Raw genomic sequence first — 57,671 nt, 5'->3', positions numbered from 1 at the left:
TGTGTACGGCATCCCCGGGCGTGAGCCGGAAAGCCTGCCGTCGGTGCTCGCCGACCCGGGCGCCGCAGGACGACCCAAGACCGTGCTGTTCGGCAATGAGGCGCGTGGGCTTGAGCCCGGGATCCTCGCCCGCTGCGGCCGTATCGTCTCCATCCCGCTGTACGGCAAAGCCGAATCGCTCAACCTCGCCACCTCGGCCGCGGTGATGCTGATGAGCTTGGCTATGTCGCGTCATATTGAAACAATGTGAGTTTGGAAAAAACTCTGTAAAACGCTGAGCAATCATCGGACGAAAGGGTTCTCGTGGCAGAACAACTGGTGTTCGACGCCGACCAGGTGACCGCAGCGGTCGCCGAGGGCATCGAGAAAATCCAAGGTGCCTCCAATCTGGAGGAACTTAAGGCCATCAAGACACAGTACGCAGGCGCCGATTCGGCGATGACCCAGGCCAGCAAGGCCATCGGTTCCCTGCCCGCAGACCAGAAGAAGGAAGCCGGCAAGCTCATGGGCAAGCTTCGCGCCGACTTCGGCCGCGCGTACGGTCCCAAGGAGATCGAGCTCAAGGAAGCCGCCGAGAAGGCCGCGCTGGCCGCCGAAACCGTGGACATGACGCTGCCGGTCAACCGCAAGCCGCTGGGCGCGCGTCACCCGCTGCCCAAGCTGATGGAGGACGTCGAGGACTTCTTCATCTCCATGGGCTGGCAGATCTCCTCCGGCCCCGAAGTGGAGGCGGAGTGGTACAACTTCGATTCCCTGAACTTCGGCCCGGACCACCCGGCGCGTCAGATGCAGGATACCTTCTACGTCAAGGGCAATCAGGCCAAGGACGCGGCCGGCTTCGTCGGCTCCAACATGGTCGTGCGCACGCAGACCTCCTCCGATCAGGTCCGCGCGCTGCTCACCCGCGGCGTGCCGCTGTACATCGCCAGCCCGGGCCGCGTGTTCCGCACCGACGAGCTGGACGCCACCCATACCCCGGTGTTCCACCAGTGCGAGGCCCTCGCCGTGGACAAGCACCTGACCATGGCCGACCTCAAGGGCGTGCTGGACAAGCTCGCCGTGGCCATGTTCGGCCCCGAGGCCAAGACCCGTCTGCGCCCGAGCTACTTCCCGTTCACCGAACCGAGCGCCGAGCTCGACCTGTGGTTCCCGGACAAGAAGGGCGGCCCCGGCTGGCTCGAATGGGGCGGCTGCGGCATGGTGAACCCGAACGTCCTGAAGTCCGCCGGCATCGACCCGGAGGTCTACACCGGCTTCGCATTCGGCGTGGGCATGGAGCGCACGCTCCTGCTGCGCAGCGACATCAACGATATGCATGACCTGGTCGAAGGCGACGTCCGTTTCGCCGAACAGTTTGTGATGGGGGAGTGAGTTACCCATGCCTATGATCGATATCGATTGGCTCAAGGACCATGTCGAGGTTCCCGAAGGCCTGACCTACGAACAGCTTGCCAAGGACCTCGTCAAGGTGGGCCTTGAGGAGGAGGAGATCCACTCCTCCCAGGTGACCGGCCCGATCGTGGTGGGCTACGTCGTGGACGCCACCCCCGAACCGCAGAAGAACGGCAAGGTCATCAACTGGTGCCACGTCGACGTCGGCCCCGAATACAACGAGACCGACGAGAACGGCAACAAGGTGCCGCGCGGCATCATCTGCGGCGCCCCGAACATGGCCGCCGGCGAGAAGGTCGTCGTGACCCTGCCTGGTGCCGTGCTGCCCGGCGACTTCAAGATCGAGCCGCGCAAGACCTACGGCCACATCTCCAACGGCATGTGCGCCTCCGAGCGCGAGCTGGGTCTGGGCGACAACCACGACGGCATCATCCTGCTGCGCAACTACGGCTTCTCCAAGGCCGAGTACGACGCGCTGAAGCCCGGCCAGGACGCCATGCACCTGCTGCATCTCGACCAGCCGCTGCTGGAGATCAACATCACCCCGGACCGCGGCTACACGCTGTCCTACCGTGGCGTGGCACGCGAATACCACCACTCCACCGGCCAGCCGTACACCGATCCGGCGATCGCCCTCAGCGAGAAGGCACCGGACACGGCCGGCTACGAGCCCGGCACCAAGGTGGACATCGACGTTGAGATCGACGACCAGAACCCGATCCACGGCGTGCCCGGCTGCGACCGCTACTACGCCCGCGTGGTGCGCAACTTCGACCCGTCCGCGCACACGCCCAACTGGATGCGCCGCCGCCTGACCCGCGCCGGCATGCGTTCGCTGTCGCTCGCCGTGGACGTGACCAACTACGTGATGCTCGATTTGGGCCAGCCGATGCACGCCTACGACCTCGACAAGCTCGAGGGTCCGATTGTCGTGCGCCGCGCCCGTGAAGGCGAGAAGCTCACCACGCTCGACGGCAAGAACCACGACCTGAGCGTCGAGGACCTGCTCATCACCGATTCCCCGAACGGCGAGAAGGGCTCCCGCATCATCGGCATCGCCGGCGTCATGGGTGGCATGTACGGCGAGGTGACCGCCGAGACCAAGAACATCCTGCTGGAGGCCGCGCACTTCGATCAGGTGACCATCGCTCGTTCGGCCCGCCGTCACAAGATCCCCTCCGAGGCGTCCCGCCGCTTCGAACGCGGCGTCGACACCGCGCTGCAGCCGGCCGCCGCCGAAATGGCCGCCGAGCTGCTGGCCCGCTACGGCAATGGCGAGCCCAGCGACTTCCCGAATGACCTCAACCGCACGCCGCGTCCGAAGACCATCCATTTCAAGGCCTCCGAGGTGGCTCGCGTGGCCGGTCTCGACGTGGACATCAACCGCATCTCCGACATCCTTACCGACATCGGCTGCACTGTGGCCGGCGGCGGTAACGGCGAGTTCTCCGTCACTGCACCGACCTGGCGTCCGGACCTTAACGAGCCGTGCGATCTGGTCGAGGAGATTGCCCGTCTGGTCGGCTACGACCAGATTCCGGTCACCGTGCCTCCGGCCCCGGTCGAGGGCCGTGTGGGCCTGACCCCGGACCAGCTGCGTCGCCGTCGCATCGCCGACGAGCTTGCCGAGTACGGCATGGTCGAGGCGCTGAGCTACCCGTTCGTGGGTGACGAGGACTACAAGGCCTTCGGCTACGACCCCGAGGCCACCAAGCAGGTGAGCGTCGAGATCGCCAACCCGCTCTACGGCGATCGGCCGTTCCTGCGCCGCGAGATCCTGCCCACGCTGGCCACCACCGTGCAGCGCAACATCCGTCGCGGCATTGAGAACGTCTCCCTGTACGAGCTCGGTCATGTGTACCTGTGGGACCCGAACGCCCCGGTCATCCCCGCCCTTCCGGGCGGCGTGCGTCCGAGCGAGGAGCAGCTCGCCGCGCTTGACGCCGGTCTGCCGGATCAGCCCGACCATGTGGCCGGCATCCTGACCGGACTCGCCGAGGACGAAGGCTGGCTGGGCGGCAAGCGCTCGGTCGACTGGTCCGACGCCGTGGAGGCCGTGCGTCGCATCGCCGACCGTATCGGCGCCGTCATCGAACTCGACCAGCCGGCCGCGCAGAACGTGCCCGCACAGTGGCATCCCGGCCGTGCCGCCCGCGTGATGGTGGGCGACCTGTTCGTGGGCTGGGTCGGCGAGCTGCACCCGCGCGTCAACGAGGCATTGGGCTTCCCGGCCCACTCGGCCGCGTTCGAGCTCAACCTCACCGCGCTGTTCGGCACGCTGAGCGGCAAGCCCGTGCAGGCCAAGCCGATTTCCACGTTCCCGCCCGTCAAGCAGGATCTGGCCTTCACCGTGGACTCCACCGTGACCGCCGCCCAGCTTGAGGCCGTGGTACGCGAGGCGGCCGGCGCCAACCTCGAATCCATCGAGCTGTTCGACGTCTTCACCGGCGAGCAGGTGGGCGAGGGCAAGAAGTCCCTGGCCTACGCCGTGGTGTTCCGCTCCCCGGACAAGACCCTGTCCGCCGAGGACAGCGACGCCATCCGTCAGGCCATCGTGGCCAAGGCCGCCGAAATCGGCGCCCAGCTGCGTGCCTGACACAACGACCATCAAGGAGCGCCATGAGCCAACCGGAGCAGCACAACGAACCGGAATACGGTCAGTATCAGCAGCCTGAGTACGGTGCGATGCGGAGCAAGTACGGACCGGACTACAATCCGTACCTCTATGGCGCTCCCGAACCCGACAAGCCCAAGTCGGATTCCGTGAATGGTAATGCGGATGCCGCTGCAGGGGCGACCTCACCGTTCGCTTGGCCGCAGGGCCCACAGGGCAACCAGCAGGCTGGCGGTCAGGGCCAGTTCGGCTGGCCGGGTACCGGATTCGGGTCCGGGCAGCCGGGTGGGCAACAGCCCGGTCAGCAGGGGCAGTCGGGCCAGTCCAGCTGGCAGCCCAATGGATCCCAGCAGGCCGGCCCCGGATACTATCCGGGCGGCTATCCCGGCATGCAGGGGCAGCCGTATCCGCCGCAGGGCCAGCCCGGCGGCGGGCAGGGGCCCCAGGGCAACCGTCCGCCGCGCTTTTACAACGGCGTCAATCTGGACGATCCCTCCCAGAACCCGTTGTACGGGCACTGGGACTCCTATGCGATCATCGCGTTCGTGCTCGCGTTGTTCTTCCCGGTCCCCGTGCTCTCCGCGTTCATGGGTGTCGTGGCCATGTGGCGCACCCGCACCTTCCATATGAAGGGCTTCGGTCTTGCGGTGGCCGCAGTGGTGATCAACGTGCTGTACACCATCGCGGTCATCTGGATGGCCATGAACGGCGTCGACGCCTCGACGCTGTATCAGGAGGCGTTGCAGCAGCTTATGGGCAACGGTTCCGGCGGCTCCGGCTCGACCGGCGACTCATCGCTGTCCGCCTGAGACGCCGTGCGACCGGGGCTTGCCGCCGATTCGGCCCGGTCGGGGCCGGGCTTGTCTGGTCTGTCCGGTCTGCGATGTCGCGCATGGGGTGTTTCACATATCAACACACCGCAGTGCATAAATATGCATGAGTTTGCATAATCGCGTATACTCGTCCGAGACACCTTAATGGAAAAGAGATGAGTATGGCGAAATATACAGTGGCCGTGGCCGGGGCCACAGGCTATGCCGGTGGCGAGGCGCTGCGCATTCTGGCGGCGCATCCCGACTTCGAGGTCACCTGCGTGGCCGGCCATTCCTCGGTGGGGGATTCCATGGCCAAGCACATGCCCCACATTCCCCAATTGGCCGAACTGGTCGTTGAGGACACCACGCCCGAAGTGCTCAACGGCCATGATGTCATCATCCTGGCCCTGCCGCACGGCGCATCCGGCAAGCTGGCCGCCCAACTCGATCCGGACGCGGTCGTCGTCGATCTGGGCGCCGACCACCGCCTCGAGGAGCGTCAGGCGTGGGACGAGTTCTATGGTGGCGACTTCTACGAGCACTGGACATACGGCATGCCCGAGCTCATCACCGGCAAAACCGCGAACGGCGAGTACATCCGCCAGCGCGAATCGCTGCCTGGCGTGAAGCGCATCGCGGGTCCCGGCTGCAATGTCACCGCTACCACGCTGGCCCTCCAGCCCGGCGTCGCCGAGGGGCTTGTGGAGCCCAGAAGCATCGTGGCCGACTTGGTTGTCGGCTATTCCGGCGCTGGCAAGAACCTCAAGCGCACCAACCTGCTCGCCGCCGAGGCATTGGGGTCCGCCTTGCCGTATTCGGTGGGTGGCACGCACCGGCATATTCCCGAAATCCTGCAGAACCTCGCGCACGCCGCCGGCAAGAGCGCCGCCGCGGCCAACGAATTCACGCTCGGTTTCACGCCGATTCTGGCACCCATGTCCCGCGGCATCCTAGCCACCGTCTCCGCAGTGATGACGGACAAGGCCCTCGCCATGAGTGACGAGGAGATCCGTGCCGTGTGGGCCAAGGCGTATGAAGGCCAGGACTTCATGGTGCTGCTGCCCGAAGGCATGCTGCCCGCCACCGGCAACATCGTCGGCTCCAACGCCGCGCATCTGCAGGTGGTCACCGACCGCCGATCCGAGCGTATCTACGCCTTCGCCGCCATCGACAATCTCAACCGTGGCACCGCCGGTCAGGCGGTCCAGTCCCTGAACATCGCACTCGGCCTGCCTGAGGATGCGGGCCTGACCATGATTGGAGTCGCACCGTGAGCGTTACATTCGCACAAGGTTTCTCCGCCGCGGGCGTCGCGGCGGGCATTTCCGCCGTCGAAGGCAAGAAGGATCTGGCCCTGGTGGTCAACAACGGACCGCTGGACGCGGCCGCCGGCGTGTTCACCTCGAACCGTTTCTGCGCCGCCCCCGTGCAGTGGAGCCGCAAGGCTCTGGCGGATGGTCATATCAAGGCCGTCATCCTGAATTCGGGCGGGGCCAACGCCTGCACCGGCGAGGCCGGATACCAGCAGTCCGTCGCCACCGCCGAGACCGTGGCCTCGCTGGTCGGGGCCAAGGACCCGTCCGACGTGGCCGTCTGCTCGACCGGCCTCATCGGCGAGCTGTTGCCGCTTGACAACGTACTGGCAGGCGCGAAGACCGCATACGCCGCCTTGGCGAACACCGCCGAGGCCGGCGCGGACGCCTCGCAGGCCATCATGACCACCGACACCAAGCCGAAGACCGTCACCCTGACCGGCTCCAACGGCTGGAAGATCGGCGGCATGGTCAAGGGCTCGGGCATGATAGCCCCGCAGCTGGCCACCATGCTGTGCGTCATCACCACGGACGCCGTGGTCAGCGGCGGCCAGATGCAGGCCGCGCTGAACCAGGCCGCCGAGCATTCGTTCAACCGCATCGACGTGGACGGCTGCATGTCCACCAACGACACGGTGCTACTGCTCGCCTCCGGCGCCTCCGGCGTCGAACCGGACAAGGACGAGTTCAACCGGCTTGTGCGTGAGGCCTGCTCTTCGCTGGCTCGTCAGATCATCGGCGACGGCGAGGGCGCATCCCACGACATCCGCATCACCGTGACCGGCGCGACCACCGAGGACGCGGCCCTGGCATGCGGGCGTGCGGTGGCGGCCTCGAACCTGCTCAAGTGCGCCATCTCCGGCAACGACCCGAACTGGGGACGTATCGTGAGCTCCTTGGGCACGGTCCCCGAGAGCGTGGCACCCTACGATTCGGACAAGGTGACCGTGGACGTCAACGGCGTGCGCATCTGCGAGAACGGCGGTGCCGGACGCGACCGCAGCGAGGTGGACATGACCCCGCGCGAAGTCCATATCGACATCGACCTGAACGCCGGCGACGCCGAGGCCACTGTTTGGACCGACGACCTGACCCACGAGTACGTACATATCAACGCCGACTACGAAAGCTGATTCCACGGGAGCTGACGGGTTTCGGCGCCGGCGTGTGTTGATAGACACGCTCAAGGCCGTTCGGCTAGCCTGCGGTCTCGCAACGGACACCGGCGCCGAAACCCGTCCCTCCGCGGGGATGAAAGATGAGGAATAACAAGGAATGGCTACTGAATTGAAGGGACCCGGGTTCCACTTCGACGTGCATACCGATCTGCGCGCCGATCAGAAGGCCGAGGTGCTCATCGAGGCGCTGCCGTGGCTTGAGGAGTTCGCCGGCCAGCGCATCGTGGTCAAATACGGCGGCAACGCCATGATCGACGAACATCTGAAGGCTTGCTTCGCCGAGGATATGGTGTTCCTGCGTCAGGTGGGTCTGCACCCGATCGTCGTGCACGGCGGCGGACCGCAGATCTCCCATATGCTCAAAGCGCTCGGCATCAAGTCCGAGTTCAAGGGTGGCCTGCGGGTCACCACGCCCGAGGCCATGGATGTGGTGCGCATGGTACTCACCGGCAAGGTCTCGCGCGAGTTGGTGGGCCTCATCAACGCCCACGGCCCGATGGCGGTCGGCCTGTCCGGCGAGGACGGCGGCCTGTTCTCCGCCATGAAGCGTCGGCCCGTCATCGACGGCGAGCCCACGGACATCGGTCTGGTGGGCGACGTGGTCTCCGTGGACGCCTCCGCCGTGGAAGATCTGGTGGCGGCCGGGCGCATCCCGGTCGTCTCCTCCGTGGCACCGAACGAGGAGGACGCCACGCAGGTGCTCAATGTGAACGCCGACTCGGCGGCCGCGGCCCTCGCCGCCGCAGTGGGCGCCCACAAGCTGGTGATCCTGACCGACGTGGACGGCCTGTACGCCGATTGGCCGGACAAGAACTCGCTGATCGGCCGCATCGGCGTCGAGACGCTGCGCGACATGCTGCCCGATCTGGAATCCGGCATGCGTCCGAAAATGGAGGCATGCGTGCGTGCCATCGACGGCGGCGTGCCCCAGGCCCACATCATCGACGGCCGCAAACCGCATTCGATCCTGAACGAGATATTCACCTCCGCAGGCATCGGCACCATGGTCGTGCCCGAGGAGGGACTGGAGATGAGGAGCTCCTATGGCTGCTGAAACCACAGAACACAAGGAAACCCTGGGCGCCGAGGACAGCAGGTGGCTGGGGGAGTACGCCCAGGTCCACATGAACGTGTTCGGCACGCCCCTTCGCGTGATGGACCACGGCAAGGGTGCGCACGTCTGGGACGTCGACGGCAACGAATACCTCGACTTCCTTGCCGGCATCGCCGTGAACTCGCTCGGCTACGCACACCCGAAGTGGGTCGAGGCCGTCGCCGCGCAGGCCGGACGCATGGCGCACATCAGCAACTACTTCGCCTCCGAGCCGCAGATCGAGCTGGCCGCCAAGCTGGTCAAGCTCGCCGGCGCCCCCGAAGGCTCCAAAGTGTACTTCGGCAATTCCGGTGCCGAAGGCAACGAGGCGGCGCTGAAGCTTGCCAAGCTGTATGGCCGCACCCTCCCGGGCGCGCTGCCGTCGGTCGGCGGCAAGCCGGCCCGTATCCTCGCCATGACCCACGGCTTCCACGGTCGTACGATGGGCGCGCTGTCCGCCACTTGGAAGCCCGGCATCCGCAAGCCCTACGACCCGCTGGTGCCGAACATCGAATTCGTGCGCGCCGGCGACAAGCTGGCCCTGCACGACGCCTTCGCCCAGACGGGTCTCGGCAGGTACGGCAAAGGCCCGGTGGCTGCGGTGATTCTGGAGCTCATCCAGGGTGAGGCCGGTGTGCGGCCGCTCGGCGCCGACTATGTCAAGTTCGTACGTGAACTGTGCGACATCAACCACGCGCTGCTCATCATCGACGAAGTGCAGACCGGCATCGGCCGCACCGGCAAGTGGTTCGCGTTCCAGCGCGAGGACCTGTCCGGCGGCGTCACCCCTGACATGGTTACCTTCGCCAAGGGCGTGGCCGGCGGCTTCCCGATGGGCGGCATGATCGCCTTCGGCGCCAAGCTCTCCGCGCTATTCACCCCCGGCTCGCACGGCTCCACCTTCGCCGGCAATCCACTGGGCGCGGCCGCGGCGCTCGCCACGCTCGGCGTGATCGAGGACGAGCATCTCGTCGAGAACGCCGAGGAGCGCGGTCGCCAGCTGCGCGAGGGCATCATGGCCACCGGCAATCCGCTGTATGTGGACGTGCGCGGTCGCGGTCTGCTGGACGCCGTGGAACTCAAGCACCCGTGCGCCCACGCCGTGATGAACCACTGCCTCGAACATGGGCTCATCGTCAACGCGGTGGCCCCCGACGCGCTGCGCTTCGCCCCGCCGCTCATCGTCACCGCCGATGACGTGGACAAGGCCATCGCCATCCTCAAGACCGTTCCAACCGACCTTCCCAACGACTGACGTATCCGTGGCCGCCTCGTCTCCGAGAGGCCGCGCATACGTCCGGGCATCCCGTTTCGTCTCTGGCTCCTCCTGAGGGAACGGCGTCACTGATGATCGGAAGCGCCCCACAATACGTATCACAACAAAGGAGATCACCATGACCCCAGAACTGCGCCACATGCTGCGCGATGACGACCTCGACCACGAGGAGCAGAAGCAGGTTCTCGAGCTCGCCATCAAATTCCACAAGGACCGCTTCTACCGGCAGCCGTTCGCCGGCCCGCAGGCCGTGGCCGTGCTGTTCGACAAGCCGTCCACCCGCACCCGCTCTAGCTTCTCCATCGGCGTGGCCGAGCTCGGTGGTTATCCGTTGGTCATCGACAAGTCCGGCTCCCAGCTGGGCCGCGGCGAACCGGTGGCGGACACCGCCCGCGTGCTCGACCGCATGGCCTACGGCGTGGTCTGGCGCACCTTCGGCCAGGACCGCGTCGAGGAGATGGCCAAGTACAGCACCCACCCGGTGGTCAACGCCCTGACCGACGACTTCCACCCGTGCCAGATCCTCGCCGACTTCCAGACGATTGCGGAGCACCGCGGCGGTGTGGACAACCTCAAGAACCAGACCATCGCCTACGTGGGTGACGCGGCCAACAACATGTCCAACTCCTACCTGCTCGGCGGTGCCGTGGCCGGCATGAACGTGCGCGTGGCCGGTCCCTACGGCTACCTGCCCCGTCCGGACATCGTGGCCGACGCCGAACGCATCGCCCGCGAGAACGGCGGCTCCATTCTGGTGACCACCGATGCCAAGGAGGCCGTCAAGGACGCCGATTGCGTCTTCACCGACACTTGGGTCTCCATGGGCGAGGAAGCGGAATACGCCATCCGTTCCAAGCCGTTCTGGGATTATCAGGTCAACGCCGAGCTGATGGCGCTGGCCAAGCCGGATGCCCTGTTCCAGCACTGCCTGCCCGCCTACCGCGGCAAGGAGGTTACGCCGGAGGTGATCGACGGACCGCAGTCCGTGGTCTGGGACGAGGCCGAGAACCGACTGCACGCGCAAAAGGCGTTGCTGACCTGGCTGACCGGCAAGGCCCGCGGCGACGAAAGCCTGCTGGCATGACCGCTCGCATGAGCGAGAACCATGAGAACCAGCCGTCGCTGCAGCGTCCGGCCACGAGGGCCGCTCGGCTGAGCGCCATCGAACAGGCGCTGGCCACGCATATCATCACCTCGCAGTCGCAGCTGTCTCGGATTCTGCTCGACGAGGGCATCGTGGTGACCCAGGCTACGCTCAGCCGTGATCTGGATGAGATGCACGCGGTCAAGACGCGTCTGCGCGACGGTACGGTCGCCTACACCGTGGACCGGTCGCAAACCGCCTCGGAGGGCGGTGAGGATGTGGGACAGCGCGGCGAGGCACAAATGTCGCGCGTGCTGTCCGGGCTGGTGACCTCGGTGGCCGCGGCCCGCAATCTCGTGGTGGTGCACACGCCGTCCGGCGCGGCGCAGTATGTGGCGTCGGTCATCGACCGCCAGCCGCTGGACGGCGTGCTGGGCACCATCGCCGGCGACGATACGGTCATGGCGATTTGCGCCGACGATGCCGCCGCCGTCGCCCGTCGTGACTGGTTGCTCGCCCTCGCCTCCAAGTAACCGCCGCGGCTACTTCAGACGAGGAAGCCCTGCTGGATAGGCGGATGCGGTCTGCCGGTCCGTGCGAGGGCGAATGCGCCGCATGCGTAAACGCTACAATTGACGAATACCTGTTTTGCTCCTCTCGGCATCTCACATCCCAACACGCTTATGCATAAATATGCATAAGCGTGTATATACTTTCAACCAGTTTGTTTTTTTGACTCCAGAAAGGGAATCCATGGCAGATAACAAGCGCATTGTTCTGGCCTATTCCGGTGGTCTCGACACCTCCGTCGCCATCTCGTATCTCAAGGAACGTACCGGCAAGGATGTCGTTGCCGTGTCCCTCGACGTCGGTCAGGGCGGTGAAAGCCTCGAGACCATCAAGCAGCGCGCGCTTGCCTGCGGTGCCGTGGAGTCCTATGTGGTGGATGCCCGTGACGAGTTCGCCAATGAGTACTGCATGAAGGCCCTGAAGGCCAACGCCATGTATGAGGGCGTCTACCCGCTGGTCTCCGCCATCTCTCGTCCGCTGATCTCCAAGCACCTCGTGCGCGCCGCCCACCAGTTCGGTGCCGACACCATCTCCCACGGCTGCACCGGCAAGGGCAACGATCAGGTCCGCTTCGAGGTGTCCATCGCCTCCATCGACCCGACGTTGAAGGCCATCAGCCCGATTCGCGACCTCTCCCTCACGCGTGACGTGGAGATTGCGTTCGCCAAGGAGCACAAGCTGCCGATCACCCAGACCGAGAAGTCCCCGTACTCCATCGATCAGAACGTGTGGGGCCGTGCCATCGAGACCGGCTTCCTCGAGGATCCGTGGAACGGCCCGACCAAGGACTGCTACTCCTACACCGACGATCCGGCCTTCCCGCCGGTCGAGGACGAGGTGACCATCGAGTTCAAGCAGGGCATCCCGGTCAAGATCGACGGCCGCGACGTCACCCCGCTGCAGGCCATCGAGGAGATGAACCGTCGCGCCGGCGCCCAGGGCATCGGCCGCATCGACCTCATCGAGGATCGTCTGGTGGGCATCAAGTCCCGCGAGCTGTACGAGGCCCCGGGTGCCGTGGCCCTGATCACCGCGCATCAGGAGCTCGAGAACTGCTGCCTCGAGCGTGAGCAGCACCGTATCAAGCGTGACATCGACAAGCGTTGGGGCGAGCTGGTCTACGATGCGCAGTGGTTCTCCCCGGCTACCCAGTCGCTCAACGCTTTCATCGAAGACACCCAGAAGTACGTCTCCGGCGAGATCCGCATGATTCTACACGGTGGTCGAGCGGTCGTCACCGGCCGTCGCTCCGACTCCTCGCTGTACGACTACAAGCTCGCCACCTACGATTCCGGCGACACCTTCGACCAGAAGTCCTCCAACGGCTTCATTGACATCTACGGTCTGCCGTCGCGTGTGGCCGCCGCCCGCGACGTCAAGTTCGGCAACGGCATCGAAGTGCCAACCAACACCGTGGAGTAGGTTCCGACTCAATCCGATTCCAAGTCGATGTGGCAATCTGCATGCCGCAACGCCATATTGAACTCTCCTCAGCAATGAGGGGAGTTTTTGTTATGGGCGTGTGGCCTTTCCGCGTAAGCGAGTTCTGGTGTGTCGCGTGCGAAGTTCGTTGATTGTATCGTTAGCTCCCCTTGTCAGGGGAGCTGTCCCGGCGGGACTGAGGGGTAGTTGGATTCGCCATCGAATTTCTGATGCAGATTCTCGGTAGAAATAGCCTCCGGGGCGCGTGGTATGACGGAAATACGCAAAACTATTATAGAAGATATAGAACAAATAGTATGATTGGTGTGAGAGAGGAGAGGCTGTGATTATCGAGGTCGACCAGCGAAGCGATGTACCGATCTATGAGCAACTGCATCTCCAAATCATCGCTGCGATAGCCAACGATGAACTTGTCCCGGGCGACCAGCTGCCTTCGGTCCGTTCGCTGGCTGTGGATCTGGGTATCAACCTGCACACGGTGAACAAGGCCTATGCGTTGCTGAGGGATGAGGGTTACATCGTGATGCGACGCGGGTCGGGCGCGCTTGTCGCCGATTGGCGTGATGGCTCAGGCGAGGTGAACCTGGTGGCTGAAATGCAAGACAAGCAGATGAACGATGACTTGTATCGTCTGGCTTTGGCCTACAAGGCCCGTGGCGGAGCCGCGGCGGGGTTCCTTGATGCCGCAGAGCGTCAGTGCGGGCGCGCATATCGGAAATGCAACAGTTGAAAGGAGTGTTGTGATGGATAACATCAATACGATGACTGTGGCGACGAACATCATGCTGGGGCTGTTCTTTCTGTTGCTGGTATTGATGACCGCCAGTGTTTCGATGGTGCCATGGATCGCCGACCGGCATGCGGTGTTCGGAGTCAGTGTGCCGTTGTCCGCCCATACGGACAGACGCATTCGTGGATATAAAGCGATGTACGCGTGCAATATAGTGAGTTGTGGCATTATTGCCCTGCTTATCGATGCGATGATTTGGCGTAATTTCGGCATGGCCGGTGCACTCTGGGCGTTGTTCATCAGTTCGCTGGTGATTGCGGCAATGGGGTTTATCGCGCAGCAGAGGTATCGGCGTCTTACGCTTGAGCTCAAGAAGGAGCGCGGCTGGACCGCGACCGGCGAGCGTCACTCCGCATTGATAGGGGAGCGGGATAATCCGGAGCCGTTGGGTCTCGCCTGGGAATCGCTGCATGTTGTAGCGATCGCCGTCACAATAGCGGTCGGCGTGCTTGGCTATGACCGTATGCCGGATCGGGTGGCGATGCATGCGAATGCAGCCGGACAGATCGATGGATGGGCGGACAAGAGTCCCATGTTGATCTGGTATCCGGTGATTGCGCAGGTGATGCTGGCCATGGTCATGATGGCAGGTCATGCGGCGATCATCTATGCCAAGCATCCTATCGACCCGGACCATCCCGCCGCCACAGGGTATGCATATGGCGTGTTCTCCCGCGTGTGGAGCATCTACATGCTGGTCATCGGACTGCTGACTGCCGGTGGCATCGGTATGGGCATACAGCTGTCTAACATAGGGGTGATCACGCTGGGGACGTTTGGCGTATTCGCCATGTTCATCGCCGTGGCGGCACTGTTGGGCGCACTGGTGATAGGCCTGTATTACGGGCAGAACGGATCCCATGAATATGCGGAGCGCCGTTCGGTGACTATGGGTCGTGGCGGCGAGGATGCTGCAACCGATGGCGATAAGTCGATGCCATATGATGACGACCGCTACTGGGTGGCGGGAGTGTTCTACGTCAATCGCGACGACCCCGCTGTCATGGTGCCCAAGCGTTTCGGCGTCGGATGGACGGTCAACTTCGCCCGCCCGTCGGTGATCATCGTGTCTGTGGTCCTCATTGCGGTTTGCATCGGTTCGCTGGTGGTCGCGGTGATATAGGTAAGAGATATCTTGAAGGGGTCATTGTCTGCTCAACGTTGGTAAGGGAACTGTCAGTGTTACTGATACATGGCAATTCGCATCCGCTTGGGAACAGCGTAAGTTGGGTGAGGCTCTTACAGTCAGCCGGATTGCCGGTCATACTGGGGCGGATGCTAACAAGTTGACAGTCAAACTTTGGGGCAAAGGTGTCGTCGAGAAAAGCGATTCATACGGAGGGAGCGAAAACACCCAGTACTACATTCGACATGCTGGACAACTTATGTATGGGAAGTTAGATTTCCTTCATGCTGCTTTCGGCATTGTCCCGATGGAACTTGACGGATATGAATCGACGCTTGATTCTCCGGCCTTTGATATGTCTGATGTCGATGGACAATTCTTGTTGGAGAGAATTACTCAGGAGAGTTTCTATCTGCGCAATGGAATGATTGCAAACGGCAGTCGTAAGGCAAAGCGTATTCATGAAGATACGTTTCTCAGCATGTCATTGATGTTCCCATCGCTTACCGAGCAGCAGGCCATCGGCTCGTTCTTCTCCCGCCTCGACTCCCTCATCACCCTTCATCAGCGTAAGCACTTGTGATTGATTCATACGAGAGAGGAAAGCGCCCTCATCACGATATCGACGTCCTTGTTTTCAAGCTCACGGATCACATGAAGATAGGTGTCTTGGGTGGTGTTCATGCTCGCATGTCCGAGTCGTTTGGACACGCTTGCAATGGAGACCCCGGCGAAGAGCAATAGCGAGGCATGCGTGTGTCTAAGTCCATGTATCGAAATGACCGGCACTCCAACCTTCTTGCAGTGCTTTGCCAAAATGCCATTCGCTGTGGAGTTGTACACTTTGCCGTTCACAAATATCGGTTTATCTGCCGGAAGATTCTTAAGTAGAGCAGATAGTTGCATGATGAGCTGCCAGTCCAGTTGCACCTTGCGCACGGAGGAGGCGTTCTTGGTGGGAACGAATCCGCCACCGTTTTTATAGTCCCAAGTTTTGTTCACCGACAGGTTCTGATGTACGAAGTCAAAATCGTCTGGCGTCAACCCCAGAGCTTCGGAAAACCGCAACCCAGTCTTGGCTATCAAGAGAATCAGCCAATCCCAGCTCGGTTCAGCACCAAGCGAAAGATCAGCGAGCATCGCATGCAGTTCGAACTGGTTGAGATATTTCGTTTTCTTTGCTCTCGGTTGTTTGCCCTTAATGACCACTTTGCGCGTTGGATCTCGTTGGATAAGACCCTCATCGACGGCGTCGAGTATTGCGCCCTTCAACTGATGATGGAAGTCCATCGTCGTCTGGCGCTCATGCTGTTCGGCATATCCGTTGATGATTTGCTGATAATTCACGCGATTGAAATCGGCTAAGGTAAGGTCTGGAGCAAGTTTACTGAGCCAGGCTTGCGTGAGCCGATATTTCTTCATCGTCACATCGCGGATTGCGCCTTCCTTGTACACGCTAACCCATTGCGTATAGTACTCACAGAACAGTGTTTCTCCATTGATACTGGTTCCATTCATATGGTGCTCCTTTTCAGGCTGACATGTGCTTACGCCGATGTAGGATGCCATGATTTAGCCAATCAAGCAGAGCGGACCAGCCTGGGTCCATAGCGAGTTGCTTACGCTGATGAAGGGTGATAAGGTCGTCGAGGCGGGAGAAGAACGAGCCGATGGCCTGCTGCTCTCGTGCTGACGGCATCAGCAAATTCATTGATTTCAATTTACTGAAATCAATACTTTCAACAGTAGTACCGGTCTTTCCGTACTCAAGAAGCAAGCTTTTGTTATGCGCTACGAAATACTGCAACAACCACGAACCTGAACATGAAACATTAGTCTGTATGGCCTTGATGTCCTGATTAACGGTCGCCGGTTTTCGCAGCATGGCAACAGGAAGCGTATGCCGTAGTATTCCACTTCTGGTGACCATGACAAGTGAGCCCACAGGGTACCTCGTCAGTTCTGCAGCACCTTTTTCGGAAATCATTGTTGTGGTGTTGTCAAGATAATGCTGTTTGACGTCTTGCGATGTAACCCACAGATTCTTTCCACCTAAATAGTTCGCAGCATCCGCCATAGAAGGAGTGTGACCGCCACCAAAGGAAGCAACCTCCCCCAACTTACGCTGTTCCCAAGCAGACGTATAATGCATGCATTTATATTGCAGTTTGAAAGTGCGGTGCGTTAATGTCATATTCTGACCTCGTAGAGGGCGGTGCAGGCGAAACGGAGATACGGGCTTACCTCGTCGATGGAGATGCAGTACCCGTCACCATGCGCATTCCCGCGAATCTTCGAGACTCTGCCAAAGAGGCCGCGGCGCTTCGGGGCATGAGTTTTTCGGCATTCGTGAGAACCTGCATCATCAACGAGCTGGTCAAGGACGGCGAACGATGATTCGTCTTACGACCATGACCATGCAGCTTATCGACAATGATCCAGACGGTATCCGCATTTGCCGCGTGGAAGGCGAGTCGCTGGTTACCGTCGTGGTTCCAAGGGATAAGTTGGCTGAAGCGAAGCGGCTTCCTGATGTACCGGAACGGGGCGTGTATTACCTGCTGGATGAGGACCATGGCGTGCTCAGTCGCGTATATGTCGGGCAGACCACGCAGGGGCTCGCTCGCCTTGAGGCTCATAAGGCCAAGAAGGAGTTTTGGAACAAAGCCGTTATGTTTCTTGACAGCGACATCAATATTGACAGGGATGTGTTGGATGTCCTTGAAGCGAAGGCAATCGACTTCGTTCGACGGAATGGTTCGTATGAGACAGACAACACGTTTCTTCCCGGTCCGCATGTGAACCCATATAAGGAACAACGCGTGGAGGAATTGCACAAGAGCATACTGTTCCGAATGAAGGTTCTCGGCTATGACCTTAATCGTTCGGAATCCGCGGCACATGTGAGTGAGGGATTTCATACGAAAAAGAACGGAATCGCGGCGACAGGGAAATACGATAAAGAAACCGGACGATTTACCGTCTTTGCCGGTTCCGAGGTGGAACTAGGGCGCGACATTATCAAGAACCGGGGAGCGATCGTCGCCCGTGAGCAACTCTTTGGGGATCGTGACGGCAAGGTGAGGCTCGACCATGACGTGTCTTTCGCCAGTCCATCCATGGCGGCCGTGTTCGTTCTTGGTGGTAGCCAGAACGGTTGGACCGAATGGGTGAACGATCAGGGCAAAACGCTCGATGAAGTGTACAGGAACAAGGAGCACATGAATGAATAAGCAGCAACTCGCCTCCAAGATCTGGGAATCGGCCAACAAGATGCGTTCGAAGATCGAGGCCAACGAGTACAAGGACTACATTCTCGGCTTCATCTTCTACAAGTTCCTTTCGGAAACGCTCGTGGCGCGTCTGTATGCGGATGATTGGACCGAAGGGGATTTGCCTGACCTCACAGAGGAGGATGCGGAAACCGTGCAGGACGTGCGTAATCTGTGCGGTTACTTCATCGCATACGACAATCTGTTCTCTACATGGATCGCGAAAGGCTCCGATTTCGAAATCGCGGATGTACGTACGGCGCTCTCCGCCTTCGAGCGCAATATCAATCCGGCTCACAAGCGAGTGTTTTCCGGCATTTTCGACACGTTGCAGACCGGCCTGTCCAAGCTCGGAACCGATGAGAAAGGCCGTTCCAAGGCCGCTCGGGACCTGATTTATCTTATCAAGGACATTCCGATGGACAGCCGCCAAGGCTACGACACCCTCGGCTACATCTACGAGTACCTGATTGACAAGTTCGCCTCCAATGCAGGCAAGAAAGCCGGCGAATTCTACACGCCCAGCGAGGTTTCTCAGCTCATGAGTGAAATCGTGGCATGGCATTTGCAGGGGCGCAAGGAAATCACCATCTACGATCCTACGTCCGGCTCCGGCTCGTTGCTTATCCATATCGGTCAGGCGGTGGCCCGTCGCAACGGCAATCCGAATGACATCAAGTACTATGCGCAGGAGCTCAAGGAGAACACCTACAATCTCACGCGCATGAACCTGGTGATGCGCGGTATCTTGCCGGACAACATTGTGGCTCGCAACGGCGATACATTGAAGGACGATTGGCCGTGGTTTGACACCGACGAGACCAAGGACGAAACCTATGAGCCGCTGTTCGTGGACTCCGTGGTTTCGAATCCGCCGTATTCGCAGAACTGGGAGCCGCCGGAGGCGGGGGAGGACCTGCGTTTCGAATATGGCATCGCCCCCAAGTCCAAAGCCGACTACGCCTTTCTGCTGCATGACCTCTATCATCTGCGTGACGACGGCATCATGACCATCGTTCTGCCGCATGGTGTGCTGTTCCGTGGCGGTGAAGAAGGCGAGATTCGTCGTAATCTTGTGGAGCATCACCATATTCAGGCCATCATCGGGTTGCCGGCGAACATCTTCTTCGGCACCGGTATTCCCACCATCATCATGGTGCTGCGCAAGCATCGTGACGATGATCATGTGCTCATTGTCGATGCATCCAAGCATTTCACCAAGGACGGCAAGAACAACAAACTGCGCGCCTGCGACATCCGGCGCATCGTCGACGCGGTGACGGGCTCGAAGACCATCGACAAGTTCAGCCGTCTGGTGAGTCTTGACGAGATTCGTGCGAACGACTACAACCTTAACATTCCCCGGTACGTGGACTCCTCCGAACCGGCTGAGAACTGGGATTTGTATGCCACCATGTTCGGTGGCGTGCCGAAGCACGAGCTTGATACACTGCAGCGTTTCTGGAATGTATTCCCGAGCTTGAAGACACAGTTGTTTGAAGCGCAGAGCAATCATATTGCGCGCGTCGCCGGCGGTTCGGTACGTGACATTGTTTACGGTAACGCCGAAGTGCAAGCATATATCGAACGCTATAAGGCCGGTTTCACGGGTTATCAGGACTTCCTGCGCGGTGAGCTGGTGGGGAAGTGCGAGCAGGTGGCCATAGCTGCCGAGCAGGAGAAATTGGCTGATAACCTGTTCCGCAGACTGTCCGATACGCCTCTGGTGGATTCCTACGCGGCATATCAGGTGTTCATCGACGCTTGGCAGACCATTGCCGGTGACCTTGAAGTCATTCAATCTGAAGGCTTCTCTTCGGTATTCCAAGTCGATGCCAATATGGTCGTCAAAAAGAAGGGCGGCAAGGACGTCGAAGTGCAGGAGGGATGGGTCGGCCACCTGTTGCCATTCGACTTGGTGCAGCAGCGGATGCTTTCGGCTGATCTCGCTGCGATTGCGGCGCAAGAGCACCGGCTGTCCGAAATCGGTCAGGAATTGACCGACCTGCTGGACGGCATTGATGAGGACGATAAGAACTCCGAGGCAGTCAATGAGGAAGGCGACGCATTCGTTTCGACGGAACTGAAGAAGGCGGTGAAGGTTATCGGTCGGCATCCGCAGACGGAGTTCGACCGTACGTTGGTTGCCGCGAATCATCTACTTGATGAAGAGAGGAAAGTCAAGAAAGCCATCAAGGATGACCGCGCGGCGCTCGAAGACAAGACTGTGACGGTTATCAAGCATCTTGATAACAGCCAGGCTACCGATTTGCTTGTCGCCAAGTGGATTGATCCACTGCAAAGCAAGCTGGAAGAACTGCCGACCGCTGTGCTCGACGAGCTGGTGGCTCAGGTCACTGCGCTGGATGAGAAATACGCCACCACGTATGCCGATGTATGCGGACAGATTAAGACCGCAGAGAACGAGTTGAGCGCGATGCTCGATCAGCTGGTCGGCGACGAATTCGATATGGCCGGCATTGCGGAGCTCAAGACCCTGCTGGGAGGTGAATGATGGCTGACCAGTCGAACAAACCTTCGATTCGTTTTGCTGGTTTTACTGACCCTTGGGAACAGCGTAAGTTGGGGGAGCTGGCCCAGCGTATAACTCGGAAGAATTCGGATAATGAGTCTGATCTTCCATTGACCATCTCCGCGCAATACGGGTTGATTGATCAGAGGTTGTTCTTCAACAGTCAAGTGGCAAGCAAAGATATGAGCGGCTACTATCTGCTCCGGAAAGGCGAATTTGCATATAACAAGAGCACTTCCGTGGATAGTCCATGGGGTGCGATTAAGCGTTTGACCCAGTACAAGAAGGGCTGTGTCTCAACGTTATACATATGCTTTGAGCTGCTTGATGTTGACCCGGATTATCTTGTGACATATTACGAAACCAACCGCTGGTACAAAGCTGTCCAAATGATTGCAGCCGAAGGGGCTAGGAATCATGGGTTGCTCAATATTGCGCCCGACGATTTCTTCGAAACGACGTTATCAGTTCCATTGTCGACTGTTGAGCAGCAGGCCATCGGCTCGTTCTTCTCCCGCCTCGACGACCTCATCACCCTTCATCAGCGTAAGTATGACAAGCTCGTCGTCTTCAAAAAGGCAATGCTCGAACAAATGTTCCCTCAGGAGGGTGAGACCGTTCCGAAGATTCGTTTTGCTGGTTTTACTGACCCTTGGGAACAGCGTAAGTTGGGTGAGGTTGTTGATCAATTTAAGGAGCTAGTTCCAACTCCCCAAAATGGATATGTGCGCATGGGCGTCCGTAGCCATGCAAAAGGTACATTTTTGACCGATGTCGATCCGGGGGCTCAAATCGAAGAAAAAGAGCTATGCAGGGTTGCACCCAACAATCTTGTGGTCAACATCGTATTCGCCTGGGAACACGCAGTTGCGATTACCTCTGAGAATGATGCTGTAGCGTTGGTCTCTCACCGTTTCCCCCAGTTCTCATTCCATGAAGATATGTCCCCGAACTTCTTCAGGTTCATCATTCTTGACGGACGCTTCAGACATCATCTTTGGCTTGCCTCGCCGAGTGGTGCCGGAAGAAACAAGACTCTCAATGTGAAGTCTATGCTTGAGTACGGTTTTGTTGTTCCCCATAAAGAAGAGCAGCAAAAGATCGGCAACTTCTTCTCCCGCCTCGACTCCCTCATCACCCTTCATCAGCGTAAGTTGGAATTGCTGCAGAACATCAAAAAATCCTTGCTTGACGAGATGTTTGTGTGAAGGAGGCGGTAATGGATACGTTCGATATCGCGCGGCTCGCCTCGTATCGAGAGAACAACCGGATTGAGGCGAAGGCCGCGAAAGGTGGATTGCCTCGCAGCATGTGGGAGACGTATTCCGCCTTCGCCAACACCTACGGCGGGGTCATCCTGCTCGGTGTCAAAGAACGCGACGATGGCATGTTCGAGACGGTAGGACTCACCCGGCCTGAAGCTGAGCACCTGCGTCAGGATTTTTGGAACACGGTGAGCAATCGCTCCAAGGTGAGCGCTGTGTTGCCGATTGAATCCGAGGTCGAACTGCTCGAAGGCGAGGGAGGCGTAGTCGTCGCCATCCATGTTCCCCGCGCCCCTCGAGAGGAACGGCCTGTCCATATCAACAACGATCTGTACAACGGTACCTATCGCAGACGAGGCGAAGGTGACTACCACTGCACGAGGAGCGAAATCGTATCCATGGTGCGTGATCAATCATCTGAGACCATGGACAGTAAGGTGCTGGACGAGTTCTCCGTAGCGGATCTCAACGCCGAGAGCATCAGGGGTTATCGCATGCGTTTCCAGACGGCGCACGCGCAAAGCTCATGGAATCCTCTTGGAACTGAGTCGTTCCTGCGGGCCATCGGTGCTGCAGCCGTCAGCCGTGAGGATGGCAGGTTGCACCCCACCCTTGCTGGCATGCTCATGTTCGGCAACGACTATGACATCCTCCGGGAATGCCCAAACTATTTCCTTGATTACCGTGAGTCGCTCGATCCATCAATACGTTGGACCGACCGGGTGCATTCGGGGGATGGCTTATGGTCCGGTAATGTTTTCGACTTCTTCTTCCAGGTGAGTCGAAAACTCACGTCGGTGCTCAAGGTGCCGTTTAAGCTCGACGGCATATTTCGTGTGGACGACACCCCTATGCACAAGGCGGTTCGTGAGGCCTTGGCGAACTGTCTGTTCAACGCCGACTACTATGGCGTACGCGGTGTGGTGGTGCGTTGCGAACTGTCTCGTCTCGTCTTTGAGAATCCAGGGAATGTCCGGACAGGAGTCGAGCAGATGCGTTTGGGAGGCATGTCCGATCCGCGCAATGCTGGCATCATGAGGATGTTCGGGCTCATCGATGTAGGGGAGCGGGCCGGCACCGGTATCCCGGACGTCTTTGCCACGTGGGCTGCGGCGGGGCTTCCTGAACCGAGGATTGAGGAGGCATTCGGCGAGGCGGAGCGAACGATGCTCACGCTTGAACTTGCTTCGGTGACAAATAATGAGCAGATAAACGTAGCTGATGAGCAGATAAATGAGCAGATAAACGCATCCGGTGAGCAGATAAACGTAGCTGATGAGCAGATAAATGAGCAGATAAACGCATCCGGTGAGCAGATAAACGATCGTCAGACAACAGTGCTAGACGTCATCAGGTCGAATCCGAACATTACGTATGACGAGCTTTCCCGTGCCGTGGGTGTGTCATCCTCAACTGTGCGCAGGGACGTCGACGCGCTAGTTGCGGATGGTCTACTCAAACGTATCGGTTCACGTAAAACCGGTCACTGGGAAGTTCAGGGAGGAGCGAGATGATCTTCGACAAGGAATCGGAATTCGAGGAGAACGTCATTTCAGTGCTCAAACAGCACGGTTGGACAGACGGTGTGCTGCGCTATCCGACCGAAAAGGATTTGATCGAGAACTGGAAAGGCATCCTGTATCGCAACAATTGTGGCCAAGATCGCCTCGGCAAATACCAGTTGACGGATGGCGAGATGGCGCAGATTCTCGAGCAGATCGAATCCTTGCGCACGCCTATGGCGCTCAATTCGTTCATCAACGGCAAAACCGTGGCCATCACACGCGACAACAAGGACGACATCGCGCACTTCGGCAAGGAAGTCAGCCTCAAAATCTACGATCGGCGGGAGATCGCAGTTGGCGACAGCGTCTACCAAATCGCACAGCAGCCGGTGTATCCCGCCAAGAATTCAATACTCAACTCGCGTCGTGGCGATCTCACCTTGCTTATCAACGGCATGCCGCTCATCCACATCGAGCTCAAACGCAGCGGCATACCGGTAAGCCAGGCCACTGGGCAGATTGAGAAATACTCGCACGAAGGCGTGTTCACCGGTATTTTCCGTCTCGTGCAGATCTTTGTGGCCATGACACCGGACGATGCCGTGTACTTCGCCAATCCGGACGTGGACAAATTCAATCCCAGCTACTATTTCCACTGGGCGGACTACAACAATGAGCCTATTTGCGGCGGTGGCAATCTTGGAGCCGACGAATGGAAGCAATTCATCGGAGGCATGTCAGGTACGGCTGGACTGCTCTCCATCCCCATGGCTCATCAGCTCATCGGGTTCTACACCATTGCTGATTCCTCGGACGGATGTCTGAAAGTACTTCGCAGCTACCAGTACATTGCCGCCAACGCCATCTCCGACCGGGTACGCAAATGTGATTGGGAACAACGGACGGCCTTACCCGGTCGCCCCGGCGGATACGTGTGGCACACCACCGGTTCCGGGAAAACCATGACCAGCTTCAAATCGGCACAGCTCATCGCCGATTCCAAGAATGCCGACAAAGTTGTGTTCCTTATGGACCGCATTGAACTGGGGACCCAATCACTGAAGGAATACCGCAGTTTCGCGGACAATGAGGATGATGTACAGGGCACCGAGAACACCGGCGTGCTGCGACATCGTCTTGCCAGTGCGGACCCCAAGGACACGCTTATCGTCACCTCCATCCAGAAAATGAGCAACATCAAGCTTGGTGAAGGCGGAGTTACCCAAGCCGAATTGGACAATATGGCAAACAAGCGCATCGTCTTCATCGTCGACGAATGCCATCGCTCCACCTTCGGAGACATGCTGCAGGACATCCGGCGATCCTTCCCGAACGCTCTGTACTTCGGATTCACCGGCACGCCGATTCTGGATGAAAACCAGAAGAAGAAATCCACTACATCCATGGTTTTCGGCGAATGTTTGCATCGGTACAGCATCGCTGACGGCATCCGCGATCGTAATGTGCTCGGTTTCGATCCGACCATGGTCACCACTTACAAGGATGCTGATGTGCGGCGCATTGTGGCATTGGACAAAGCGCAAGCCCGCAGCGTGGAGGAGGCTCTTAGCGATCCCAATAAGGCCGAGGTCTACGAGCATTATATGGACAAAGCCGAAGTCCCGATGGGTGCGGTCACCAGCGAAAATGGGCAGCGAGTACTCGGCATCGAAGACCTGCTACCTCATGGCCAATACGGCATCGGCAGCGAACACGAGCACATGGTGGTTGCGGATATCCTCGACCAATTCCCGGTACTCAGCCACGCGAACAAATTCCATGCGATGCTTGCCACAAGCTCCATTCCAGAAGCCATCAGCTACTACCGTCTGCTTAAGGAACAAGCGCCGAATCTGCGCGTAACTGCACTTTTCGATCCGAACGTGGACAACACATCCGGGTCCACGATCAAAGAGGATGCGCTCGTTGAAATCATCAGCGATTACAACGCGGCATACGGCAAGGAATTCACCATTCCCACATGGCCGGCCATGAAGAAGGACATCTCTTCGCGTCTGGCCCATAAGGCGCCCTACGGCAACATCGACGCAAATCGGGGCCAGCGGCTCGACTTGCTCATCGTGGTCGACCAGATGCTTACCGGCTTCGACTCGAAATGGGTGAACACGCTTTACCTCGATAAGGTAATTGAAAACGAAAGCATTATTCAGGCGTTCAGCCGTACAAACCGTCTGTTCGGACCGGATAAGCCGTTCGGCACCATCCGCTATTTCCGAAAGCCTCATACCATGCGCGACAACATCGCGCGCGCGGTCAAGCTTTATTCCGGTGACCGTCCACTCGATCTGTTCGTGCAAAAACTGCCGCAGAACGTGGCCTCCATGGACGCGCGTTACCGGGAGATTCTAAGCGTGTTCAACGATTCAGGGCAATCGGACCTGAGGCAGCTGCCTGAGTCGGTGGAATCCAAGCGCAAGTTCGCCAAGGAATTCGTGGAGCTCAATCAATTCCTGGAAGCGGCGAAAGTACAAGGATTCGACTGGAACAAAGAATCATTCGAGTTTACGGATGAGAATGGCGAATCGGTGAACGTGCGGCCGGAGCTTGACCAACGCACATATCTGATACTGGCACAACGATACAAGGAGCTCTTCGGTGACAAGTCGGAAGGAGGCAACGCGCCGGGTGACGGCAAGGATGACGACGAAGCTCCGTATGAGCTGGACGGGTATCTGACCGCCATCGATACCGGGTTGATTGACACGGATTACATGAATGCCAACTTCACCAAATGGCTCAAAGCGTTGCGTGAAGACAGCCCAGAATTGGCACAGGCAACGGAGCAGTTGCATCGTTCGTTCGCGACGCTTTCGGCCGACGAACAACGACTCGCGGAACTGTTCCTGCATGACGTGGAACGCGGTGATGTGACCGTCGAGGACGGTATGACATTGCGTGAATACATCACCCGTTATGCGCGGCGTGAAGAGGATGAGCAGGTAAGCAAGCTCGTGGACTACTTCGGGGTTAAGCGCTCTTTGGTGGAAGAGTTTACGGGTCAACGCATCACTGAGACGAACATCAATGAATTTGGTCGGCTTGATGCCTTGTACGACTCCATCGACAAAAGGCTATCGAAATCCACGCTGGAGGCATGGATGGGTGTGATCATTTCACAGCCCAAAGTGAATCGGACAGTGCGAAACCTGCTGAGGCGTTTCGTATTGGGAGGTGGATTCGATGTCGATGAAACGCTTGAAAAGATGCGGATCGCGAAAGGCGGGGAGGAATCGGACGATACGCCGCGCGATGTAGCCCAACGCTGATAGTCTGACAGACAGTCGCAAACCGCATGAATGCACGCGATGCAGCTCATGCACGCACGCGCATTTTCCGGGATATCGCATGACGCGCAGGAACGCGAAGGAGTAACGCATGACCGAATCCAACCAGCAGTCCGAACACCTCGCCCTGTGGGGCGGCCGATTCACGTCCGGCCCCTCGTCCGAGCTGGCCCGCCTGTCCAAGTCCACGCAGTTCGACTGGCGCCTGGCGGACGACGACATCGCCGGCTCCCGCGCCCACGCCCGCGCACTCGGCCGCGCAGGCCTCCTGACCGACGACGAGCTCAAGCGCATGGAGGACGCGCTCGACACCCTGCAGCGCCGGGTGGACGACGGTTCCTTCGCCCCCATCGAGGACGATGAGGACGAGGCCACCGCGCTCGAACGCGGCCTCATCGACATCGCCGGCGACGAGCTCGGCGGCAAGCTCAGGGCCGGCCGTTCCCGCAACGACCAGATCGCCTGCCTGATCCGCATGTGGCTGCGCCGTCACTCCCGCGCGATCGCCGGGCTGCTGCTCGATCTCGTCAACGCCCTCATCGAACAGGCCGAGAAGGCCGGCCACACCGTGATGCCGGGCCGCACCCACATGCAGCACGCCCAGCCCGTGCTGCTCGCCCATCAGCTCATGGCCCACGCATGGCCGCTCATCCGCGACGTGCAGCGCCTCATCGACTGGGACAAGCGCATCAACGCCTCCCCGTATGGCTCCGGCGCGCTCGCCGGCAACACGCTGGGACTCGACCCGGAGGCCGTGGCCCGTGAGCTCGGATTCTCCCGTGTGACCGACAACTCCATCGACGGCACCGCCTCCCGTGATCTGGTGGCCGAATTCGCGTTCATCGCCGCCATGACCGGCGTGGACATCTCCCGTCTCTCGGAGGAGATCATCATCTGGAACACGCAGGAGTTCGCCTTCGTCAAGCTGGACGACGCCTACTCCACTGGCTCCTCGATCATGCCGCAGAAGAAGAACCCGGACATCGCCGAGCTGGCGCGCGGCAAGTCCGGCCGTCTCATCGGAGACCTGACCGGCCTCATGACCACGCTCAAGGGCCTGCCCACCGCCTACGCCCGCGATCTGCAGGAGGACAAGGAGGCCGTGTTCGATCAGGTCGACACGCTCGAGGTGCTGCTGCCCGCCTTCACCGGCATGGTCCGTACCATGCACTTTGACGCCGACCGTCTTGAGGCCGAAGCTCCGACCGGATTCGCGCTCGCCACCGACATCGCCGAATGGCTGGTCAAGAACGGGGTGCCGTTCCGCCACGCCCACGAACTGTCCGGCGCGTGCGTCAAGCTCGCCGAAGGCCGCGGTCAGGAACTGTGGGACCTGACGGACGAGGACTTCATCGAGACGTTCGCCTCGTTCCTGCCCGCCGACAAGGCCCCGGGTGTGCGCGAGGTGCTGTCGAGCCACGGTTCGGTCAACTCTCGCAACGGCAAGGGCGGCACCGCCTACGGCCGTGTGCGCGAGCAGATCGTCGATGCCAAGGCCGAGGCGGAGGAGCTCAAGGTCTTCGCGGACTCGTCCTCGGATGGTTCCGCTTACAAGGTGCCCGGCACGTTCTAAGGTTCGCCAAGGTTCGTTGGAGCTCGTTAGGGCTCGCGAGGGTTTGCGCAAACCGCAGGCCTGCCAAGGCCATCGGGTTCCCGAAGTTCCGGACTTTCCCGGGGCTCTTTGCGTGCTCGCTGCCTCTCGGACGGACTTAAATCCAGTCGGCTCCCTCTCCGTGAGGGAGCCGTTTTTCGTGCCGCACAGCCGGTTGTCATCGTGGACATCTACACTGGAGCGCAGTACGAACGGGAGCCGCAAGGCTGAGAGGAAGCGTGAAGCTTCGACCGGGGAACTTGACGCGGGTCATGCCGCCGTAAGGAATCGTCGTTTGGATTTGTCAGGGGATGCAGTCGAAGCTTCCAAGGACTCGCAGCGTTGCGGCAGGCCGCTCGTGGAGCACTATAACCAAGCCGTAGGGCTGATAGGCGCGGGTCTGATTATCGCGGGATTCGTGAAGACGAAGGCGAGAGACGGGCGCAGCGCATATCGGACATACGGTCGCATGACTGGGTTCATGAATGGGCGCACCACTTAGGGTACGGTTCGTTTCGTGCACCCTTTTTTAGTATTCGGAGGGATTATGCAGGTCAACGGCGAGCAGGTCACGCTTGACGCACCGGTCAGCGTGGCCGACTACCTCGAAGCGCACGGATTCCGTGCCGAACGGGTGGCCATCGAACTCAACGGCGAGATCATCCCGCGTGAGCGGCGTGCGGACGTCATGCTGGACGACCAGTGCGTCATGGAGATTGTTCAATTCGTCCAAGGTGGATGAATCCGGAACGGATGTAAGGAAAGGAAACCAATCATGAGCAACATCAATCCGGTCACTGAGGAATCCGTCGAGGCTACGCCGTTGCCGCCGCAGCCGAAGGTCGTCAATCCGGTGGGCACGGCCGCTCCCATGCTGCCGGTCGAGGACAAGCCGCTGAACCTCGGCGGCCATGAGTTCCAGTCGCGTTTCATTCTGGGTTCCGGTCGCTATGACCTGAACCTCATCAAGGCCACCGTCGAACACGCCGGCACGCAGATCGTCACCATGGCGCTGCGCCGTGCGCAGACCACCGAGAACAGCGTGCTCGATTACATTCCCGAAGGCATCACGCTGCTGCCGAACACCTCCGGCGCGCGCAACGCCGAAGAGGCCGTGCGCATCGCCCGTCTCGCACGCGAGGTGTGCCACACCGATTTCGTCAAGGTGGAGATCGAGCACGAGACCAAATATCTGCTGCCAGACAACGCCGAAACCATCCGCGCCACCGAAATGCTGGCCAAGGAAGGATTCGTGGTCATGCCGTACATGTTCCCGGACCCTATCGCCGCACGTCAGCTCGAGGAGGCCGGCGCGGCAGCGGTCATGCCGCTCGGCTCGCTCATCGGCTCCAACATGGGCCTGCGCATGCGTGACTTCATCGAGATCATCATCGCCAACGCGCATGTGCCGGTGATCATCGACGCCGGCATCGGCCGACCGAGCCAGGCCTGCGATGCGATGGAGATGGGCGCGGACGCCGTCATGGCATACACCGCCGTGGCCTCCGCGGGCAACATCCCGCTGATGGCCGAGGCGTTCAAGAACGCCATCAACGCCGGCCGCGCAGCCTACTTGTCCGGTCTCGGTAAGGTGACCGAAGGCCAGGCTGTGCCGTCCAGCCCGACCACCGGGTATCTGCACTGAAATTTGTATTGATATTTGGGATGGCTCACCGCGGGCTGGCGATGGCTCACCTCAGTCCGCCTGCAGCGGCCGGCTCCCCTCAGTCCGCTTCGCGGCCAGCTCCCCTCAGGGAGGGGAGCCGAGTGGGGGAGGAAAAAATGACGTCGCGATTATCTCAGGTAAGGGGAGGCGAGTGGGGGCTGGCGTTGCGGTTTCCCCTCGCTTAAGGGGACTGGGAAGTGTGGGGCTGGCGTTGCGGTTCTCTCGCTTGAGGGGAACGGGGGCTCGTCGCTGCGGCTTCCTTGCTTGGGGAGCCGGGATTTGGAGACAACATGGCATTATCGGATGAACAGCTTGAACGGTACTCCCGTCACCTCATCCTGAAGGGTGTGGGCGTAAAAGGGCAGAAGCGGCTGCTTGCCGCCAGCGTGCTCATCATCGGAGCGGGCGGACTCGGCTCGCCAGCAGCCCTGTACCTGGCGGCAGCGGGCGTGGGACGCATCGGACTCGTGGACGGCGATGTGGTCGATCTGAGTAATCTCCAGCGTCAGATCATCCACACCACCGCCGCGGTCGGCACCCCCAAGGTGGAATCAGCCGCGGCGGCCATCCGCGCGCTCAACCCGGACGTGACGATCGAGACCCACCATGAACTGGTGGACGCCCACAACATCGCCGCGCTGATCGAACCGTATGACTTGGTGATTGACGCCACCGACAACTTCGCGGCCAAATTCCTCATCAACGACGCCTGCGTGCTGGCCGGCAAGCCGTTCATCCACGCCGGCGTGGTCGGATTCGCCGGTCAGGTGATGGACGTGGTGCCCGGCGAGGGACCGTGCTACCGGTGCATCTTCCGTGATATGCCAGCGGCGGGCGAGATCCCGACCTGCAAGGAGGCCGGCGTGCTTGGCGCGGTGGTCGGCGTGATCGGCAGCCTTGAGGCCACCGAAGCCGCCAAACTCATCGTCGGCGTGGGGGAGCCGCTGGTGGGCCGCATGCTCACCGTCGACGCGTTGACAATGAACATCCGCCGTGTGCCGCTGCCCACGCATGTGCCGGACTGCCCGGTATGCGGTGATCACCCGACCATCACCACACTCGAGCCGGCCAACTACGTCCAGCCGGTCTGCGCCATCTGAACCGCGCCATCTGAACCATCGAACAGGACGACCGCGTAGGCTCGTCCGCACGGCCATCGGGAACGGCCATTTTTGGAAGGGGAAAACCATGACCATCACCTTGAAGCACGATCATGATGCCGACGACTACCGGCACATCGACGCGAATGAATTCGCACATCTTGACACATCCTCGGTCACGTTCTTGGATTTGCGCGCGCCGGATGAAGTGCTGGTGCACCCGATCGCCGGAGCGATCAACATCCCGTTCGAGAACATCGGACACATCGGCGATGCGCTGAGCGACATTCCGAAATCCAAGCCGGTGGTCGTCTTCTGCCGGGTGGGCGACTGGAGCACGCAGGTGTGCGAGATTCTGGCCGATCGCGGATACGATGCCGTCAATCTCGATGGCGGGTATGAGGCGTTGCGGGAAGCCGCCGCCGGGGAGTCCGGGGATGCTCGGGCCGAGAGCAATCCGTCCGAGAAGGGGCAGTCCGAGGGGCAGTCCGGCTCCGGCTCGTCGTCGCATGCGGCCGCTTCCGGTTCCGCGCCGGTCATGCCGCCCGTCGCACCGGTCACGTTGACCGCGCCCGTCTCATCCAAGGCCAAAACAGGCGACGGCACCGCATCGAGCGGAACCGCAACGCCGCAGCTGCTGCATGTGGATGCCAAGGGACTCAAATGCCCCGGACCGATTGTGGCCGTGGCCGATGCCCTGCGCGACCAGCCGGTCGGCACCCGCCTGAAGGCCGAGGCCACCGAGGACGCCTTCTGCTCGGACATCGCCGTATGGGCCGAACGCACCGGCAACCGTCTCATCGATCTTCGCCGGGACGACGAGGGCATCATCCACGTCGAGCTTGAAAAAACGGCCGCCCCGGCACGGCCTGCAGGGCGGCCTCTCGGCGCGAACCCGAGCGCGGCTGCGGCAGCGGCACCCACTGACGCCGGCGGCGACGTGCTCCATGACAAGACCTTTGTGGTGTTCAGCGGCGATTTGGACAAGACCATCGCCGTGTTCATCATGGCCAACGGCGCCGCGGCGATGGGACGCAAGGTCACTATCTTCTTCACGTTCTGGGGGCTCAACATCCTGCGCCGCCCCAAGCGTGTACGCACGAACAAGAACCTCATCGAGCGCATGTTCGGCTTCATGATGCCGCGCGGCACCCGCAAACTCGGTCTGAGCCGCATGAACATGGGCGGCCTCGGTGCCGTGATGATCCGTTGGATCATGAAGTCCAAGAACGTGGCATCCCTTGAGGAGCTCATGCGCCAGGCCAAGGAGCATGGCGTGCGGCTGGTGGCCTGCCAGATGTCCATGGACATCATGGGCATCCGCAAGGAGGAGCTGATCGACGGCGTGGAACTTGGCGGTGTCAGCACGTTCCTCGGCTCCGGCGAGACCAGCGATATGAGCCTGTTCGTGTGAGCCCATCCGCGTGAGCCGCCCTGTTGCGGCGCCCGCCGACGTCTTCGCTCATCTCATCCCGGAGTATGAGGGCGGGTGGGCAAGGTCCTGCCATACAATCGGTCACGAAACGCCGGCGCCCGACCGCACATCGCCACGGGACCCCGGCCCGCCGCGACGGCCCTGCACGGCCGCCGCACAAGATCCTTGATTCCGATGGGGAGGACTCAAACCGTGGGACATCTGCTCACCCGTACGCAGATTCAACGACTGGTCGCCAGACACGGCCGCGAAGTCATCGAGCATAGTCATATGGAGATCGAACGCCTCTGCTACCAGCACGGCAACGTGACCACCTTCGCCCATTCCGTGCGTGTGGCGTGTCTGGCCGTCTGGATGGCCGATCGTGCGCATCTGTGGCATCGCGTGGATCTGCGCTCGCTCATCCGGGCGGCCCTGCTCCATGACTATTTCCTGTATGACTGGCACGACTGGGACAACGGTGAGCACCGCTGGCATGGCTTCACCCACGGTCATGCCGCCCTCGTCAATGCGCTGAAAGACTTCACGCTCAACGACATCGAGCGCGACAGCATCGAGAAGCACATGTTCCCGATGACCCCGGTGCCGCCCCGGTACATCGAGGGATATCTGGTGACGTTGGCGGACAAGCTGTCCGCCACACGCGAGACCCTCTCCCTCGGCCGGTTCCACAAGAAGGCGCTGCCTCCACGGGATTGCCTGGCGCATATCCCCGGCCACGGACCGCTGACCGGACAGACGTGCAGACACTCCGCCGGGACCGGAGCCCGTTCATGATGCTGGTACTGGAACACCTGTTCCTGTGGTTCATCCTGTACAGCTTCGCCGGCTGGGTCTACGAGTCGATTCTCGTCTCCTGCCAGGAGCGCCGTCTTGTCAACCGTGGTTTTCTCAACGGGCCGCTCTGTCCGATTTACGGCACCGGGGCGGTGGCCGGCATCGTGGTGCTCGGCAATGTGAAGCATCCGCTGGTGGTGTTCCTCGTCGCGATGGTCGGCGCCTCGATACTCGAATACGCCACCTCCTGGGCCATGGAACGGCTGTTCCACGCGCGCTGGTGGGATTATTCGCATTTCCGGTTCAATCTCAACGGGCGCATATGCCTGTTGGGCGCGGTGGTCTTCGGCCTTGGCGGCGTGGTGATCGTCGATGTGGTCCAGCCTCCGGTGGAGCGGGTCACCAACATGATTCCGGCGCAGGTGGTGCATGTGCTGGTCGCGGTGCTGGTGCTGCTGACCGTCTTCGACACGGTGGTCACCGTGGTGGGCATCGTGGACTTCGAGCAGAGCCTCGAACGGTTCAGGTCGGCCGTGTCCAAGTACGGCGGGGCGATGCGCGAGAAGGTGGAGGACGCGGTGTCCGGCGCCACGGACCTGGTCGCCGGTGCCACCGGCAAGGCGTCCGGCGTCGCCTCCGATATGGCCGCCAGCGTGATCGATGGCGCCTCCGGAAAGCTCGGCGGCATGTCCGGTTCCGTGGGACAGGCCGTGGGACAGATGAGCCAGCGGGTCGGCGAGTCGTGGCAGAACGGCAAGGAGATGTCGGCCGAGTTCATGCTGCGCATCAAGGACACCGCCGATGCCGTGTTCAACCACCAGCAGCGCCGTATGATCGCCTCGTTCCCGCGCCTGAAGACCACCCGATACAACGAGACGCTGCAGCAGCTGCGCGAGACAATGGAGAAGCTGTACCGCGGACGGTGACCGCCGTGTGGCTGACGCGCCATCGCCGTGCCATCGCCGTGCCAATCGGGGCGCTCGGCTGCCGCCCGCCGGTCTGATCTCCGGCCCGCTCGCCGGGCGACCCCTATGGTCCGCATACTGTCGCCGCGTTCTGCGAGACTTGGAGACGCTTGAAAATGGAGTAGAGCATGTCCAATCACACAATTCGATAGGGAGAGCGACCAGTTATGGCTCACGTCATCGACTTCAAAGAGGCAGGATTCGATACCCTGCTCGATGAACTGGAATGGCGCGGGTTGATCTCGCAGTCCACGGACCGCGATCGACTCGCACACGCACTGAACGACGAGCCGATCACCTATTATTGCGGTTTCGACCCCACCGCCGCCTCCCTGCACATCGGCAATCTGGTGCAGCTCATCAACATGCGCCACCTGCAGCTTGCGGGTCATCATCCGATCGCTCTGGTGGGCGGTGCCACCGGTCTGATCGGCGACCCGCGTCAGTCCGGTGAGCGCACGCTCAACCCGAAGGACGTGGTGGCCGGCTGGGCCGACCGTCTCAAGCGCCAGATCGGCGGCATCCTGGCCACCGACGGCGACAATCCGGTGCGTTTCGTGTCCAATTACGATTGGACCGCGCAGATGACCGTGATCGACTTCCTGCGCGACGTCGGCAAGAACTTCCGTCTGGGCACCATGCTCGCCAAGGACACGGTGGCCCGTCGCCTCAACTCGGAGGAGGGCATCTCCTTCACCGAGTTCAGCTACCAGGTGCTGCAGGGCAACGATTTCCTCCACCTGTATGACGAGTACCACTGCACGCTTGAGCTCGGCGGCTCCGACCAGTGGGGCAACCTCACCTCGGGCCTCGACCTCATCCACAAGGTGCGCGGCGTGGACGTCAACGTGTTCACCAGCCCGATCATCACGGATGCGAACGGTAAGAAGTTCGGCAAGTCGGAAGGCAACGCCGTCTGGCTCGACGGCACCATGCTTTCGCCGTACAAGTTCTACCAGTTCTGGATCAACCGTCCGGACGTGGAGATGGAGAGCCTGCTGAAGGCCTTCACCTTCCTGCCAAAGGCGGAGATCGAGCGTCTGGTCGAGGAGTCCAAGACCAATCCGGGCGCCCGCGAGGCGCAGAAGACGCTCGCATGGGAGGTCACCAGCTTCGTGCATGGCGAGGCCGCCACCCAGGCCGCCATCGACGCCTCCTCCGCGCTGTTCGGCCGTGGCGGCAACCTCGAGGACATCGACGAGGATACGCTCGAATCCGTGCTGGACGGCTTCAAGATCGTGGACGAGAACGGCGAGCATGCGTTCCCGTCCGCCGTGCCCGGCGACCGTGTGATCGACGCCGCCCAGGCCGCGGGACTGTTCAAGTCCGCGTCCGAGGCCCGTCGAGCCATCAAGTCCGGCGGTGTCTACCTCAACAACAACCGTGTGGAGGACGAGGAGCAGGTGCTTGGTGAAGGGGACTTCCTCGCCGGACGCTTCGCGCTGATCCGCCGCGGCAAGAAGGCGCTTGGCGCGGTCGAAAGCCGCTGACCGCAACCGTTTCCTTCGGTGGAACCCGCCGGAGGTGATCGAAGGGCGGCGCCACGATGGTCGGCCGCCCTTTTTCCGAAAGATGACACGTCATTCGAAGCAATGGACTTCGTATCAGAAAGGCACATGAACAATGGCAGAAGGCAACGAGCATTCCGGCAAGTCCTACGGCGGCCATAGGTCCTATGGCGACCGTCGCCCGTCCAACCGCGGCGGCAAGGGCTTCAAGCCGCGCCGTGAAGGTGAGGGCGAGGGTGGCCGTTCCGGCGGTTACCGCAAGTCGTACGGTGATAAGCCGTACGGCAAGTCCGGCGGCTTCCGCAAGGGCGGTTTCGGTGGCCATCGCGATGGTGAGGGCTTCCGTCCGCGGCGCGAGAACGACGGCGAGGGCTTCAAGCCGCGTCGCGAGGGCGAAGGTGAGGGTGGCCGTTCCGGCGGTTACCGCAAGTCGTATGGCGACAAGCCGTATGGCAAGTCCGGTGGCTTCCGCAAGGACTTCCATAAGGGTGGTTTCCGCAAGGACGGCTTCCGCCGTGACGGTGACCGTGACTTCCGCCGCGACAATGACGGCGAGGGCGAGTCCGGTGAGCGCCGTGACTTCCATAAGGGTCCGCGTCAGGGCGGTGACCGTGGCGGCTTCCGCGGCAACGGCGGCCGTTCCGGTGGCTTCCGCAAGGACTTCCATAAGGGTGGCTTCCGCAAGGACGGCGACCGTGACTTCCGCCGCGATCGCGACGATCGCGAGCACGGTGAAGGCGGCGAGGAGCGTCGTGACTTCCACCGTGACTTCCATAAGGGTCCGCGTCAGGGCGGTGACCGTGGCGGTTATCGCGGCAACGACCGTGGCGGATTCCGCGGTGGCGACCGCCGCCATGACGGTGGCTTCCGTCCGCGCCGCCGTGAGGATGGCGAGGGCTTCAAGCCGCGTCGCAACGAGGACGGTGACGGATTCAAGCCGCGCCGCGAGGCCGGCGAGAACCCGCGCTACCAGCGTCGCGACGACAACCGCCGCTTCGACCGCCGTGACGATCATCGCAATGACCGCCGCGACAACCGTCGTGATGAGGGATACCGCGAGTTCAGCCCGGAGGAGAAGCGCGAGTACCGCGAGCAGAAGCGCTCCGAGTACATGAACAAGCCGCGCCGCAACTCGGACGGCACCATGAGCTTCCCTTCGCAGAACCCGTACACCGCCCGTCGCCCCGATGAGCCGAAGATGCCCAAGGGCATGGAGTGGCGCATGCTGTCCACCGACGAGCGCGAGCGTCTGCGCGGCCTGTCCAAGGAGCACGCGGAGAACATCGGCCTGCATATTCTGGCCGCCTATTCGCTGGAGGAGAGCGACCCCGAGGGCGCGCTCGCTCACGCCAAGTGGGTGGCTCGTCAGGCCTCCCGCATCGACTTCGCCCGTGAGACGCTGGCCTTCGTGGCCTACCGTCAGGGCAACTACAAGCTCGCCCTGCGCGAGTTCCGCACCGCATACCGCATGAACGGCTACCCGGATTACCTGCCGTTCATCGCCGACTGCGAGCGTGGTGTGGGCAATCCGAAGAAGGCCGTGGAACTGGCCCTGTCCGATGAGGGCAAGGCGCTGGTCGGCGCGCCGAAGGCCGAGATGTTCCTGGTCTACGCCGGTGCGCTGGGCGATCTGGAGATGTGGGACAAGGCCATTCAGGTGGCGCACACCGTGGGCCGCTCCCAGGGACTGCCGGGCGAGTACCGCATGCGTGCGGTGCAGGCCGAGCAGAACTTCCTCGAGCAGGCTGGCCGTCTCGATGAGGCCGCCAAGCTCGATGACCTGCTGGACCGTCTCGAGGACCAGTTCGCCGACGAGGACATCGACGAGAACAGCGACGATGTGGTAATCGACCACGACCTCGACGGACTGACCGACGATTCCGAAGTGCTCGAGAAGCTGGGCATCGACCCGGCCGAGGCGGAGTACGCGCCGGATCTGGAACCGGAATCGGACTACGAATCCGATGACGTGGATGATGATGAGGCCGACGAGGCCGATGGCGACGAAGCATCCGACGAGGGCGAAGATACGTCGGCCGACGCTGAGCAGTCCGAGGATGCTGTGTCCTCCGAGGAGCCTGTCGAGGGCGTGGAGACGGCGGAAAGTGTCGCCGAGACGGAGAACGGCGAGTCCGATGAGGCTGAGGCCGAAGCATCAGATGAAGCCGAGGCGGCCGATACGGACGATGCGTCCGAGACCGCTGAGACAGAGTCCGCCGCAGCGCCGGCCGACGATGCCGAATCCTCCGAACCGGCAGAATCCGCGGAGTGATTGGCATGACCCGATTCCTCAAAGGAACCGATCGGCCGCTCGCCGAGGCCTACGAGCTGGCGTTGCTCGACCTTGACGGTGTGGTCTACCGGGGCAAGAACCCGGTGGAGTACGCCGCCGACTCGATCCGCGCCGCCGAGCAGGCCGGCATGACCATCGAATACACCACGAATAACTCCTCGCGTTTCCAGCACGTCGTGGCCGACCAGCTCAAGGGTTTCGGACTGGACGTCGAACCGTGGCAGGTGATCACCTCCTCGGTGGTGGCGGCCCGCATGGTGGCCAAAGCCGTGCCCGCCGGCGCCAAGGTGCAGGTGCTGGGTGCCGAGCATCTGCGCGAGGAGGTCCGTCGCAATGGCCTGACCATCGTCGATGGGCCGGAAGACCATCCCGATGCCGTCATTCAGGGCTGGTACCCGGAGATGACCTGGCAGATGATGGCCGAGGCCGCCTACGCCGTCGAGCGTGGCGCCTCCTATTTCGTGACCAACCGCGATCTGACCATTCCACGTGAGCTGGGCATCGCCCCCGGCTGCGGCTCGATGATCCGCGCCGTGATCACCGCCACCGGCGTCGAACCGGTGGCCTCCGCCGGCAAGCCCGAGTCGTACATGTACGACGAGGCGCGCGAGCTCAATGCCGCCGAAGGCCATGATCTGGTGCCCAAGGAGTCGTCCATCGCCATCGGCGACCGTCTCGACACCGACATCGAGGCGGGCAACCGTGGCGGATACGACTCGTTGGCTGTGCTGACCGGTGTGACCAATCCGACCGAGCTCATGCTTGCGCCGACGCACCTGCGCCCCACCTTTGTGGCTACGGACCTGCGGGCCTTGGGCGAGACCCAGCCCGCGCCGGTTCGCACCGAGGATGGCACCTGGACGTGCCACAAGGCCGACGCATGGTATGAGAACGGACGGGTGCAGGTCAGCGACCCCACCAACGTGAACGGCCTGCGTGCCGCCATCTGCGCAGCATGGGAGGCCGCGGACAAGGGCGCTCATCTGGACGAGACCACCGTTCCGGTCTTCGATCTCAAGGACTGACCGGGCGAGTCGGGTATCAGCTGAATACAGACGAGGAACCAAAGGGAAACGGAGGAGGGGACGACATGACGCAGAACGGAGAGGGCCGCACCGGAGACGTGGGTAAGCGCATGGACGGTGGCGGCCCGTCCCTCACCGAGCGCTATCCCGAACTGTCCGACATCGCATCCAAGGCGCCCGACGACCAGCTCGAATCATATCGATCCGTGCTCGCGTCGCTTCAGCAGCGGCTCGATGACACCCGCGCATGACCATCCGACTCGACAACCCCACCAAGAGACATTCATGACCGAACAATCGTTGGACCCATCCATGCCATTGGACCGACTGGACATGATGCTGGTCGCCTCCGGGCTGGTCGAATCCCGGGCCAAGGCCCAGCGGCTCATCAAGGCCGGTCATGTGCGCGTGGATGGAGAGACCGTCACCAAACCCTCCTTCATGGTCAAGGCGGGGCACAGCGAACTCGCCGTGGACAAGGGCGACGACTACGTCTCGCGCGGCGCCTACAAGCTCAAAGGCGCGTTCGAGGCGTTCGCCGATGCCGGTCTCGCCGGTCCGCAAGGCTTGGAATGCCTTGATATCGGTGCGTCCACGGGTGGGTTCACCGACGTGCTGCTGCGTGAGGGGGCGGCCAAGGTCATCGCGTTGGACGTGGGGCATGGCCAGCTTGACCCGCGCATCGCCGGGGACGCCCGGGTCATCGAGATGAGCGGTGTGAACATCCGCGAGGTGGAGCCGGACGATCTGCCGTTCCGTCCGCGGATGATCGTTTCGGACGTCTCCTTCATCTCCCTGACCTACGTCATTCCTGTGATTGAGCGCATCGCCGCACCGGGGGCGGACGTGGTGCTGCTGGTCAAGCCGCAGTTCGAAGTCGGGCGCGAGGGACTCGGCAAGAACGGCATTGTGGAGGATGTGTCCCTGCGGCAACGGGCGTTGGATGATGTGACCGACTGCGCACGACGTTGCGGTCTCGACGTGGTGGCCACCGCCGATAGCCCGATAGCCGGCACCCACGGCAACGTCGAATACCTGCTGTATGCGCGCATGCCCGGCGTGCGTACGGAATAAGTCGTGAAACATGCTGTGAAACATGACGTGGCGTACTGGAACCATGCATGCTTCACGGTGGCGGCCCATGGTCGTCGTCCTTCGACGGAAGGAATGCCCTCGCCGCATGGCTTATGTCAGCTCTTACGACTTTGCAGACCATACGGCTGTGATTGCGCAGGCTCTGTGGCGTTGCCGCCTTTCGTGTGTTCCGCTATGGGAGCCTGCTCACTGTCGGGTGACCGCCTGCAGCCGTGTGGCTGATTGCAGCAACGGACACCGATGCGGACGTATCAGGCGGATTTGAGGTGCCGCGCCCGATGGCATCCGCCGTTAAGCAGCACGACGGCGGAACTGGTGTCCAGGCTGAGCTCGGTCGTGCATACCGCGTGCTCCACGAATGAGCCCTCGCGCAGCACGGCCGTATCCGCGTTGAGCAGCTTGCAGTCCAATCTGCCGGCGTCGAGGTCGGCCACCGTCACCGTGCCCGTCCGGGATCGCTCGCCGTATCCATCCATGCCGAATCTGTCGAACATGGCGCTGTGCAACGTGCGGATGGTCAGCGTCCGCCCGTTCACGTCGCCGCTGACCAGCGTGCCGGTGAGCGTGATGGATTCGGCCTCGACATGGCGCTTGCCGACCAGAAGCCCGTTGATGACGATGCTTCCGCTGCACCGGATGTTGTCCCGGCAGCGGAGCGAACCGGTCATGTCGATGGAATCGCATATGAGATCGCCATTGATCTCGATGACGCCCTGACCGGTGATGTGCCGTATATGGCAATTGCGCGAACCATGCACGATGCCATTGTCAAGATTCAGATATTCGCTGGAGATCGCCCCGGCGTCCAGCATGCCGGATACCCGGAGCGTGTGACATCGCACTCCGGCGGCGAATCGGGTGTGCGCCTCGACGGTTATCGTTTCGTGGAATCCGGGGTGTACATATGAGACCATGTCCGGTGGATCGTTCACATCGACTCCCTCGTTGATGCTTGCATACGTTAGCAATACTAACGCATCAATTCATGTAATGCGCGGTAGCGTTCACATTGCGGATTTGAATGCTATCGTATGCAAATCCGCTGGCGCCACGGCAACACATGACGAACCTGGCGGCCAACACTCAGGGTCTACTACTCTTTCCCGCTATTTATGACTATCGGGCTTGACGGTTCGTGTTGTTTGGCTGTCGTACTGTGACGGTTCGGTGCTGGACTTGGGTAATGACGCCGGTTCACACATTTGGCTGTCGGATTTCGCTACATGACTGTCGGACCTCGACGCATGGCTGTCGGACTTCAACCTTTTAGTGTCGGTTCTCAACGGTTGGCTGTCGGATTTCGTACGCATGTTGTACGAAATCCGACAGCCAACCGTTGAGAACCGACAGTCATACGTCGAGTTACGACACTGAACCGTCGAAATCCGACAGTCATGGGTGATGGGGAATCTGTCGGCTCAGGCGGTGCGCTAGCCTTGGATGAAGCGGTCGATCTGATCCTGCTTGCCCATGATGATGAGCTCGTCGTTGCGGTGCATGACCAGCTCCCTGGACCCGTACTGGAACTCCTTGCCGGGGGCCTTGAGGCCCACCACGGTCACGCCGTACTTGTCGTGGACCTGCACATCCTCGATGGAACGACCCACCGCGTACATTGGCGTATGAATCTTGACCACGGTGTACGGGCCGTCGATCTCGATGTAGTCGAGGTAGTTGCCGGCCACCAGATGCCCCACGCGCTTGCCGGCGTCCGTTTCGGCATTGATGATGTGCCGCGCGCCGATGCGCTGCAGGATGCGCGCGTGCTCCTGGGAGACCGACTTGGCCCACAGGTCGGAGATGCCGGCGTCAAGCAGGTTGCCGGTGATGATCACCGACGCCTCGATGCTGTCGCCGATGGCCACCACGGCCGTGTCGAACTGCGCGGCGTCGATCTGCTCGATGGCCATCACGTCGGTCATGTCCGCTTGGATGGTGGGCAGATGTGCGGACCAACGGGCCACGATCTCCGGGTTCTTGTCGACGGCGAGCACGTCCTGACCCATCTGGTCGAGAGTGGATGCCACGGCGCCGCCGAACCGTCCGAGGCCGATGACCAGAACGCTTTTGTTGCCGCTTGGTTTCGCTGCCATGATTGCTGCCTTCCTTGTCTGCTGTGTTGCGATGCGTTGTTGTAGTATCTCCATATTCCGCGGGCGATGTCCCCGTCCGTTCAGCCGACGATGATGTTCTCCTGCGGATAGCGTATGGGTTCCGGCGCCATGGGCCGGCTGATGGCATAGGCGATGGTGAGGGGGCCGAGCCGGCCGACGATCATCGCGGCGGCGAGGATGAACAGGCATGCGGGATTGCCGGCGTTGGCCACGCCCACCGAATAGCCGCCCAGCGAGAAGGCGGAACAAGTCTCGAACACGGCGTCCACGAAGTCGCACCCGGTCACGAACATTAGCGCCACGGACCCCACCAGCACCAGGGCGAAGCATGCGGTCATCACCGAAACGGCGGTCATCTGGATGCGGCGGGGGAGACGGCGGCGGAACACCACCACGTCGCGGTGGCCGGTGAACGACGCGCAGCAGATGAGGACGATCACCGCGAACGTAGTCACGCGGATGCCGCCCGCCGTGGAGGAGGAGCCGGCGCCGATGAACATGAGGGCGCTCATGAGCACCTTGGTCTCGTCGGTCACCTCGGGCACCCAGGAGATGTCGAATCCCGCGGACCGCGGCATCACGGCGGCGGACAGGGCCCTGCGCAGCTTCATGCCCGGATCATCGGCCGGGAACAGGGCGCTGTTGCTCCATTCGACCAACAGGAACCACGCCAGCGAGGCGAGCACCAGGATGCCGGTGGTCGTCAGGGTGAGCTTGGTGTGCAGCGTCCAACGCTTCGGGCTCATCCGCCGTCGCGCGCACTGCACCAGATTGAGCACCACCGGGAAGCCGAGCGTGCCGACGAAGGCGCTGAGCAGGATGGGCAGGCCCACGCCCCACCGGTTGATGTGCAGGCCGGTGGCGTCGGGGGTGAAGCCGGTGTTGTTGTAGGCGGAAACGGCATAGAACAGCGCCTCCCACAGCGTGCGGCCGACATTGCCGTGATTGAGATGAAACAGATCGGGCAGCAGCAGCACGAAGGTGAGCGCCTCGGCGATGATTGAGGTGCCAAGCACCACGCTGAGCACGCTTTTGATCTCCGACAGCTTGTTGGTGCCCAGCTCGCTGGCGGTGAGCATGCGCTGGGAGACCTTGAGCCGTCGCGAGACGCCGAGCGCCACCATCGAGGCGAAGGTCATGACGCCGAGGCCACCGAACTGGATGGAGAGCAGGATGACCACCTGACCGAACGCGGACCAGTATTCGGCCGTGTTCACCACGGGAATGCCGCAGGTGGACAGGGCCGAGACGGCCGTGAAGAATGCCACGGGGAAATTGGTGAACACCCACCCGCGGGTGGCGAAGGGCAGGAGCAGGAGCAGTGTGACCAGTGCGATCAGCGTCAGGAAATACAGTATCGAAAGACGACCGGGGTGGCTGAGCAACCGGTCGGTCAGCGAGATGCGGCGGATGCGACGGGAGGCGCGTTCCTCCTTTCGGGCGGTGGAATCGCCCGCGTACCACCATGACGGTCCTGCGGAGGATTGTTCGTTGAGGGGGGACTCGTCGAACTGATCGGGCATGAATTCCTGCTTCCTCAAACTGCTTGGACTCGGTGTTTGGCATGGCCGGACGGGCGCCGGGTGAGCGGTGCCGCACGTCTGCCATTGTAGGCCGGCGAACCAGAATAATCGACCCGTCGGAATTGGCGGATGGCTGCGGTTTTCTCGCGTGGGTCGCCGAATACCGAGACACGCCCGTCGCATATCGATGCGAACATATGTACGATGGCGGCAAGGCCGGTTAGGATGGTCTAGGAACGCGAGTCGAACCGAGGGGAGGGTCTCATGCCCAGGCGGAATGCGGTGGTGGTGACGCACACCAGGCTCAGGCAGTCCGGCACGGTGGTGGCCGAGGCGGTGAGCCAGTTGCGTGTGGCTGGTTTCGAGGTCACCATCATCGACAACACCGAGGCCCCCGATTTCGGCGTGCAGCCGGCATGCGTGCCCGATGATACGGAAATCGTGGTGGTGCTTGGCGGCGACGGCACTATTCTGAGGGCCGCCGAACTTGTGCATTGCACCCAGGTGCCGATTCTCGGCGTGAACATGGGGCATGTGGGCTTCCTCGCCGAGTTCGAGAGCTTCCAGATCGACGAGGCCATCCGCCGCATCGCCGAACACGACTACTCCATCGACGAGCGCATGATCGCACACGTCGATGTCTGGCTTCCCGGCGCATCCGAGCCGATTCAGGACTGGGCGCTCAACGACATCACTCTGGAACGCGCCGACCGCGGCAAGATGGTGGAACTGTCCATCCGCGTGGATGACGTGGAGATGAGCTCCTTCGGCGCGGACGGCGTGATTGTCTCCACGCCCACCGGGTCCACCGCCTACGCCTTCTCCGCAGGAGGTCCGATCATGTGGCCGAACGTCAAGGCGCTGCAGCTGGTGCCGCTCGCCGCGCACGCGCTGTTCGCCCGTCCGCTTGTCATCGGCTCCGGTTCGACCTTCACCATCGACATCCTCGACGATTCCATGTCCGACGGATGGATTTGCTGCGACGGTCGCCGTCAGCGCGCGCTGCCGAAGGGCACGCGCATGGTCGTGCGCGAGTCGCGCGACACACTGCGGCTCGCGCGGCTTTCCGGAGTGCCGTTCACGAGCCGTCTGGTCTCCAAGTTCGACCTGCCCGTGGTCGGATGGCGCGAACATGCGCGCGCCGAATCCGGACGACCGGTCAGGCTGTCGAACCACGGTCATGTGTTTCCGGCGGGGGTGAGTGACGGCGCCGGGCACGACGTCGCGTCTGATGATGGCGGGCAAGCCGATGTGAACGGCTCCGCGCCCGCCGACGGCGGCAAGGCGGCCGCCTGATGCTGGAAGAGCTCGACATCCGCAATCTCGGCCCCATACGGCAGGCCACCATCACGCCGGCGGCCGGCATGACCGCCATCACCGGCGAGACCGGCGCCGGCAAGTCCATGCTGCTTTCCGCGCTGAATCTCATCTCCGGCGGTCCGGCCGATGCCGGGCGCGTGTCGTCCGGCGCGGACGAGGCATGGGCACAGGGTATTTTCGCCGTGCACGACGATGCGGAGGCGGCCTCGGCTGCGCGGGATGCCGGTGTCGAAGCGGAGGACGGCGAGCTGTTCCTGTCACGTACCGTACGTGCCGCCGGCAGATCCCGGGCCATGCTCGGCGGCAAGGGCGTACCGAAATCAGTGCTCGCCCTGGTGTCGGGCGAACTGGTCACCATCCATGGTCAGGCCGAACAGCTGAGGATCGCGTCGCCTTCGCGTCAGCGTGAGTTCCTTGACCGGGCCGCGGGCGACGACGTCGAATTGGGGGCCTACCGCGAGGCATGGCGGGCGTTGTCCGCCATGGACGAGCGGTTGACTCGGCTGCGCTCGCAGGAGTCCTCCGCGCGTCAACGCGCCGACTACCTACGCGAATCGGTCGAGCACATCAATCAGGTGGACCCGCATCCGGGGGAGGATGACGAGCTCAAGGCGAAACGCGATCGCATCGAGAACGCCGCGGACATCGCCGAAGGGGTGTCCCGGGCGCTTGCCGCGCTCGACTCCTCGCAGATGGACTACGATTCCTCCGGCGAGTCCGCCGGGGCATCCGATTTGTTGCTGCAGGCGGCGCAGGCGTTGCGCGGCATCCGTGCCTCCGGCGATTTCGGTGGGCTCGCGGACCGGCTCGAATCGTTGAACGCGGAACTGCAGGACGTGGTGTTCGCCCTGTCCGGCCATCTGGACGAGGACTTCGGCGATGCTGACCTTGACGCCCTGAACGCACGCATCCATGAGCTGGGCGAGCTGACCCGTCGCTGGGGGCCGTCGCTCGCGGACGTCATCGCATGGCGGGATAAGGCCGCATTCGAAATCGAGGACTTGGACGCCTCGCCGGAGAAGCTCGCCGAACTGGAATCGGAGCGCGAACGGCTGTATCAGGCGGCCGTGGAGGCGGCCGGCGTGCTGAGCCGGGCGCGGTCACAGGCGGCCACGCGGCTTGCCGCGCGCGTCACCGCCGAATTGGAGTCACTCGCCATGTCCGGCGCATCGCTGGAAATCCGCGTTACACCGCGTGCGGAGGCGACGGATCGTTGCCCGCTCGACCAGAACGGCGGGGACGACATCGCCTTCCTGTTCACCCCCTACGAGGGGTCGCCGCAGCTGCCGATGGGCAAAAGCGCCTCCGGCGGCGAACTGAGCCGACTCATGCTTGCCCTCGAGCTGTCCGCCGCGGACATGCACGGCGGGGAATCACGCGGTGAAGATGGAGCGAAGAACGAATCGGGCAACGGGTCGCGTACAGGCTCGAACGCGTCGCTGTCCGATATGACGTTCATCTTCGACGAGGTGGATGCCGGCGTGGGCGGCAAGGCCGCAGCCGAGCTCGGACGACGCCTCGCACGGCTGGCCCGCACTTCGCAGGTCATCGTCGTGACCCATTTGGCTCAGGTCGCCTCCTGGGCGGACAGTCAGTTCGTCGTCACCAAGGAGCCGCCGGACGCGGACTATGACGAGGTCGGCGTCATCACCACCGTGGCCGAGGTCACACAGGAGGCGCGCGTGCATGAAATCGCCCGTATGCTCTCCGGCAGCGAATCCGAAGCCTCGCTCGATCACGCGCGCGAGCTGCTGGCCGATTCCAAGCTGGGCAACCGGCACTGACCCGAATCGGCGTGATTGTCGCTGGTTTCCTTGGATTCCTTGTCAACAGGAGCCGCCGGCGAATCTCATAGACAAGGAACATCTCGAACACGGACCGAGAGGAGCATCGATGGAACAGCCGACGCAATCCGCACCATCAGCGGAAGCGGCACGACCACGGAAAGCCGCCATCTTCGATCTGGACGGCACGCTGCTCAACTCGATGGGCGTCTGGAACCAGATCGACATCGACTGCCTTGGCAGACGGGGCATCGCGGTGCCCGAGGACTACACCGCCACTGTCGCGTCCATGCAGTTTCGTCAGATCGCCGAATACACCATCGCTCGCTTCGGTCTGACGGACACTCCCGAGGCGTTGATGGCCGAATGGGATGAGATGGCGTATGAGGCCTATGCGACCAAGGTCCAGGCCAAGCCGGGGGCGGTGGAATACCTCCGGGGGCTTGCGGCAGACGGCGTACGGCTCGGCGTCGCCACCACACTGCTGCCAAGGCTGCGCGAGGCCGCGCTCCGGCACTTGGGCATGGACGATTTCTTCGACACCATCGTGTCCGTGGACGACGCCGGCGGAGTCGGCAAAGACCATCCGGACATCTACCTGCTGGCCGCCGCACGACTCGGTGCCGAACCTGCCGACTGCATCGTGTTCGAGGATCTGCTCACCGGCATCCGCTCCGCCAAGTCGGCCGGCATGACGGTCTGGGCAATGTACGACGACTCGTCAGCGGCGGACTGGCCCGAAATCGGCCGCATCGCCGACGGCACCCTCCACGATTTCCACGCAGCCCCGCGCACTTGGTAGAGCGCAGGGCTGCGCAGACCACTAGAACACGGACTGCAGATCGGCGGAGCGGTTCGACGCGAAGCGCTGGCGTTCCAGCTCCTCACCTTCGCGGCGCTCCACCTCCTCGGCGGAGATGCGCTGCAGCAGCAACTCCACCGGTGCCCGATAGGTCACCTCGTCGTACAGGTGGCCCTCGCGCTCGACCGCCTCGGGGCGGCGTTCGGCCTCCTTGAATCCCAGAGATTCGGCCATATGACGGGCCCGCAGGTTGAACGACCACACCTTCACGATGATCGTCTTGGCGCCGAGCTGGGAGGCGGCGAGCCGGATGCCCAGCTTCATCGCCTGATTGCCGTAGCCGCGCCCCTGATAGTACGGGCCGATGAGCAACGTCATCGTCGCCTCGCGCTCCGGATCGGTGCATCCCCAGGCGGCGATGTGGCCAATCGGCTGTCCGTTGGCGTCAAGCACCGTACGGCCAAATTGTCGGTCGTCGTCGGTGTCGTTGGCGTCATGGAACAGGGCATCGATCTGTTCGTCGGTCAGCGTCTCGAGCGTGTTGCGGCAGGCGTCGGCGATGGTCTGGTTGTTCCACCACAGTTCGAAGTACGGGTAATCGGTGGGTTCGGTGATGCGCAATGTAACGGCGTTGTCTGGCATGGCTGCTCCCTTCACGGGCATTATAGACACGTCCGATGTTGCGACATTATGCATCCGGCCCGCGCCGCGCCGATGTTCGCCTGTTGTTCATCAAAGGGGTGGAATGGAAGAGGTGAGATGGATGATCCACCCGACGAGGGGCCATAAGCAAGTTGTTAGGGAAACGCCGTGGGGTGTCTTCCCCGCCGTATGACTTTCGTAAGAAACGCACGTCGGCCTGCGCCGCGCCGATACCTTGGAATGAAGGTATGTCTGGGGGAGAGAGGCGGCCGGGCGATGGAGAATGCGATACTCGTCACGGAAATTCTGTTTGCGATCCTCATTTCCTCGTTCCTGAGCCGGTTCCTGCCGAAGATCTCCACACCGCTCATCCAGATTGCCTTCGGCGTCGCCTGGTACTTCACCCCCGGACTGCGTAACATCCAGTTTGAACCGGACATGTTCATGCTGCTGTTCATCGTGCCGCTGTTCTATCTGGAGGCGCGCAACATCGACCGCAAGGCGTTGAGCAAGGATCTCAATCTGTCGTTGTCGCTGGCGGTCGGACTGGTGATGGTCACGATGGCCCTGAGCGGCGTGGCTCTTCATGAGATTTGGCCGGCCATCCCGATGATGGCCGCCGTGGCCATGGGCGCCATCATCAGCCCCACCGATGCGGTGTCGGTGGCCCAGCTGGGCGGCGTCGTGGAGCTCACGCCCCGCCAGCAATCCGTGTTGCAAAGCGAGAGCCTGCTCAATGATCCGGTCAGCCTGGTCGGTTTCCAGACCATGCTGGTGGCGCTCGCCACGGGTTCGTTCTCGCCGGTGGGCTTTGGCTGGCAGGTGTTGATGAGCTTCGTGCTGGGCACGCTGATCGGCGCCGTGGTCGGCTGGCTGTTCGACCGTGTGGTGCTGTTCATGCGCAGCCACAATCTTGAGGACGTCACTACCCGCATGCTCATGGAATGCTTCCTGCCGTTCGGCGTGTACCTGCTTTCCGAGCATGTCGGCATCTCCGGCTTGCTGGCCGTGGTGGCCTGCGGCGTGGTCATCACCTTCCCCCGCACCGGTGTGGGCGGCGATGTTGCCCGCGTCAATCTGGTTTCGAACTCCGTATGGCATTTCGTGGACTTCACGCTGAACGGTATGGTGTTCGTGCTGCTTGGCATCGAGCTGCCCATCGCCATGCGCGCGATCTGGGACGACCCGCGTGTGAATCTCTGGGCGATGATCGGTCTGGTGTTGCTGCTCACCGTGCTGACTTTGGTGTTGCGGTTCGTCTGGTGCGTGGCCACGCTGCGTTGGGCGAAGGATCTGACGACCGGCAAACGTCGCAAAATGACCCTTGAGCGCTGGCATTCGGCCGTGGTCATGACCTTCGGCGGTCCCAAGGGCGCGATTTCGCTGGCGATGGCCTTCTCGCTGCCGTATTCGGTGGACAACGGCGCCTCGGTGCCGGTGCGCAACATCATCCTGTTCATCGTTTCCGGCTATATCGTGCTGTCCATCATCATCTCGAACGTCATGCTGCCGCTGCTCTCGCCCAAGCCCGCCGACACCTCGAAGGAGGAGTGGGCCAAGCGAGACATCGTGATGCTGCGGCGTACCATCGCCAAGATCGTGGACAACGACACCCCGGAGACCCATGCGGCCGTCACCCGTGTACTCAAAAGCTACAACGACCGCATCGAGCGTGTGGAGGCGAACATGCCTTCCGCGTCGCCCCGCGAGGCGAACGAGCTGCGCATCCGCACGCTCAGGTGGGAGCGCGACTGGCTCACGAAGGCCATTGCGACCCGTGAGAACGTCGTCAACCCCGACGCGCAGACCATCACCCAGCTTCAGGGAGCGAAATACCTGCTCGAACACGTCGACGGTGTGCTGGAACGGCTGGAACCCGGTGAAGGGCGCGGGCGTGGCCTCATGTTCAACGTGGCCAAGCTGCGTCGCCGTTTCATGCCGGTCATCCGCCGCTTCTGGGAGGGCATCGCGCGTCGCACGCCGGGGCTGGAGGCCGAGCGCACCCGCGCGATCCGCGAGGTGCAGGTGCCTTTGTACAACGACATCATGGAGCGTCTGCAGGACCTCATCCTCGACCATGTCTACGACGCCGAGCTGGTCGCCGAGCTGCTCATCGAATACCGCAGGGCGCTGAACCAGATTCTCGACAACTCGATTTCGCCGCTACATGCGGCGGACAGCGCAAGCATCGAAGCCGTGCGCGCAAGCGCATTGCGCATGGAGCTGGGCACCATCCGTGAGATGCTCGAGAACAAGGAGATCACCCGCGAGGATGCGCGGCTCATGCGTTCGAACGTCTACCTCATGCAGGCCGAGTCGGTGGTGTGATCTGGGGTTCGCCGGGGTGCCTCGGGTCGGTCGGGGATGGGGATTGAACGAGCGGCTGTCAGTGAGGGGAAAATCGTGGTTCACGCGATGTTGCTTGGGGTGAACCACAATTGGTTAGAAGAAGAATCCTCCCGCTGCTCCGTGACCCCGGTCTATCTGTCTGCGGATATCCTGGTATGCCTGACGGAGTTCAGGGTTTGCCTCGTCCTGGGATTTTTTATCCAAACGATGCTCGACGCTGAAGAATATCGACAGGGTGACACAGAACGCCACTATCAGGATTATGGTGATTATCGTTCCCCATGACATGATGTTCCCCCTATCCGCGGCTGCCGTAGCCGGACCATGCCAGGCATGCTCTCTTTTGCCATTCGGGTGCCTTGGTCTGGAAGATGTTACGGCATGAATCGCTCGAAGGAACCCAGTGGTCATAGCATTGACCGTTAACGTAGAAATCGCATCGTTTCATGATCTGAATACCGGATGAGTGAACTCCTGCGGAAATAGTTGATGCCTGTGCCACGGTGGGGATCGCTGCCGACGTAGCGCATACTAGCGCTAGTGAGGCGATACCGCTGATAAAACCACGCTTCTTCATGATGACCTCTCGTTCAAATAGACGGTGAATGTTCCGGACAAGACGGGAAGCCTCTCTTCGAAATATTCAGCAGCGAGTCAGCTCCTCTTAGAGCAGACTACATACATGAAATGATACTCATTGCTTTTAAATCGTCAAGGCCCGGGGCCACTTCAGGGGATAGTCAAAGTGGTTCAACCAGACTGCGGAACATCCCAATGCTATGCTTGCTGCTCCACCGGCGGCGAAGCATGTGGAGGGGCGTCCCCGCCTCCGTCCAGTCCCGTCCCATCGAAGCTGATGAGACCGATCCGCCAGGGCACTCTCCGTTCCCGTTTCCGTCCCGATTCGATGCTCCTGGAAGGTTGTCTCCTGGAAGGTGCTCTGCGCCCTTTTATATCCTTTTTAGAATCTTTTTACATTCTTTTAGGCCCTCCGCAGCCCTACTCTCCCACCTACTCTCCCACCTACTCTCCCACCTACTCTCCCAACGAGTTTCAGAGCGAACCTACACCAAAAGGGGAGGGCCTAATGGTGTCCGCTTTGGCTCCCCTCCCTGAGGGGAGCTGTCAGCGAAGCTGACTGGGGGAGCAGCCCATCGCTCCGCCACGCCCTCCAAATCACCTACCGCCGCACTACTGTTCAACTGTTATGCAACACACCTTGACAGTGCTGCAAAACAGTTATACTGTTATGCATAACAGCTGAACAACCGACGGGTGGGGAGGCTGGAACCCAATCAACACAATCGAAAGGGGCATAGATGAAACTGATCATCTCATCCGTGTCCGGTGAACCGATCTACGAGCAGATCAAAACCCAGATCCGCGCCGCCGTGCTGGACGGCGGCCTCAAGGCCGGCGAGGCGTTGCCCTCGCTGCGCAAACTCGCCAAGGAACTGCGCATCTCCGTACTCACCGTCACCAGGGCGTACAACGAACTGGCCGATGAGGGCGTGGTGCAGAACATCCAAGGCAAAGGCACGTTCGTGATGGACAAGGGCAACGAGCTCATGAAACAGCAGCTCGAGGCCCAGGCCCGTATGAGTCTTGCCGAGGCCAGCCGCGCCGCCAAGGCCGCGGACATACCGCTGGAGCGGCTGGGGGAGATGCTCGCGGAGGAGTACCGCGCAAACTGACGCATACGCATGCACAAGCGAATGCGGCGAAACTGGTGAAAGGAGCATGGTGATGACCGCCATCACACCACAATCCGCGCCGACGGCACTGTCCGTCACCGGCGTGACCAAGCACTATGATTCCGGCTTCACGCTGGACGACGTGACCTTCGACCTGCCCGCCGGGTACATCATGGGTCTCATCGGCCCGAACGGCGCCGGCAAATCCACACTCATCAAGCTCATCCTCAACATGATCCACCGCGACGCCGGCGACATTCATGTGCTGGGCCTTGACAACCTCGCATACGAGGAGGCCGTCAAGGAACAGCTGGGCGTGGTGTTCGACTCCAGCTATCTCCACGAGCAGTGGAAGGTCAAAAACATCGAACGGGTCGTGGCGCCGCTGTACCCGGCATGGAACCATGACCTGTACCAGCGCCGTCTCGCCGAATTCGGACTCGCGGGCAAAGACAACGGCGGCAAGCTCGTCAAGGACCTCTCACGCGGCATGCAGATGAAGCTCATGCTCGCCATCGCGTTGAGCCACGACGCCAGACTGCTCATCCTGGACGAGCCGACCAGCGGCCTGGATGTGCTGGCCCGCGATGAGCTCATGGACCTGCTCCACGCCTATATCGAGGACGGTGAGCATTCGGTGCTCTTCTCCACACACATCACCGCAGACCTCGAGCGTGCCGCCGACTTCATCACCTACATCACCGGCGGCCGCCTGTATTTCACCGGTCCCAAAGACGAATTCGAGGAGTCGTTCACGCTGATCAAGGGCGGCCCGGACGAACTCGCGCAGCTGCCCGTCGGCATGGTGCTCGGCTCGCACACCTATGAGACCGGCTTCGATGCGCTGGTCCGCAGCGAAAACCTTGCCGCCGCCATGCGCGCGGTGCCGGGGCTCGTCACGGAACGCGCCTCCATCGACGACATCATCCGACTGACCAATACGCGTCACACGAGTGGGGAGGTGCTCTGATGTACGGGATGGTTCGACGTGCGTCTGCCGAGGCTCGCACTGAGATGCGTACCGGAGCATCTGCAAAAGTGCGCACCGATATCGGTGCCGGCAGAGGCGGCGGCGTGCGCGCCACATGCCGCGCGCTGGCATCCGCGTTGCGGGTCGATCTCAACTATCTGTTCGGCGATGGCGTTATGCAATATCCGATCATGTTCCTGATGCCGTTCGCGTTCCTCGTGGTGTTTCAGGACAGGGCCTTCATCGAGGACTTCGGATATACGCTCGCCGTTTCGATGGAAGTGTTCTCATGCACGGCGCTGATCGTCTCGATGGCGGTCGTCGATGTGCAGAGCGGCTACCGTCTGCGCGCGCTGATGCCGGTCTTGCGGCGCACACAGGTGCTGGCGCGTTACGTCATGGGTGTGGCGCTGGCCGTGCTCGCCTCCGTGATGATCGTGCTGCTCAATCTCCTGCAGTCGTATGTGATATCCGACTGGTCGGTCATGGCCAATATGCCGACGGCCGGGTGGGGGCTGCTCATCGTGCTGCTCGTCGTGGCCGTATACGTACCGCTCAGCTACCTGTGGAACAGCGCCAATGGATTGCAGGTGAGTCTCTTGGTGCTGTACCTCGTGTTCGTGGTCGGAATCATGTCGTGGAACGAAATATCGGGCGGAATCACCTCCGGTATGCTGCACGCGTTCGGATTCGCGTTCCCGCATATGGCGTTGTTCGCGGTAGCGGCGGTGGCGGTGACGATTGCGATCTACGTGGCCTCCTACCTGATCAGCGTGCGCATCTACCAGCGGAAGGAATGGTGATCGCCATGAACAAGGCTGCTGTTGCCCTCGCCGGGACTTCTCCCGGGTCCTCATCCCGCAGGCCGCTGTGGCGGTCCGCCTTGGTCCAGCTGCGGCTCGACGCCACCCGCGTCGGGTCGTTCGGGCCGGGCGATGTGCTGCTGTTGCTGGGTGTGGTCGCGATTTCCCTGCTGCTTGCTGTGCTGACGAAATTCGCTGGCATGGATGTCCGTGTGGCCAGCGGGCTGATCGGCGGCATTACCGGACTGTCCGCGGTGGCGGGATGGTCGATGGCTCTGGGGCCGAGCGTGATGGAGGACCAGAACGGTCATCGCGCGATGGCCGGGTTGGTTCCAATCGCCCGCACCCCGCAGGTGATCGGCAGGTTCTTCTACCTGCTGTATGCCGCGGCTTTGTGGAGCGTGACGATCGGCGTGTGCAATCTCGTTTTCGACGCGCTGCTCAAAGGCGGTGCGGATTTCTCCGACTTCTTCGCCCCGTGCGCGACGGTGTTCGCGGCAGTGGTCGTATTCGGGTCCATCATGCTGGCGTGCACCTATCGTTTCGGCGTCAGGCAGCTGATGATTGTGGCGGCCGTCATCATGGGCTCCCTTTACCTGCTGATGGCGCTGCTCTCCTTCCTGCCGGTCGCATGGCAGTCCGTCATCCTGACGGTTTTCGAGTTCCTGTCGGTGCCGTGGCATGCCGTGTTGGTCGGTGTGGTGCTCTGCGTCGTCGCATACGGCGCGTCCCTGTTCGTCGCCATCCGTATCTTCAATGCCAAGGACCTGTGACGGCACTCAATCCCGCCGAAGCCCGCTGTGAGGCGGGAAAACGGGACGAAACATAAGTCAGCGACGATGCCATGTTACGTTTCGTCCCGTTTTGGAGTGCCCAAGTGGGACGAAACGTAACACAGGGTCGTTCCTGACTTACGTTTCGTCCCGTTTTCGTAGTGGAGGGGTATGGGAGGCGTCCGGTATGGGAGGTGTTCCGAGAGTTTCCGAGAGTGGGGAAGCGGGGTGGTCATGGCGGAAAGTGACGGGATCGGGCTCGGAAGGCCATGGTGGTGCCGCCGCAACCGATTCCATCAGCCCGATGCCACGTTGGTCGGACCATCGACGCGACAACGGAAAGGGGTGATGGCTACGTGCCATCACCCCTTCGTCATGGTTCCTTCGAGGACGATTCGCCGGGACGCTTACAGCGCTTCGGCGGCGTTGGCCACGAAACGCTCCATGCCGTCGATCGGCACGACGTTCGTGAACCGCACCTCGGCGGTCTCGAGCCCGCGCAGGGCGGCCGGGGCGGTGGTGCCGGTCTCACGCGAGAGCACGTCCATGCATTCGAAGTCGGTGCCGGTGGCGTCGAAGCCCAGCGCCTCGTTCACCACGCGCGGGAACTTGTACGGGCTCGCGGTGGAGAGCAGCACGCGCGGGGTCAACGGGTCGCGCGGCATCTGCTCGAGCAGGTAGTAGCCGCAGGCGGTGTGCGGGTCGATGACGTAGTGGTTCTCGTCCCAGCAGTGTTTGATGGACTCGCGCACCTGATCCTCGTCGGCCCAGCCGGTGCCGAAGATCTGGCGGATCTTGGCCAGCAGCTCCTCCGGAACCTCATACGTACCCCACTTGTTGAGGTCGTTCATGAGCATGGCGATCAGTCGCGTGTCGCCCTCGGAGAAGTAGTACAGCATGCGCTCGAGGTTCGAGGAGATGAGGATGTCCATCGACGGCGAGATCGTCTGGAAGAACGGACGCTGACGGTTGTACGTGCCGGTGGTGAGGAAGTCGAACAGCACGTTGTTCTTGTCGGAGGCCACCACGAGGTGCTTGACCGGCAGACCCAGCAGCTTGGCGTAGTAGCCGGCGAGGATGTCGCCGAAGTTGCCGGTCGGCACCACGAACTCCACTTCGTCGCCCACGTTGATGACCTGACGCTCCAGCAACTGTGCGTAGGCGGAGAAGTAGTAGACGACCTGCGGCACCAGACGGCCCACGTTGATCGAGTTCGCGGAGGAGAGCACCACATGCGAGTCGGCGGCGAGCTTCTTGGCCAGCACACGGTCGCCGAAGATGCGCTTGACCGCGGACTGGGCGTCGTCGAAGTTGCCCTCGACGGCGGCGACCGACACGTTCGAGCCGGTCTGCGTGGTCATCTGCAGCTCCTGCACCTGGCTCACCTTGCCTTCCGGGTAGAAGACGGTGATGGCGGTGCCCGGCGCGTCCGCGAAGCCGGCCAGCGCAGCCTTGCCCGTGTCTCCCGACGTGGCGGTCAGGATCATGATCTTCTCGTCCGCGTCGCCGCCGACCGGGGTGGTGTGCGCCATGAAGCGCGGCAGGATCTGCAGGGCCACGTCCTTGAACGCGGAGGTCGGGCCGTTGAACAGCTCGAGGACGTAGTCGTCGCCCAGGGGCTTGAGCGGGGTGATGCGCTCATCCGACCACTGGCTGCCGTAGGCGTCGACGATGCACTGGCCCAGCTCCTCGGCGGAGAAATCCGGCAACAGGATGCTGAGCACTTCGGCCGCGATCTGCTGGTAGGACTTGCCGGCAAGGGAGGCGACGTCCACCTTCGTCTTGCCCAGGTCGTCCGAAACGAACAGGCCGCCGTCGTCTGCGATGCCCTTGCGGATCGCCTGTTTGGCGGTCAGCGAGTCGGTGGTGGAACGGGTGGAATGGAAGGTGGTAGCCACGGTTGAAATCCTTAGTCTGTGAATGACGAACAGCCTTATTAAGGGGTGGATCGAATCCTCATCATTTTAGCGTGCGGCATGGGCGTAGGCGGTGCGGCGTCTCGCATGACAGATTGTGCGGCGTATCGTTCGACGGATTGCCCGACAGATCGGCATCGAGGACACGTTTCGCGAATCGGGGAGATTCGTGGTCAAGCCCATGCGGTCAAGTCCATATCTCGAGACGGCATGTCCCGTGTTTTTCTGCCAATCATCGGGACAATTCGCCCGATTCGGCGCACGGAGGAAACAGCGCGGCCACAAACACGTCGTACACTCGACGCCCAAACGGCATGCCAGTCGTTGCCCACACCGACAAAGGAGCACAGATGACCGCTTCATCACTCGCCCAGAAAGCCACCGACGCCTTCAACGCGCCCATCAGCGCCGCCGACCCTGAGATCGCCGAACTGCTCGACTCCGAGCTGCACCGCCAGCAGGACGGCCTCGAGATGATCGCCTCCGAGAACTTCGTGCCGCGCGCGGTCCTCCAGGCGCAGGGCTCTGTGCTCACCAACAAGTACGCCGAGGGCTACCCCGGACGCCGCTACTACGGCGGCTGCGAATACGTCGACCAGATCGAAACCATCGCCCGCGAGCGCGCCAAGGCGCTGTTCGGCGCCGAATACGCTAACGTCCAGCCGCATTCCGGCGCACAGGCCAACGCCGCCGTTTATCAGGCGCTCGTCAAGCCCGGCGACACCGTGCTCGGCCTCGCCCTCGACCACGGCGGCCACCTGACCCACGGCATGAAGATCAACTTCTCCGGCCGCTTCTACCACGCCGAAGCCTACGGCGTGAACCCCGAGACCTTCCGCATCGACCCGGAAATCATCCGCCAGCGCGCGCTCGAGACCCACCCCGCCATGATCATCGGCGGCTGGTCCGCATACCCGCGCATCGAGGACTTCAAGGCCATGAAGGCGATCGC

General features: G+C 61.7%; 48 protein-coding genes (2 of these 48 running past the window's edge). 41 read left to right on the top strand and 7 right to left on the bottom strand.

From position 1 onward, the window contains the following. The 14 genes from BMYO_RS06650 to BMYO_RS12155 form a co-directional block, all read left to right on the top strand. Positions 1-250, top strand: the 3' portion of a protein-coding gene (locus BMYO_RS06650; RefSeq protein ID WP_094667709.1) for a TrmH family RNA methyltransferase. The gene continues 620 nt to the left of window position 1, outside the view; only the last 250 of its 870 coding nucleotides appear in the window; its start codon lies off the left edge, out of view; it ends in the stop codon at positions 248-250. Between the two features lie 53 nt (positions 251-303). Further along, positions 304-1,371, top strand: a complete 1,068-nt coding sequence (pheS, locus tag BMYO_RS06645) for a phenylalanine--tRNA ligase subunit alpha (RefSeq protein ID WP_094667708.1) — start codon at positions 304-306, stop codon at positions 1,369-1,371. A 7-nt stretch (positions 1,372-1,378) separates the two neighbouring features. Beyond that, the gene (pheT, locus tag BMYO_RS06640) at positions 1,379-3,988 is read left to right on the top strand and encodes a phenylalanine--tRNA ligase subunit beta (protein WP_094667707.1); all 2,610 of its coding nucleotides are present in this window, start codon (positions 1,379-1,381) and stop codon (positions 3,986-3,988) included. Positions 3,989-4,011: 23 nt separating this feature from the next. Next, positions 4,012-4,815 carry a DUF4190 domain-containing protein gene (locus tag BMYO_RS06635; protein WP_094667706.1) on the top strand — a complete coding sequence of 268 codons (804 nt, stop codon included), beginning with the start codon at positions 4,012-4,014 and terminating at the stop codon, positions 4,813-4,815. Between the two features lie 185 nt (positions 4,816-5,000). Continuing rightward, entirely contained in the window at positions 5,001-6,095 is a 1,095-nt protein-coding gene (argC, locus tag BMYO_RS06630) for an N-acetyl-gamma-glutamyl-phosphate reductase (RefSeq protein WP_094667705.1), read from the top strand. Then, positions 6,092-7,267: a bifunctional glutamate N-acetyltransferase/amino-acid acetyltransferase ArgJ gene (gene argJ, locus BMYO_RS06625; protein ID WP_094667704.1), complete on the top strand. Its 1,176-nt coding sequence runs from the start codon at positions 6,092-6,094 to the stop codon at positions 7,265-7,267. The genes argC and argJ overlap by 4 nt, the downstream gene beginning before the upstream one ends. A 142-nt stretch (positions 7,268-7,409) precedes the next feature. After that, positions 7,410-8,366 carry an acetylglutamate kinase gene (gene argB / locus BMYO_RS06620; RefSeq protein ID WP_094667703.1) on the top strand — a complete coding sequence of 319 codons (957 nt, stop codon included), beginning with the start codon at positions 7,410-7,412 and terminating at the stop codon, positions 8,364-8,366. Continuing rightward, positions 8,356-9,660, top strand: coding sequence for an acetylornithine transaminase (locus tag BMYO_RS06615; RefSeq protein WP_094667702.1), 1,305 nt, complete (start codon positions 8,356-8,358; stop codon positions 9,658-9,660). Before argB ends, BMYO_RS06615 begins: the two co-directional genes overlap by 11 nt. 139 nt (positions 9,661-9,799) lie before the next feature. Then, complete coding sequence (gene argF / locus BMYO_RS06610; RefSeq protein ID WP_094667701.1) at positions 9,800-10,765, top strand: ornithine carbamoyltransferase; 966 nt, start codon at positions 9,800-9,802, stop codon at positions 10,763-10,765. A gap of 8 nt (positions 10,766-10,773) precedes the next feature. Further along, positions 10,774-11,298, top strand: coding sequence for an arginine repressor (locus BMYO_RS06605; protein ID WP_094667745.1), 525 nt, complete (start codon positions 10,774-10,776; stop codon positions 11,296-11,298). Between the two features lie 220 nt (positions 11,299-11,518). Continuing rightward, complete coding sequence (locus BMYO_RS06600) at positions 11,519-12,757, top strand: argininosuccinate synthase (RefSeq protein ID WP_094667700.1); 1,239 nt, start codon at positions 11,519-11,521, stop codon at positions 12,755-12,757. A gap of 343 nt (positions 12,758-13,100) precedes the next feature. Then, positions 13,101-13,508, top strand: a complete 408-nt coding sequence (locus BMYO_RS06595) for a GntR family transcriptional regulator (protein WP_094667699.1) — start codon at positions 13,101-13,103, stop codon at positions 13,506-13,508. Between the two features lie 13 nt (positions 13,509-13,521). Next, the gene (locus BMYO_RS06590) at positions 13,522-14,691 is read left to right on the top strand and encodes a DUF1648 domain-containing protein (protein ID WP_233428185.1); all 1,170 of its coding nucleotides are present in this window, start codon (positions 13,522-13,524) and stop codon (positions 14,689-14,691) included. A gap of 103 nt (positions 14,692-14,794) precedes the next feature. Continuing rightward, a complete protein-coding gene (locus BMYO_RS12155) occupies positions 14,795-15,277 on the top strand; it encodes a restriction endonuclease subunit S (protein WP_233428184.1) in 483 nt (160 codons plus the stop codon). Between the two features lie 5 nt (positions 15,278-15,282). On the opposite strand, the gene BMYO_RS06580 is transcribed toward BMYO_RS12155, so the two are convergent. Both BMYO_RS06580 and BMYO_RS06575 read right to left on the bottom strand, forming a co-directional pair. Then, a complete protein-coding gene (locus BMYO_RS06580; RefSeq protein ID WP_094667697.1) occupies positions 15,283-16,212 on the bottom strand; it encodes a site-specific integrase in 930 nt (309 codons plus the stop codon). A gap of 13 nt (positions 16,213-16,225) precedes the next feature. Next, positions 16,226-16,888: a restriction endonuclease subunit S gene (locus BMYO_RS06575; RefSeq protein ID WP_094667696.1), complete on the bottom strand. Its 663-nt coding sequence runs from the start codon at positions 16,886-16,888 to the stop codon at positions 16,226-16,228. On the opposite strand from BMYO_RS06575, the gene BMYO_RS12440 reads away from it, so the two are divergent. The 18 genes from BMYO_RS12440 (at position 16,882) to BMYO_RS06480 (ending at position 40,008) form a co-directional block, all read left to right on the top strand. Continuing rightward, positions 16,882-17,091 carry a YlcI/YnfO family protein gene (locus BMYO_RS12440; RefSeq protein WP_094667695.1) on the top strand — a complete coding sequence of 70 codons (210 nt, stop codon included), beginning with the start codon at positions 16,882-16,884 and terminating at the stop codon, positions 17,089-17,091. The genes BMYO_RS06575 and BMYO_RS12440 overlap by 7 nt on opposite strands. After that, positions 17,088-17,927, top strand: coding sequence for a GIY-YIG nuclease family protein (locus BMYO_RS06565; RefSeq protein WP_094667694.1), 840 nt, complete (start codon positions 17,088-17,090; stop codon positions 17,925-17,927). The genes BMYO_RS12440 and BMYO_RS06565 overlap by 4 nt, the downstream gene beginning before the upstream one ends. After that, positions 17,920-20,481, top strand: coding sequence for a type I restriction-modification system subunit M (locus tag BMYO_RS06560; RefSeq protein WP_094667693.1), 2,562 nt, complete (start codon positions 17,920-17,922; stop codon positions 20,479-20,481). The genes BMYO_RS06565 and BMYO_RS06560 overlap by 8 nt, the downstream gene beginning before the upstream one ends. Next, positions 20,481-21,707 (top strand): restriction endonuclease subunit S, encoded by a 1,227-nt coding sequence (locus tag BMYO_RS06555; protein ID WP_094667743.1) that lies wholly within the window; start codon positions 20,481-20,483, stop codon positions 21,705-21,707. Before BMYO_RS06560 ends, BMYO_RS06555 begins: the two co-directional genes overlap by 1 nt. An 11-nt stretch (positions 21,708-21,718) precedes the next feature. Continuing rightward, positions 21,719-23,278 carry an RNA-binding domain-containing protein gene (locus BMYO_RS06550; protein WP_094667692.1) on the top strand — a complete coding sequence of 520 codons (1,560 nt, stop codon included), beginning with the start codon at positions 21,719-21,721 and terminating at the stop codon, positions 23,276-23,278. Then, positions 23,275-26,556 (top strand): type I restriction endonuclease subunit R, encoded by a 3,282-nt coding sequence (locus tag BMYO_RS06545; protein WP_094667691.1) that lies wholly within the window; start codon positions 23,275-23,277, stop codon positions 26,554-26,556. The genes BMYO_RS06550 and BMYO_RS06545 overlap by 4 nt, the downstream gene beginning before the upstream one ends. 109 nt (positions 26,557-26,665) lie before the next feature. Then, positions 26,666-28,147, top strand: a complete 1,482-nt coding sequence (gene argH, locus BMYO_RS06540; protein ID WP_094667690.1) for an argininosuccinate lyase — start codon at positions 26,666-26,668, stop codon at positions 28,145-28,147. 565 nt (positions 28,148-28,712) lie between these two features. Continuing rightward, entirely contained in the window at positions 28,713-28,907 is a 195-nt protein-coding gene (gene thiS, locus BMYO_RS06530) for a sulfur carrier protein ThiS (RefSeq protein ID WP_094667688.1), read from the top strand. Between the two features lie 33 nt (positions 28,908-28,940). Continuing rightward, entirely contained in the window at positions 28,941-29,810 is an 870-nt protein-coding gene (locus BMYO_RS06525) for a thiazole synthase (RefSeq protein WP_094667687.1), read from the top strand. Between the two features lie 311 nt (positions 29,811-30,121). After that, the gene (gene thiF / locus BMYO_RS06520; RefSeq protein ID WP_094667686.1) at positions 30,122-30,931 is read left to right on the top strand and encodes a thiazole biosynthesis adenylyltransferase ThiF; all 810 of its coding nucleotides are present in this window, start codon (positions 30,122-30,124) and stop codon (positions 30,929-30,931) included. Between the two features lie 88 nt (positions 30,932-31,019). Further along, the gene (locus BMYO_RS06515; RefSeq protein WP_094667685.1) at positions 31,020-32,345 is read left to right on the top strand and encodes a DsrE/DsrF/DrsH-like family protein; all 1,326 of its coding nucleotides are present in this window, start codon (positions 31,020-31,022) and stop codon (positions 32,343-32,345) included. A 213-nt stretch (positions 32,346-32,558) separates the two neighbouring features. After that, positions 32,559-33,143, top strand: coding sequence for an HD domain-containing protein (locus BMYO_RS06510; protein ID WP_094667684.1), 585 nt, complete (start codon positions 32,559-32,561; stop codon positions 33,141-33,143). After that, entirely contained in the window at positions 33,143-34,069 is a 927-nt protein-coding gene (locus tag BMYO_RS12620; protein ID WP_169834083.1) for a putative ABC transporter permease, read from the top strand. The genes BMYO_RS06510 and BMYO_RS12620 overlap by 1 nt, the downstream gene beginning before the upstream one ends. A 206-nt stretch (positions 34,070-34,275) precedes the next feature. Beyond that, positions 34,276-35,598, top strand: a complete 1,323-nt coding sequence (gene tyrS, locus BMYO_RS06500; RefSeq protein WP_094667682.1) for a tyrosine--tRNA ligase — start codon at positions 34,276-34,278, stop codon at positions 35,596-35,598. Between the two features lie 133 nt (positions 35,599-35,731). After that, complete coding sequence (locus BMYO_RS12150) at positions 35,732-37,888, top strand: tetratricopeptide repeat protein (protein ID WP_233428183.1); 2,157 nt, start codon at positions 35,732-35,734, stop codon at positions 37,886-37,888. Positions 37,889-37,893: 5 nt separating this feature from the next. Further along, positions 37,894-38,934, top strand: a complete 1,041-nt coding sequence (locus BMYO_RS06490) for an HAD-IIA family hydrolase (protein ID WP_094667681.1) — start codon at positions 37,894-37,896, stop codon at positions 38,932-38,934. Positions 38,935-38,999: 65 nt separating this feature from the next. Further along, positions 39,000-39,185, top strand: coding sequence for a hypothetical protein (locus BMYO_RS06485; RefSeq protein WP_094667680.1), 186 nt, complete (start codon positions 39,000-39,002; stop codon positions 39,183-39,185). 34 nt (positions 39,186-39,219) lie between these two features. Further along, on the top strand, positions 39,220-40,008 hold the full coding sequence (locus BMYO_RS06480) for a TlyA family RNA methyltransferase (protein WP_094667679.1): 789 nt from the start codon (positions 39,220-39,222) through the stop codon (positions 40,006-40,008). A gap of 272 nt (positions 40,009-40,280) precedes the next feature. On the opposite strand, the gene BMYO_RS06475 is transcribed toward BMYO_RS06480, so the two are convergent. The 3 genes from BMYO_RS06475 to BMYO_RS06465 form a co-directional block, all read right to left on the bottom strand. Beyond that, on the bottom strand, positions 40,281-40,961 hold the full coding sequence (locus BMYO_RS06475) for a hypothetical protein (RefSeq protein WP_094667678.1): 681 nt from the start codon (positions 40,959-40,961) through the stop codon (positions 40,281-40,283). A gap of 498 nt (positions 40,962-41,459) precedes the next feature. Further along, positions 41,460-42,122, bottom strand: a complete 663-nt coding sequence (locus BMYO_RS06470) for a potassium channel family protein (RefSeq protein WP_094667677.1) — start codon at positions 42,120-42,122, stop codon at positions 41,460-41,462. Between the two features lie 80 nt (positions 42,123-42,202). Continuing rightward, positions 42,203-43,666 (bottom strand): TrkH family potassium uptake protein, encoded by a 1,464-nt coding sequence (locus BMYO_RS06465; RefSeq protein WP_094667676.1) that lies wholly within the window; start codon positions 43,664-43,666, stop codon positions 42,203-42,205. 264 nt (positions 43,667-43,930) lie between these two features. Here BMYO_RS06465 and BMYO_RS06460 point away from each other — a divergent pair, with 264 nt between their 5' ends. The 3 genes from BMYO_RS06460 to BMYO_RS06450 all read left to right on the top strand — a co-directional run bounded on the left by BMYO_RS06460 (position 43,931) and on the right by BMYO_RS06450 (position 47,572). Then, entirely contained in the window at positions 43,931-44,962 is a 1,032-nt protein-coding gene (locus BMYO_RS06460; RefSeq protein ID WP_094667675.1) for an NAD kinase, read from the top strand. After that, complete coding sequence (locus BMYO_RS06455; RefSeq protein WP_094667674.1) at positions 44,962-46,770, top strand: DNA repair protein RecN; 1,809 nt, start codon at positions 44,962-44,964, stop codon at positions 46,768-46,770. Before BMYO_RS06460 ends, BMYO_RS06455 begins: the two co-directional genes overlap by 1 nt. Before the next feature lie 109 nt (positions 46,771-46,879). After that, a complete protein-coding gene (locus tag BMYO_RS06450) occupies positions 46,880-47,572 on the top strand; it encodes an HAD family hydrolase (protein WP_094667673.1) in 693 nt (230 codons plus the stop codon). A gap of 21 nt (positions 47,573-47,593) precedes the next feature. On the opposite strand, the gene BMYO_RS06445 is transcribed toward BMYO_RS06450, so the two are convergent. After that, positions 47,594-48,214: a GNAT family N-acetyltransferase gene (locus BMYO_RS06445; protein WP_223852029.1), complete on the bottom strand. Its 621-nt coding sequence runs from the start codon at positions 48,212-48,214 to the stop codon at positions 47,594-47,596. Between the two features lie 276 nt (positions 48,215-48,490). On the opposite strand from BMYO_RS06445, the gene BMYO_RS06440 reads away from it, so the two are divergent. From BMYO_RS06440 to BMYO_RS06415, 5 genes are all read left to right on the top strand, one after another. After that, the gene (locus BMYO_RS06440; protein ID WP_158216961.1) at positions 48,491-50,542 is read left to right on the top strand and encodes a cation:proton antiporter; all 2,052 of its coding nucleotides are present in this window, start codon (positions 48,491-48,493) and stop codon (positions 50,540-50,542) included. 1,340 nt (positions 50,543-51,882) lie between these two features. Next, positions 51,883-52,257, top strand: coding sequence for a GntR family transcriptional regulator (locus BMYO_RS06430; protein ID WP_094667669.1), 375 nt, complete (start codon positions 51,883-51,885; stop codon positions 52,255-52,257). Positions 52,258-52,309: 52 nt separating this feature from the next. Next, positions 52,310-53,227, top strand: a complete 918-nt coding sequence (locus BMYO_RS06425) for an ABC transporter ATP-binding protein (RefSeq protein ID WP_094667668.1) — start codon at positions 52,310-52,312, stop codon at positions 53,225-53,227. Between the two features lie 44 nt (positions 53,228-53,271). Beyond that, positions 53,272-54,030: an ABC-2 transporter permease gene (locus tag BMYO_RS06420; protein WP_158216960.1), complete on the top strand. Its 759-nt coding sequence runs from the start codon at positions 53,272-53,274 to the stop codon at positions 54,028-54,030. 5 nt (positions 54,031-54,035) lie between these two features. Then, positions 54,036-54,803 (top strand): ABC-2 transporter permease, encoded by a 768-nt coding sequence (locus BMYO_RS06415; protein WP_158216959.1) that lies wholly within the window; start codon positions 54,036-54,038, stop codon positions 54,801-54,803. A 407-nt stretch (positions 54,804-55,210) separates the two neighbouring features. On the opposite strand, the gene thrC is transcribed toward BMYO_RS06415, so the two are convergent. After that, entirely contained in the window at positions 55,211-56,701 is a 1,491-nt protein-coding gene (thrC, locus tag BMYO_RS06410; RefSeq protein ID WP_094667665.1) for a threonine synthase, read from the bottom strand. A gap of 368 nt (positions 56,702-57,069) precedes the next feature. Between thrC and glyA the strand changes: the two genes are divergently transcribed. After that, a protein-coding gene (gene glyA / locus BMYO_RS06405) for a serine hydroxymethyltransferase (protein ID WP_094667664.1) crosses the window boundary here: on the top strand, positions 57,070-57,671 show its start. Its footprint extends 706 nt past the window's final position; 602 of the gene's 1,308 nt are visible here — the first part of the coding sequence; it begins with the start codon at positions 57,070-57,072; the stop codon falls past the right edge of the window.

The sequence above is a fragment of the Bifidobacterium myosotis genome, assembly GCF_002259745.1.
In the GTDB taxonomy this organism is placed as follows: Bacteria; Actinomycetota; Actinomycetes; order Actinomycetales; family Bifidobacteriaceae; genus Bifidobacterium; species Bifidobacterium myosotis.
Note: the sequence above shows the minus strand (reverse complement) of the source record. Positions and strands in the feature narration are given on the sequence as shown.

What these genes read in the sequence shown, in the direction of transcription:
- pheT (WP_094667707.1), top strand. Translation starts at nt 1,379, where the DNA reads ATGCCTATGATCGATATCGATTGGCTCAAGGACCATGTCGAGGTTCCC.
- BMYO_RS06635 (WP_094667706.1), top strand. Translation starts at nt 4,012, where the DNA reads ATGAGCCAACCGGAGCAGCACAACGAACCGGAATACGGTCAGTATCAG.
- argC (WP_094667705.1), top strand. Translation starts at nt 5,001, where the DNA reads ATGGCGAAATATACAGTGGCCGTGGCCGGGGCCACAGGCTATGCCGGT.
- argB (WP_094667703.1), top strand. Translation starts at nt 7,410, where the DNA reads ATGGCTACTGAATTGAAGGGACCCGGGTTCCACTTCGACGTGCATACC.
- BMYO_RS06615 (WP_094667702.1), top strand. Translation starts at nt 8,356, where the DNA reads ATGGCTGCTGAAACCACAGAACACAAGGAAACCCTGGGCGCCGAGGAC.
- argF (WP_094667701.1), top strand. Translation starts at nt 9,800, where the DNA reads ATGACCCCAGAACTGCGCCACATGCTGCGCGATGACGACCTCGACCAC.
- BMYO_RS06605 (WP_094667745.1), top strand. Translation starts at nt 10,774, where the DNA reads ATGAGCGAGAACCATGAGAACCAGCCGTCGCTGCAGCGTCCGGCCACG.
- BMYO_RS06600 (WP_094667700.1), top strand. Translation starts at nt 11,519, where the DNA reads ATGGCAGATAACAAGCGCATTGTTCTGGCCTATTCCGGTGGTCTCGAC.
- BMYO_RS06590 (WP_233428185.1), top strand. Translation starts at nt 13,522, where the DNA reads ATGGATAACATCAATACGATGACTGTGGCGACGAACATCATGCTGGGG.
- BMYO_RS06580 (WP_094667697.1), bottom strand. Translation starts at nt 16,212, where the DNA reads ATGAATGGAACCAGTATCAATGGAGAAACACTGTTCTGTGAGTACTAT.
- BMYO_RS12440 (WP_094667695.1), top strand. Translation starts at nt 16,882, where the DNA reads ATGTCATATTCTGACCTCGTAGAGGGCGGTGCAGGCGAAACGGAGATA.
- BMYO_RS06575 (WP_094667696.1), bottom strand. Translation starts at nt 16,888, where the DNA reads ATGACATTAACGCACCGCACTTTCAAACTGCAATATAAATGCATGCAT.
- BMYO_RS06565 (WP_094667694.1), top strand. Translation starts at nt 17,088, where the DNA reads ATGATTCGTCTTACGACCATGACCATGCAGCTTATCGACAATGATCCA.
- BMYO_RS06560 (WP_094667693.1), top strand. Translation starts at nt 17,920, where the DNA reads ATGAATAAGCAGCAACTCGCCTCCAAGATCTGGGAATCGGCCAACAAG.
- BMYO_RS06555 (WP_094667743.1), top strand. Translation starts at nt 20,481, where the DNA reads ATGGCTGACCAGTCGAACAAACCTTCGATTCGTTTTGCTGGTTTTACT.
- BMYO_RS06550 (WP_094667692.1), top strand. Translation starts at nt 21,719, where the DNA reads ATGGATACGTTCGATATCGCGCGGCTCGCCTCGTATCGAGAGAACAAC.
- BMYO_RS06545 (WP_094667691.1), top strand. Translation starts at nt 23,275, where the DNA reads ATGATCTTCGACAAGGAATCGGAATTCGAGGAGAACGTCATTTCAGTG.
- argH (WP_094667690.1), top strand. Translation starts at nt 26,666, where the DNA reads ATGACCGAATCCAACCAGCAGTCCGAACACCTCGCCCTGTGGGGCGGC.
- thiS (WP_094667688.1), top strand. Translation starts at nt 28,713, where the DNA reads ATGCAGGTCAACGGCGAGCAGGTCACGCTTGACGCACCGGTCAGCGTG.
- BMYO_RS06525 (WP_094667687.1), top strand. Translation starts at nt 28,941, where the DNA reads ATGAGCAACATCAATCCGGTCACTGAGGAATCCGTCGAGGCTACGCCG.
- thiF (WP_094667686.1), top strand. Translation starts at nt 30,122, where the DNA reads ATGGCATTATCGGATGAACAGCTTGAACGGTACTCCCGTCACCTCATC.
- BMYO_RS06515 (WP_094667685.1), top strand. Translation starts at nt 31,020, where the DNA reads ATGACCATCACCTTGAAGCACGATCATGATGCCGACGACTACCGGCAC.
- BMYO_RS12620 (WP_169834083.1), top strand. Translation starts at nt 33,143, where the DNA reads ATGCTGGTACTGGAACACCTGTTCCTGTGGTTCATCCTGTACAGCTTC.
- tyrS (WP_094667682.1), top strand. Translation starts at nt 34,276, where the DNA reads ATGGCTCACGTCATCGACTTCAAAGAGGCAGGATTCGATACCCTGCTC.
- BMYO_RS12150 (WP_233428183.1), top strand. Translation starts at nt 35,732, where the DNA reads ATGGCAGAAGGCAACGAGCATTCCGGCAAGTCCTACGGCGGCCATAGG.
- BMYO_RS06490 (WP_094667681.1), top strand. Translation starts at nt 37,894, where the DNA reads ATGACCCGATTCCTCAAAGGAACCGATCGGCCGCTCGCCGAGGCCTAC.
- BMYO_RS06485 (WP_094667680.1), top strand. Translation starts at nt 39,000, where the DNA reads ATGACGCAGAACGGAGAGGGCCGCACCGGAGACGTGGGTAAGCGCATG.
- BMYO_RS06480 (WP_094667679.1), top strand. Translation starts at nt 39,220, where the DNA reads ATGACCGAACAATCGTTGGACCCATCCATGCCATTGGACCGACTGGAC.
- BMYO_RS06470 (WP_094667677.1), bottom strand. Translation starts at nt 42,122, where the DNA reads ATGGCAGCGAAACCAAGCGGCAACAAAAGCGTTCTGGTCATCGGCCTC.
- BMYO_RS06465 (WP_094667676.1), bottom strand. Translation starts at nt 43,666, where the DNA reads ATGCCCGATCAGTTCGACGAGTCCCCCCTCAACGAACAATCCTCCGCA.
- BMYO_RS06460 (WP_094667675.1), top strand. Translation starts at nt 43,931, where the DNA reads ATGCCCAGGCGGAATGCGGTGGTGGTGACGCACACCAGGCTCAGGCAG.
- BMYO_RS06455 (WP_094667674.1), top strand. Translation starts at nt 44,962, where the DNA reads ATGCTGGAAGAGCTCGACATCCGCAATCTCGGCCCCATACGGCAGGCC.
- BMYO_RS06450 (WP_094667673.1), top strand. Translation starts at nt 46,880, where the DNA reads ATGGAACAGCCGACGCAATCCGCACCATCAGCGGAAGCGGCACGACCA.
- BMYO_RS06445 (WP_223852029.1), bottom strand. Translation starts at nt 48,214, where the DNA reads ATGCCAGACAACGCCGTTACATTGCGCATCACCGAACCCACCGATTAC.
- BMYO_RS06440 (WP_158216961.1), top strand. Translation starts at nt 48,491, where the DNA reads ATGGAGAATGCGATACTCGTCACGGAAATTCTGTTTGCGATCCTCATT.
- BMYO_RS06430 (WP_094667669.1), top strand. Translation starts at nt 51,883, where the DNA reads ATGAAACTGATCATCTCATCCGTGTCCGGTGAACCGATCTACGAGCAG.
- BMYO_RS06425 (WP_094667668.1), top strand. Translation starts at nt 52,310, where the DNA reads ATGACCGCCATCACACCACAATCCGCGCCGACGGCACTGTCCGTCACC.
- BMYO_RS06420 (WP_158216960.1), top strand. Translation starts at nt 53,272, where the DNA reads ATGCGTACCGGAGCATCTGCAAAAGTGCGCACCGATATCGGTGCCGGC.
- BMYO_RS06415 (WP_158216959.1), top strand. Translation starts at nt 54,036, where the DNA reads ATGAACAAGGCTGCTGTTGCCCTCGCCGGGACTTCTCCCGGGTCCTCA.